Origin of the sequence: Curtobacterium sp. NPDC086286 (assembly GCF_044746255.1) — a bacterium.
Lineage (GTDB): Bacteria > Actinomycetota > Actinomycetes > Actinomycetales > Microbacteriaceae > Curtobacterium.
Genome location: NZ_JBIVBW010000001.1, coordinates 391,907 through 446,733, shown reverse-complemented (window position 1 = coordinate 446,733; position 54,827 = coordinate 391,907). Strand labels below are relative to the sequence as shown.

The 54,827-nt window shown below is 73.1% G+C and carries 58 protein-coding genes and 1 pseudogene (1 of these 59 cut by a window edge); 23 read left to right on the top strand and 36 right to left on the bottom strand.

The features are described 5' to 3' along the window. On the bottom strand, positions 1-383 hold the start of the coding sequence (locus ACIPKM_RS02200) for an MFS transporter (RefSeq protein ID WP_071302674.1). Its footprint begins 1,021 nt before the window's first position; 383 of the gene's 1,404 nt are visible here — the first part of the coding sequence; the start codon lies at positions 381-383; the stop codon falls past the left edge of the window. Positions 384-539: 156 nt separating this feature from the next. Between ACIPKM_RS02200 and ACIPKM_RS02195 the strand changes: the two genes are divergently transcribed. Genes ACIPKM_RS02195 through ACIPKM_RS02175 form a run of 5 tightly spaced genes read left to right on the top strand, consistent with a single transcriptional unit; the run spans position 540 to position 5,869 of the window. Further along, complete coding sequence (locus ACIPKM_RS02195) at positions 540-1,763, top strand: alanine racemase (protein ID WP_402736080.1); 1,224 nt, start codon at positions 540-542, stop codon at positions 1,761-1,763. Further along, entirely contained in the window at positions 1,763-2,605 is an 843-nt protein-coding gene (locus ACIPKM_RS02190; protein WP_402736079.1) for an IclR family transcriptional regulator, read from the top strand. The genes ACIPKM_RS02195 and ACIPKM_RS02190 overlap by 1 nt, the downstream gene beginning before the upstream one ends. Next, positions 2,602-3,579 (top strand): sugar kinase, encoded by a 978-nt coding sequence (locus ACIPKM_RS02185; protein ID WP_402736078.1) that lies wholly within the window; start codon positions 2,602-2,604, stop codon positions 3,577-3,579. Before ACIPKM_RS02190 ends, ACIPKM_RS02185 begins: the two co-directional genes overlap by 4 nt. A gap of 17 nt (positions 3,580-3,596) precedes the next feature. Then, on the top strand, positions 3,597-4,259 hold the full coding sequence (locus tag ACIPKM_RS02180) for a bifunctional 4-hydroxy-2-oxoglutarate aldolase/2-dehydro-3-deoxy-phosphogluconate aldolase (protein ID WP_402736077.1): 663 nt from the start codon (positions 3,597-3,599) through the stop codon (positions 4,257-4,259). Further along, a complete protein-coding gene (locus tag ACIPKM_RS02175; protein ID WP_402736076.1) occupies positions 4,256-5,869 on the top strand; it encodes an amidohydrolase family protein in 1,614 nt (537 codons plus the stop codon). Before ACIPKM_RS02180 ends, ACIPKM_RS02175 begins: the two co-directional genes overlap by 4 nt. Before the next feature lie 61 nt (positions 5,870-5,930). On the opposite strand, the gene ACIPKM_RS02170 is transcribed toward ACIPKM_RS02175, so the two are convergent. Next, positions 5,931-6,320: a RidA family protein gene (locus ACIPKM_RS02170; RefSeq protein WP_070418297.1), complete on the bottom strand. Its 390-nt coding sequence runs from the start codon at positions 6,318-6,320 to the stop codon at positions 5,931-5,933. A gap of 249 nt (positions 6,321-6,569) precedes the next feature. On the opposite strand from ACIPKM_RS02170, the gene ACIPKM_RS02165 reads away from it, so the two are divergent. Beyond that, the gene (locus tag ACIPKM_RS02165) at positions 6,570-7,814 is read left to right on the top strand and encodes a hypothetical protein (RefSeq protein WP_229086885.1); all 1,245 of its coding nucleotides are present in this window, start codon (positions 6,570-6,572) and stop codon (positions 7,812-7,814) included. Positions 7,815-7,884: 70 nt separating this feature from the next. On the opposite strand, the gene ACIPKM_RS02160 is transcribed toward ACIPKM_RS02165, so the two are convergent. From ACIPKM_RS02160 to ACIPKM_RS02150, 3 genes are all read right to left on the bottom strand, one after another. Then, a complete protein-coding gene (locus tag ACIPKM_RS02160; RefSeq protein WP_070418296.1) occupies positions 7,885-8,376 on the bottom strand; it encodes a pyridoxamine 5'-phosphate oxidase family protein in 492 nt (163 codons plus the stop codon). 326 nt (positions 8,377-8,702) lie between these two features. Beyond that, positions 8,703-9,326, bottom strand: a complete 624-nt coding sequence (locus ACIPKM_RS02155) for a hypothetical protein (protein ID WP_070418295.1) — start codon at positions 9,324-9,326, stop codon at positions 8,703-8,705. A gap of 147 nt (positions 9,327-9,473) precedes the next feature. Next, positions 9,474-10,583, bottom strand: a complete 1,110-nt coding sequence (locus ACIPKM_RS02150) for an LLM class flavin-dependent oxidoreductase (RefSeq protein ID WP_402736075.1) — start codon at positions 10,581-10,583, stop codon at positions 9,474-9,476. 110 nt (positions 10,584-10,693) lie between these two features. On the opposite strand from ACIPKM_RS02150, the gene ACIPKM_RS02145 reads away from it, so the two are divergent. Beyond that, positions 10,694-11,602: an SDR family oxidoreductase gene (locus ACIPKM_RS02145; RefSeq protein WP_402736074.1), complete on the top strand. Its 909-nt coding sequence runs from the start codon at positions 10,694-10,696 to the stop codon at positions 11,600-11,602. 48 nt (positions 11,603-11,650) lie between these two features. Here the strand turns inward: ACIPKM_RS02145 and ACIPKM_RS02140 are convergent, their stop codons facing one another. Both ACIPKM_RS02140 and ACIPKM_RS02135 read right to left on the bottom strand, forming a co-directional pair. Next, complete coding sequence (locus tag ACIPKM_RS02140) at positions 11,651-12,361, bottom strand: SGNH/GDSL hydrolase family protein (RefSeq protein ID WP_402736073.1); 711 nt, start codon at positions 12,359-12,361, stop codon at positions 11,651-11,653. Positions 12,362-12,462: 101 nt separating this feature from the next. Further along, positions 12,463-13,251, bottom strand: a complete 789-nt coding sequence (locus ACIPKM_RS02135; RefSeq protein WP_402736072.1) for an NRDE family protein — start codon at positions 13,249-13,251, stop codon at positions 12,463-12,465. A 65-nt stretch (positions 13,252-13,316) separates the two neighbouring features. Between ACIPKM_RS02135 and ACIPKM_RS02130 the strand changes: the two genes are divergently transcribed. From ACIPKM_RS02130 to ACIPKM_RS02095, 8 genes are all read left to right on the top strand, one after another. After that, positions 13,317-14,663: a bifunctional phosphopantothenoylcysteine decarboxylase/phosphopantothenate synthase gene (locus ACIPKM_RS02130; protein WP_402736175.1), complete on the top strand. Its 1,347-nt coding sequence runs from the start codon at positions 13,317-13,319 to the stop codon at positions 14,661-14,663. Positions 14,664-14,727: 64 nt separating this feature from the next. Continuing rightward, positions 14,728-15,126: a hypothetical protein gene (locus ACIPKM_RS02125; protein WP_071294565.1), complete on the top strand. Its 399-nt coding sequence runs from the start codon at positions 14,728-14,730 to the stop codon at positions 15,124-15,126. Continuing rightward, positions 15,123-15,968 (top strand): DUF2071 domain-containing protein, encoded by an 846-nt coding sequence (locus tag ACIPKM_RS02120; protein ID WP_071294566.1) that lies wholly within the window; start codon positions 15,123-15,125, stop codon positions 15,966-15,968. Before ACIPKM_RS02125 ends, ACIPKM_RS02120 begins: the two co-directional genes overlap by 4 nt. Next, positions 15,965-16,444 (top strand): DUF1810 domain-containing protein, encoded by a 480-nt coding sequence (locus tag ACIPKM_RS02115; protein WP_402736071.1) that lies wholly within the window; start codon positions 15,965-15,967, stop codon positions 16,442-16,444. The genes ACIPKM_RS02120 and ACIPKM_RS02115 overlap by 4 nt, the downstream gene beginning before the upstream one ends. A 108-nt stretch (positions 16,445-16,552) precedes the next feature. Then, a complete protein-coding gene (locus ACIPKM_RS02110; RefSeq protein ID WP_402736070.1) occupies positions 16,553-17,203 on the top strand; it encodes a GntR family transcriptional regulator in 651 nt (216 codons plus the stop codon). A gap of 175 nt (positions 17,204-17,378) precedes the next feature. Further along, positions 17,379-17,840: a MarR family winged helix-turn-helix transcriptional regulator gene (locus ACIPKM_RS02105; RefSeq protein ID WP_071294569.1), complete on the top strand. Its 462-nt coding sequence runs from the start codon at positions 17,379-17,381 to the stop codon at positions 17,838-17,840. 284 nt (positions 17,841-18,124) lie between these two features. After that, positions 18,125-18,988, top strand: coding sequence for a phospholipase (locus ACIPKM_RS02100; RefSeq protein ID WP_261646810.1), 864 nt, complete (start codon positions 18,125-18,127; stop codon positions 18,986-18,988). A 74-nt stretch (positions 18,989-19,062) separates the two neighbouring features. Further along, entirely contained in the window at positions 19,063-20,211 is a 1,149-nt protein-coding gene (locus tag ACIPKM_RS02095) for a low temperature requirement protein A (RefSeq protein WP_254790698.1), read from the top strand. A gap of 100 nt (positions 20,212-20,311) precedes the next feature. Here ACIPKM_RS02095 and ACIPKM_RS02090 read toward each other — a convergent pair whose 3' ends face one another. The 4 genes from ACIPKM_RS02090 to ACIPKM_RS02075 are packed head-to-tail and all read right to left on the bottom strand — an operon-like array spanning position 20,312 to position 22,018. Then, on the bottom strand, positions 20,312-20,620 hold the full coding sequence (locus tag ACIPKM_RS02090) for a hypothetical protein (RefSeq protein WP_070418287.1): 309 nt from the start codon (positions 20,618-20,620) through the stop codon (positions 20,312-20,314). Continuing rightward, positions 20,617-21,249: a hypothetical protein gene (locus ACIPKM_RS02085; RefSeq protein ID WP_070419458.1), complete on the bottom strand. Its 633-nt coding sequence runs from the start codon at positions 21,247-21,249 to the stop codon at positions 20,617-20,619. The genes ACIPKM_RS02090 and ACIPKM_RS02085 overlap by 4 nt, the downstream gene beginning before the upstream one ends. After that, positions 21,246-21,800: an RNA polymerase sigma factor gene (locus tag ACIPKM_RS02080; protein WP_070418286.1), complete on the bottom strand. Its 555-nt coding sequence runs from the start codon at positions 21,798-21,800 to the stop codon at positions 21,246-21,248. The genes ACIPKM_RS02085 and ACIPKM_RS02080 overlap by 4 nt, the downstream gene beginning before the upstream one ends. Positions 21,801-21,856: 56 nt before the next feature. Continuing rightward, a complete protein-coding gene (locus ACIPKM_RS02075) occupies positions 21,857-22,018 on the bottom strand; it encodes a hypothetical protein (protein ID WP_336697543.1) in 162 nt (53 codons plus the stop codon). 96 nt (positions 22,019-22,114) lie between these two features. On the opposite strand from ACIPKM_RS02075, the gene ACIPKM_RS02070 reads away from it, so the two are divergent. Beyond that, complete coding sequence (locus ACIPKM_RS02070; RefSeq protein WP_083403161.1) at positions 22,115-22,780, top strand: MOSC domain-containing protein; 666 nt, start codon at positions 22,115-22,117, stop codon at positions 22,778-22,780. Positions 22,781-22,805: 25 nt separating this feature from the next. Here the strand turns inward: ACIPKM_RS02070 and ACIPKM_RS02065 are convergent, their stop codons facing one another. After that, on the bottom strand, positions 22,806-23,189 hold the full coding sequence (locus ACIPKM_RS02065; RefSeq protein ID WP_071294602.1) for an MmcQ/YjbR family DNA-binding protein: 384 nt from the start codon (positions 23,187-23,189) through the stop codon (positions 22,806-22,808). Between the two features lie 83 nt (positions 23,190-23,272). Between ACIPKM_RS02065 and ACIPKM_RS02060 the strand changes: the two genes are divergently transcribed. Beyond that, positions 23,273-23,572 carry an excalibur calcium-binding domain-containing protein gene (locus tag ACIPKM_RS02060; RefSeq protein WP_139201839.1) on the top strand — a complete coding sequence of 100 codons (300 nt, stop codon included), beginning with the start codon at positions 23,273-23,275 and terminating at the stop codon, positions 23,570-23,572. 10 nt (positions 23,573-23,582) lie between these two features. Here ACIPKM_RS02060 and epsC read toward each other — a convergent pair whose 3' ends face one another. Both epsC and cysK read right to left on the bottom strand, forming a co-directional pair. Beyond that, the gene (epsC, locus tag ACIPKM_RS02055) at positions 23,583-24,167 is read right to left on the bottom strand and encodes a serine O-acetyltransferase EpsC (RefSeq protein ID WP_402736069.1); all 585 of its coding nucleotides are present in this window, start codon (positions 24,165-24,167) and stop codon (positions 23,583-23,585) included. Further along, positions 24,164-25,102 (bottom strand): cysteine synthase A, encoded by a 939-nt coding sequence (cysK, locus tag ACIPKM_RS02050; protein ID WP_402736068.1) that lies wholly within the window; start codon positions 25,100-25,102, stop codon positions 24,164-24,166. Before cysK ends, epsC begins: the two co-directional genes overlap by 4 nt. A 195-nt stretch (positions 25,103-25,297) precedes the next feature. On the opposite strand from cysK, the gene ACIPKM_RS02045 reads away from it, so the two are divergent. Beyond that, positions 25,298-25,969 carry a DUF899 family protein gene (locus tag ACIPKM_RS02045; RefSeq protein ID WP_402736067.1) on the top strand — a complete coding sequence of 224 codons (672 nt, stop codon included), beginning with the start codon at positions 25,298-25,300 and terminating at the stop codon, positions 25,967-25,969. Here the strand turns inward: ACIPKM_RS02045 and ACIPKM_RS02040 are convergent. The 3 genes and pseudogenes from ACIPKM_RS02040 to ACIPKM_RS02030 all read right to left on the bottom strand — a co-directional run bounded on the left by ACIPKM_RS02040 (position 25,960) and on the right by ACIPKM_RS02030 (position 28,153). Then, the gene (locus tag ACIPKM_RS02040; RefSeq protein ID WP_368073350.1) at positions 25,960-26,601 is read right to left on the bottom strand and encodes a PDDEXK nuclease domain-containing protein; all 642 of its coding nucleotides are present in this window, start codon (positions 26,599-26,601) and stop codon (positions 25,960-25,962) included. The two genes, ACIPKM_RS02045 and ACIPKM_RS02040, sit on opposite strands and share 10 nt — an antisense overlap. A 122-nt stretch (positions 26,602-26,723) precedes the next feature. Then, positions 26,724-26,993: pseudogene (locus tag ACIPKM_RS02035) on the bottom strand (DUF1016 N-terminal domain-containing protein); the annotation flags it as partial. A gap of 122 nt (positions 26,994-27,115) precedes the next feature. Beyond that, complete coding sequence (locus ACIPKM_RS02030; RefSeq protein ID WP_071302683.1) at positions 27,116-28,153, bottom strand: dipeptidase; 1,038 nt, start codon at positions 28,151-28,153, stop codon at positions 27,116-27,118. 44 nt (positions 28,154-28,197) lie between these two features. Here ACIPKM_RS02030 and ACIPKM_RS02025 point away from each other — a divergent pair, with 44 nt between their 5' ends. Together ACIPKM_RS02025 and ACIPKM_RS02020 are read left to right on the top strand one after the other, a co-directional pair. Continuing rightward, positions 28,198-28,773 (top strand): GNAT family N-acetyltransferase, encoded by a 576-nt coding sequence (locus ACIPKM_RS02025; protein WP_402736066.1) that lies wholly within the window; start codon positions 28,198-28,200, stop codon positions 28,771-28,773. Further along, on the top strand, positions 28,770-29,297 hold the full coding sequence (locus tag ACIPKM_RS02020) for an SRPBCC family protein (protein ID WP_071302685.1): 528 nt from the start codon (positions 28,770-28,772) through the stop codon (positions 29,295-29,297). Before ACIPKM_RS02025 ends, ACIPKM_RS02020 begins: the two co-directional genes overlap by 4 nt. Here the strand turns inward: ACIPKM_RS02020 and ACIPKM_RS02015 are convergent. The 7 genes from ACIPKM_RS02015 to ACIPKM_RS01985 form a co-directional block, all read right to left on the bottom strand. Continuing rightward, positions 29,264-30,097, bottom strand: a complete 834-nt coding sequence (locus ACIPKM_RS02015) for an SIS domain-containing protein (protein WP_261646818.1) — start codon at positions 30,095-30,097, stop codon at positions 29,264-29,266. The two genes, ACIPKM_RS02020 and ACIPKM_RS02015, sit on opposite strands and share 34 nt — an antisense overlap. Continuing rightward, positions 30,094-31,353 (bottom strand): allantoate amidohydrolase, encoded by a 1,260-nt coding sequence (locus ACIPKM_RS02010; RefSeq protein ID WP_261646819.1) that lies wholly within the window; start codon positions 31,351-31,353, stop codon positions 30,094-30,096. Before ACIPKM_RS02010 ends, ACIPKM_RS02015 begins: the two co-directional genes overlap by 4 nt. Next, positions 31,350-32,597 (bottom strand): alanine--glyoxylate aminotransferase family protein, encoded by a 1,248-nt coding sequence (locus ACIPKM_RS02005; RefSeq protein ID WP_261646820.1) that lies wholly within the window; start codon positions 32,595-32,597, stop codon positions 31,350-31,352. Before ACIPKM_RS02005 ends, ACIPKM_RS02010 begins: the two co-directional genes overlap by 4 nt. A 43-nt stretch (positions 32,598-32,640) precedes the next feature. Continuing rightward, the gene (gene allB / locus ACIPKM_RS02000; RefSeq protein WP_402736065.1) at positions 32,641-34,038 is read right to left on the bottom strand and encodes an allantoinase AllB; all 1,398 of its coding nucleotides are present in this window, start codon (positions 34,036-34,038) and stop codon (positions 32,641-32,643) included. Further along, on the bottom strand, positions 34,035-34,799 hold the full coding sequence (locus ACIPKM_RS01995) for an aspartate/glutamate racemase family protein (RefSeq protein ID WP_070418276.1): 765 nt from the start codon (positions 34,797-34,799) through the stop codon (positions 34,035-34,037). Before ACIPKM_RS01995 ends, allB begins: the two co-directional genes overlap by 4 nt. Positions 34,800-34,857: 58 nt before the next feature. Then, the gene (locus ACIPKM_RS01990) at positions 34,858-36,417 is read right to left on the bottom strand and encodes an NCS1 family nucleobase:cation symporter-1 (RefSeq protein WP_070418275.1); all 1,560 of its coding nucleotides are present in this window, start codon (positions 36,415-36,417) and stop codon (positions 34,858-34,860) included. A 167-nt stretch (positions 36,418-36,584) separates the two neighbouring features. Next, on the bottom strand, positions 36,585-37,304 hold the full coding sequence (locus ACIPKM_RS01985; protein ID WP_402736064.1) for a VIT1/CCC1 transporter family protein: 720 nt from the start codon (positions 37,302-37,304) through the stop codon (positions 36,585-36,587). A 179-nt stretch (positions 37,305-37,483) separates the two neighbouring features. Here ACIPKM_RS01985 and ACIPKM_RS01980 point away from each other — a divergent pair, with 179 nt between their 5' ends. Next, positions 37,484-38,059: a VOC family protein gene (locus ACIPKM_RS01980; RefSeq protein ID WP_092386210.1), complete on the top strand. Its 576-nt coding sequence runs from the start codon at positions 37,484-37,486 to the stop codon at positions 38,057-38,059. A 4-nt stretch (positions 38,060-38,063) separates the two neighbouring features. On the opposite strand, the gene ACIPKM_RS01975 is transcribed toward ACIPKM_RS01980, so the two are convergent. The 8 genes from ACIPKM_RS01975 to ACIPKM_RS01940 form a co-directional block, all read right to left on the bottom strand. Beyond that, positions 38,064-38,582, bottom strand: coding sequence for a GNAT family N-acetyltransferase (locus ACIPKM_RS01975; RefSeq protein WP_402736063.1), 519 nt, complete (start codon positions 38,580-38,582; stop codon positions 38,064-38,066). 4 nt (positions 38,583-38,586) lie between these two features. Next, positions 38,587-39,990: an LLM class flavin-dependent oxidoreductase gene (locus ACIPKM_RS01970; RefSeq protein WP_071294584.1), complete on the bottom strand. Its 1,404-nt coding sequence runs from the start codon at positions 39,988-39,990 to the stop codon at positions 38,587-38,589. 124 nt (positions 39,991-40,114) lie between these two features. Beyond that, a complete protein-coding gene (gene sufU, locus ACIPKM_RS01965) occupies positions 40,115-40,564 on the bottom strand; it encodes a Fe-S cluster assembly sulfur transfer protein SufU (RefSeq protein ID WP_092386206.1) in 450 nt (149 codons plus the stop codon). Further along, entirely contained in the window at positions 40,561-41,853 is a 1,293-nt protein-coding gene (locus ACIPKM_RS01960; protein WP_402736174.1) for a SufS family cysteine desulfurase, read from the bottom strand. Before ACIPKM_RS01960 ends, sufU begins: the two co-directional genes overlap by 4 nt. Positions 41,854-41,974: 121 nt before the next feature. After that, positions 41,975-42,187 carry an antitoxin gene (locus tag ACIPKM_RS01955; protein ID WP_070418268.1) on the bottom strand — a complete coding sequence of 71 codons (213 nt, stop codon included), beginning with the start codon at positions 42,185-42,187 and terminating at the stop codon, positions 41,975-41,977. Positions 42,188-42,284: 97 nt separating this feature from the next. Beyond that, a complete protein-coding gene (locus ACIPKM_RS01950) occupies positions 42,285-43,577 on the bottom strand; it encodes a chloride channel protein (protein WP_402736062.1) in 1,293 nt (430 codons plus the stop codon). A 98-nt stretch (positions 43,578-43,675) separates the two neighbouring features. Beyond that, positions 43,676-45,958 (bottom strand): alpha-galactosidase, encoded by a 2,283-nt coding sequence (locus ACIPKM_RS01945; RefSeq protein ID WP_402736061.1) that lies wholly within the window; start codon positions 45,956-45,958, stop codon positions 43,676-43,678. 106 nt (positions 45,959-46,064) lie between these two features. Next, positions 46,065-47,048 carry a magnesium and cobalt transport protein CorA gene (locus tag ACIPKM_RS01940; RefSeq protein WP_070418265.1) on the bottom strand — a complete coding sequence of 328 codons (984 nt, stop codon included), beginning with the start codon at positions 47,046-47,048 and terminating at the stop codon, positions 46,065-46,067. 189 nt (positions 47,049-47,237) lie between these two features. On the opposite strand from ACIPKM_RS01940, the gene ACIPKM_RS01935 reads away from it, so the two are divergent. Beyond that, complete coding sequence (locus ACIPKM_RS01935; RefSeq protein ID WP_402736060.1) at positions 47,238-48,041, top strand: tryptophan-rich sensory protein; 804 nt, start codon at positions 47,238-47,240, stop codon at positions 48,039-48,041. 122 nt (positions 48,042-48,163) lie between these two features. On the opposite strand, the gene ald is transcribed toward ACIPKM_RS01935, so the two are convergent. From ald to ACIPKM_RS01915, 4 genes are all read right to left on the bottom strand, one after another. Further along, entirely contained in the window at positions 48,164-49,264 is a 1,101-nt protein-coding gene (gene ald, locus ACIPKM_RS01930; protein ID WP_402736059.1) for an alanine dehydrogenase, read from the bottom strand. Positions 49,265-49,384: 120 nt separating this feature from the next. Then, positions 49,385-50,773: an FAD-binding oxidoreductase gene (locus ACIPKM_RS01925; RefSeq protein WP_402736058.1), complete on the bottom strand. Its 1,389-nt coding sequence runs from the start codon at positions 50,771-50,773 to the stop codon at positions 49,385-49,387. A gap of 9 nt (positions 50,774-50,782) precedes the next feature. Continuing rightward, complete coding sequence (locus ACIPKM_RS01920; RefSeq protein ID WP_402736057.1) at positions 50,783-51,769, bottom strand: helix-turn-helix domain-containing protein; 987 nt, start codon at positions 51,767-51,769, stop codon at positions 50,783-50,785. 50 nt (positions 51,770-51,819) lie between these two features. Next, entirely contained in the window at positions 51,820-52,782 is a 963-nt protein-coding gene (locus tag ACIPKM_RS01915; protein ID WP_022905765.1) for a sugar-binding transcriptional regulator, read from the bottom strand. 180 nt (positions 52,783-52,962) lie between these two features. Here ACIPKM_RS01915 and ACIPKM_RS01910 point away from each other — a divergent pair, with 180 nt between their 5' ends. Beyond that, a complete protein-coding gene (locus tag ACIPKM_RS01910) occupies positions 52,963-54,705 on the top strand; it encodes a glycerol-3-phosphate dehydrogenase/oxidase (protein WP_071294593.1) in 1,743 nt (580 codons plus the stop codon). The last annotated feature ends 122 nt before the right edge of the window (positions 54,706-54,827 follow it).

The window sequence follows — 54,827 nt, the reverse complement described above, 5'->3', positions numbered from 1 at the left end:
AGGACGACGAGCCGCCCGACGGGGACCATCAGCGCGCCGCCGAGCCCCTGCACGATGCGCCAGATCGTCAGGTCGACGAGCCCGGTGGAGAGGGCGCACAGACCCGACGCCACGGTGAACAGGACGATCGCGCCGGCGAAGACCGTCCGCGAGCCGATCCGGTCGGTCAACCATCCGCTCACGGGGATGAACACCGCGAGGGTGACCAGGTACGCCGTGATCGCCACGCCGATGGCCGCCGAGTCGACGCCGAGGTCCCGGCCCATGGCGGGAGCGGCCGTGGCCAGGATGGTGCCGTCGAGGAGCTCCATGAAGAAGGTCCCTGCGACGAGCACGGCCACCGCGGTGCTCCCCCGTCGTCGTGTCGTCATCGTCGTCGTCATGGCAGGACAAATGCTATGCCCGATCGGTTTCCGTGACGTCCGGGGACGGCGCTGACGGGATGGTGTTCTGCACCGCAGAATGAGGAGGACGAGCGCGTTGCCCCCGACACCCGGCCACCGGGAGCGTGGAGGCACCGCAGACGCACAGGAGGATCGATGACGTCCACACCCGGCACGGTCACCACGAAGGGCGCGCCCGACCCGGCAGCACCGGCACGCCGGCACGTCCTCGAGCACGCGCACCTGCCGGTGATGACCCTCCGCGAGTCGGCACTGGCGAACAACACCGCCGTGATGCAGGCGTACGTCGAGCGGCACGGTCTGCTCTTCGCGCCGCACATGAAGACGCACATGGCACCGGCGCTCGCCGCACGACAGATCACCGCCGGCGCCTGGGGCGTCACGGTCGCCTCGGTCCAGCAGGCGATGGTCGCGTGGGAGCACGGCATCCACCGGATCGTCGTCGCGAACGAGGTCCTCGACCCCACCGGTCTCGCCTGGCTCGCCTCCCGCCGCGCCGCCGACCCGGACGCCGACGTCCTCTGCTGGGTCGACTCCCCCGCCGGGGTCGAGGCCGGCCGCGCGGCACAGGACGCGGTCGACGGCGACCTGCACGTGGTCGTCGAGGTCGGCTTCCCCGGCGGTCGCACCGGCGTCCGCACCGCACAGCAGGCACAGGACCTCGCACAGCTCGCCCACGACCGGGGGCTCTCGTTCCGAGGCGTCGCCGGGTACGAGGGCGGCCTGCCCGACGTCCGCGCCGCCCGCGCCTACGTCGCGGGGGTGCTCGCCGTCGCGGCGGCCGTCCGCCCGCTGGTCGAGGCCCCGCGCGCCCTGCTCAGCATGGGCGGCAGCGCCTGGTTCGACGGCGTGGTCGACGCGGTCGCCACCCGCCCCGACGACCTCGACGTGCTGCTCCGGTCCGGCGCGTCCCTCACCCACGACGACGGCTTCTACGCCGAGCGCACCCCCTTCGGCCGCCACCCCGACGAGGGCTCGCTCCTGGCCGCGATCGAGGTCTGGGGACGCGTCACGTCGTGCCCCGAGCCCGGGCTCGCGCTCGTCGCGGTCGGCAAGCGGGACATCTCCTTCGACGAGGGGCTGCCGGTGGTCCGTTCCGTCCGTTCCGTCCGGCACGTCGGACCAGGAGGCGCGGCTGGCGTCGTCCCCGTGGCACCCGACCCCGGGGCGGTCACCGTCACCCGCCTCGACGACCAGCACTGCTACCTCGCGCTGGCGGACGGGGCACCCGGGCTCGCGCCCGGCGACGTCGTCGTGTTCGGCATCTCGCACCCGTGCACCGTCTTCGACAAGTGGCGCCAGGTGACCGTCATCGACGACGACGAGACCGTCCTCGACACGATCGCGACGTGGTTCTGATGCGCGCCACCACCCCCGTCGCCCCCTCCACCGAGGACGCTCCGGCACGAAACGCCGCCCTGTCGCTCCGACGCGGGCTGCGGCTGCTCGACCGCATCGCCGACCGCACCCGGAACGGCGAGCCGTCGGTGTCGCTGACGGTGCTCGCCGCGGAGCTCGGCACCTCGAAGTCGACCGTGCTCCGGCTGACCGCCCCGATGCTCGAGAACGACCTGCTGCGCCGCACCCCGGACGCCGGCTTCACCCTCGGGCTCGGGGCGCTGCTGCTCGGGCAGAGCTACCTCGAGGGCATCGACCTCCGCGCCGCCGCAGCACCGTTCCTCCGGCGGACCGCGGAACGCACGGGGCTCACCTGCCACCTCGTCGTCCCGGACGGCACCGACATCGTCTACGTCGACAAGGTCGAGACGCGGGGCACCGTCCGGATGGGGTCGCGGATCGGCAACCGACTGCCGATGCGGAACACGGCCTCGGGCAAGGCGATGGTGGCGTTCGGCGAGCCGGAGCTGCTCGACCGGGTGCTCGCGGAACCGGCCACGGCGATGACCGAGCACTCCATCGTGGACGACGACCGCTGGCGCGCCGAGATCGACCGGACGCACGGCCGCGGCTACGGCATCGACGACCGCGAGAACGAGCCCGACATCCGCTGCGTCGCCGCGCCCGTGCTCGACCACGCGAACCAGGTCGTCGGCGCGATGAGCATCTCGGGGCTCGCCTCCCGGTTCCCCGCCGCGGCCGTCCGCGAACTCGGCGACGGCGTCGTCCGGACCGCGCTGGAGATCTCGGTCGCGCTCGGCTCCTCCTCCGCCCAGCTCGCCATGGCGAAGGGCACCCGGTGACCAGCCGCGTCCTGACCTTCGGGGAGACGATGCTGCTCCTCACCGGCGGGGACACGGGTGCCGTCCCCGACCTCGAGCACATGCGGGTCGACACCGGCGGAGCCGAGAGCAACGTCGCGATCGGCCTCGTGCGCGCCGGTGTCCCGACGACGTGGATCGGCCGCGTCGGCACCGACCCCGCCGGGGATCGCGTGACGCGCGACGTCCGGAGCGCGGGCGTCGACGTCGTCGCGGTGCCGGACCCGGACCGCTCGACGGGCATCATGATGAAGGAGCGCCTGGCCGACGGACGCACGCGGGTGACCTACCACCGCCGGGGTTCGGCGGGGTCGGCGCTGCGGGCGAGCGACCTGCCGGCGAGCGCCGTCGAACGCGCAGCGCTCCTGCACGTCACGGGCATCACCCTCGCCCTCTCCGAGGACGCCAGGGCCACCGTCCAGGCCGCGCTCGACCGCGCGGACGCCGCCGGGATCCCGGTGTCCTTCGACGTGAACCACCGGCCCAAGCTCATCGACGCCGAGACCGCCCGCGCCCGATACCGGGCCGTCGCCGCACGGTCGTCGATCGTGTTCGCCGGCGACGACGAGGCCCGACTCGTGCTCGGACTCGGCGACGACGAGGGCGACGACGAGACGCTCGCGCACGAGCTCGCCGCCCTCGGCCGGGGTCGTGCCGTCGTCAAGCTCGGCTCCCGGGGCGCGGTGGCGTCGGTGGACGGTGCGTTCCTGCGGCGCCCGGCGACCCCGGTGCGCGTCGTCGACCCCGTCGGTGCCGGTGACGCCTTCGTCGCGGGCTGGCTCGCGGCGACCCTCGGCGGAGCCACGACGGCCGAGGCGCTCGACCGTGCCGCCGACGCCGGTGCGCTCGCCTGCACGGTGGAGAGCGACTGGCGCCGTCCGGACCCGGCCGCGCTGCACGACCCGACCACCCCCACGGACGTCGACCACGCCGTCCACGACCGCGTCGACCGCTGAGGCGAGGAACGAAGACCATGACGAACACCACCAGCACCGACCCGTCCGCCGCTCCCCGCGTCCGGCACCGGCACGCCGCCGGCCCGGCGATCGCGATCCTGCGCGGCGGGACGGGCGAGCACGTCGAGGACGTCGTCGCGACACTGGTCGACGCCGGGGTCCGGGCGATCGAGATCACGACCAACACGCCCCGCTGGCGGGAGGGCATCGCCTGGGCCGTCGAGCGCTACGGCACGGGCGCGTCGATCGGCGTCGGCACGGTCCTCGAACCACGACAGCTCGACGAGGCCGCCGCCGCGGGTGCCGCGTTCGCGGTGAGCCCGCACCTCGACGCGGACATCGGGGAACGGGCGCACGAGCGTGGTCTGGGCTGGTACCCGGGTGCCGCCACCCCGACCGAGATCGTCCGCGCCTGGCAGCTCGGGGCGCGCGCGGTCAAGGTGTTCCCGGCCGCACAGCTCGGCGGCCCCGCGTTCCTCAAGCAGGTCCTCGCCCCGCTCGACTTCGTCGACGTCATCCCCACGGGCGGCATCGGCGTCGAGGACGCGTCCGAGTACCTGGCGGCCGGCGCCGTCGCCGTCGGCCTGGGTTCGCCGCTCGTCGGTGACGCCCTGACGACCGGCGACCTGGACGGCCTCCGCACCCGCGCCGAGCGACTCGTCGCGGGGCTCGCACGGTGACGTCCGAGGTCCTGCTCTCCGGCGGCTCCGTCGTCGACACCGACGGCACGGCCCACCGGTCGGACGTCCTCGTCCGCGACGGAGTGGTCGCCGAGCGAGGCGGGCCGGGCGAGCGCCTCCGGGCCGGGGCCGACGCCACGGTGATCGACTGCACCGGACGGCTCGTCATGCCCGGGTTCGTCGATGCGCACTCCCACGCCGGGTCCCTCGTGTTCGACGAGCCCGTGCAGCTCGCCCTCCTCCGGCAGGGCGTCACGACGATCGTCACCGGACAGGACGGCGTCGGGCCGGCACCGGGCGACGGCTCCTACGCCGCACGGTACTTCGCAGCGATCGACGGCCCCCACCCGACGTACCGCGGCGGTGGCATCGCGGGACTGCTCGCGACGTACGACGGCACGACCGCGCTGAACGTCGCCACCCTCGTGCCCGCCGGCACCGTCCGGCACGAGGTCACGGGCGACGACCCGGCCCCGGCCGACCCCGGCCGGCTCGACGCCATGCGTGCCCTCGTGCGGCAGGGCATGACGGACGGCGCCGTGGGGCTCGCGACCGGCCTCGACTACGTCCCCGGACTCCACGCCGGCACCGCGGAGATCGCCGCCCTCGCCGCCGAGTCCGCGGCCGCCGGCGGCACCTACGTGACCCACATGCGCGGCGGCTACGAGACGAACGCCGGCGCCGGCATCGAGGAGGTCGTCCGGATCGTGCGCGCGGGCGGCGGCCGCGCCCACGTCTCGCACCTCCACGCTCCCGTCGACCTCGCGCTGGCGGAGCTCGCCCACGCCGAGGCCCAGGGCGCCCCGCTGTCGTTCGACGCCTACCCGTACTCGCGCGGCTGCACGATCCTGTCGATGCTGCTCCTGCCCGCGGGCCTGGCCCGGCCGGGTACCGACGACCTCGCCCGGGCGCTCGCAGTGGACGGCGGGCGCGCTGCCGTCCGCGCCGCGGTGCTCGAACGGGTCCTCGGGCGCGCCGACCTCGGACCGGGCTGGGCCGAGCAGATCACGCTGTCGCACGTCCCCGCGCCCGAGTTCCACGCGCTGCAGGGCCGCACCCTCGCCGAGGCCGCCACCGCCACCGGGACGGACGCGGTCGACCTCGCGCTCGACGTCCTGGTCGACTCGGACCTGCAGGTCACGGTCGTGATGCGGGTGCCGCACCCGCGGACGCCCGAGCAGCTGGCGGAGCTGTTCCGGTCCGGCGGCCACACCGGCGGGTCCGACGGCATCTTCGTCGGGACGCACCCGCACCCCCGTGCGTACGGCACCTTCGCGCGGTACCTCGGGGACTACGCACGGCCCGGGCTGCTCACGTGGTGGGAGGTCCAGCAGCACCTGTCGACCCTGCCCGCCGAGCGCTTCGGACTCGGGCACCGCGGCGCCGTCGCGCCCGGGTGGATCGCCGACCTCGTCGTCGTCGACCCCGAGCGCGTCCGAGCCCGATCGACGTACGCCGAGCCGATGCTGCTGGCCGAGGGCGTCGACGACGTCCTCGTCGCGGGCGTGCCGGTGCTCACCGACGGCGCCCTGACGCACGCGACCCCCGGTGCCGGCATCCGCCGGACGACGTGGAGCCGTCCAGGCGGTGCGCGCACCGGAGGTCGATGAGGCTTCGCTCAGCGAGCACGCCGAGCGATCACGCCGAGCGATCACGCCGGGGCCGGCCGGGTCACTCCGCCGTCGGGAGCACCGCCACGACGTCGATCTCGACGAGGATGTTCGCCAGGTGCGACTGCACCGTGGTGCGGACCGGGTACGGCTGCGAGAAGTGCTTGGCGTACTCCTCGTTGAAGGCGGGGAAGTCGCGGTCGGAGTGCTCGAGGTGGACGGTCGACTTCACGACGTCGTCGAGCGTGGCGCCGTGCTCGGCCAGGACGGCGGCGACGTTCGCGAGCACCTGGGCGGTCTGCCCGGCGACGTCGTCGGCGATCTCGCCCGTGGCCGGGTCCTGCGGGCCGAAGCCGGCGGTGTAGAGGAAACCGTTCGCGACGATCCCCTGGCTGTACGGGCCGGCGGGCTTCGGCGCGTTGTCGGTCACGATGGCGGTCTTGTTCGGCACGGTGCTCCTCGGTGTCGATCGGGGTCGTTCGGACGTCGCCCACGGCACCGACCGCGCCGTCGCGGCCGGAGGACGACGCTCCCAGGCTAGGTGAGCGCCCCGCGCCGGACCCGCTCGCCCGTCGGGCTCGTTCCGGTCTGCAGAACGCGAGTCGCGCCTCCCGAGCCGAGCCGTGAGGAACACCCAGGCAATCGCCGTCTACGCTCGTACCGTGCCCTCTGCCATGCCCGAACACCGCGGAGCGCCGCGGTGAGCCGCCTGGACGGGACCCTGACGGAGTCGATCGCGAGCGGACGCCGCCGTGTCCTCGACCTCGCGACCGCCCTGCCGGCGTGGGCCGCCGTGCTCCTGGTGTGGACCGGCGGGCGCATCGTGTCGACGTTCTGGTTGGCGCTCGCGTTCCCGCTCATCGGGCGCGCCCTGCCGGAGAACGCGATCTGGGGCAACGACCACGGCTTCCTCAACTTCCTGACGGCGTGGGACGGGCAGTACTACGAGCAGATCTCGGTGCACGGGTACCCGACGACCCTGCCGCTCGACGCCGCGGGCCACGTCGCGCAGAACGCGTGGGCGTTCCTCCCGGCGTTCCCCTTCACGATCCGGATGCTGACCGCGTCGACCGGTGTGCCGTTCGACGTCGGCGCACCGGCGATCGCACTCCTCGCCGGACTGCTCGCCACCTACCTGCTGCACCGGCTCGTCCGCGACCGTGCGGGGTCGGCGGCGGCCATGTGGGCGGTCTTCTTCTTCACGTGCGGTCCGCTGTCGTTCCTGCTGCAGGTCGGGTACGCCGAGAGCATGTTCCTCGCCCTCGTGTTCGGGGCCCTCCTCGCGCTCGACCGTCGGCGGTACGGGCTCCTCACGGTGCTCGGGGTCGTCGCCGCGTTCACCCGGCCCGGAGCCCTCGCGATCCCGCTCGTCCTCGGGGTCGTCGCACTGGTGCGGTGGATCCGGGCGCGTCGGACCGAGGGGGTCCGGTCGCTCGACGCGTTCCCCGTGGCGGAGCGCGTGCGGGTCGTGGCCGCCGGCGTCGTGATGGTCGTCGCCGGGTTCGCGTGGCCGCTCATCGCCGCGCACGTGACCGGGTCGCCGAACGCCTACCTCGAGACCGAGATGTCCTGGTGGGTGAACTTCATCGGGCGGGTGGACTTCATGCCGCTCACGCCGTGGTTCCTCATCGCCGGCCGGTGGTTGGGCGTGGGCGGGATCCTCATCGTGGTGTTCCTGCTCGTGTCGTACCCGGTCTGGCTGCTGCGTCGGTCGACCCGGCGCCTCGGGTTCACGACCGTGGTCTTCTCGGCCTCGTACGCGCTCTACGTCTTCGCGGTGTCGTTGCCGATGGCCTCGACGCCCCGGCTCCTGATGCCGCTCGCGCCGCTGTTCGGGTCGCCGGAGCTCGTGGCGAAGCCGTGGATGCGGTGGACCCTGGTGGTCTGCGCGGTGCTCGGGCAGCCGGTGCTCGTCGCCGTGCTGTGGCTGCTCGGCCCGCCGTGACCGAACGGACGACGCCCGGCCCCCGCGGTGTGCGGGGACCGGGCGCGGTGCCGGGCGTGCGTCTTCGGCGCTAGAGCTCGATCGTGCCGTGGTCGCCGGTGTCCGGCTGACTCTGCTTGCCGATGGCGGCCTTGAGGGTCTGCACGAGGCTGCCGACCGGGCCGGTGTCCTGCGTCCAGTACTCGACCGAGTCGCCCTCGACGGTGAGGAGTCGGATCGAGGGGTCCTCGCGGCCGTCCGGGAACCAGGCCTCGGCGAACGGGGACCACAGCTCGTCGATGACGGAGTCGTCCTGGCTGACCGTCGCGGTGCCGGCGATCGACAGGTACCCGCCCTGCGACTCGATCGCGACGTTGACGTGCGGGTTCCGGGCGATGTCCTCGACCTTCTCGCTCCCGTCCTGCACGAGGAAGCGGAGTGTGCCGTGGAACGCCTTGTCCTGCACGGCGAGGGGCCGTGCGTGGAGCTGGCCGTCCTCGCTCACGGTCGTCAGGAGTGCCGTGTGGGCTCCGTGGACGATGTCCGAGATGGCTGCGCGCTGGTCTGCCTCTGTGTCGGTCATGGTGCTCCTCTCGCGTCGTGCGCCCCGTTGTGCTCGACGTGCGGCCGGCCCTCGGGGCGCTGTCCGTTCCGGCCAGTCTGCCCCTCGACGCTGAGCGCGTCCGGCGGACGGGGCTGCGGGGCCGTGCGGGCGCGGTCGGGGTCGCGGGCGCGGGCGCGGGCGGGAGTGTGCCGGAGTGTGCGACAACACCGATGTCGTACGACCTCGACGATGTCGCCACCGCGCGCGTGCAACTGTTGCGCCCGCAAGGAGCGACAACACCGACGTCGTACGACGGCGACGATGTCGTTCCGGGTCGCCCCGACCGCCCGGACGCGCGCCGCGCCTCAGACCGGCTCGCGGATGGTCGTCTCGACGTCGACGACCTGCGGGATCCGCGGCATCGAGGCGAACCCGAACGCCACGGGCGGGTCGAGCGGCGCCAACGACCCGAGCGACTCCCCCGCCCAGGTCCCCCGCACGCCCGTGACGTCGTGCGCCCCGGTCACGCCGTAGTACTCGCGACGCCCGTTGCCTGCCGACCCCGCGGTTCCCGACCCGGGTGCGACGAGCCGTGCGACCGGGTCGATCGCGGCGAGCCACCGGGGGTCGCGGGCGATCTGCTTGGGGACGATGCGGAGCACCCTCCCGAGCGGGGAGATCGTGCCGACGTCGATGGAGGCCTCGAGGGCGCCTGCCGACAGCTCGAGTCCCCTGGCGGTCCGGCGAGCCGAGACGTCGACGACCGAGACCGTGTCGAACCGGTAGGTCCCGGAGACGTACGCGGCCACGATCTCGTCGGGCGCGAGGAGCACCGAGGAGCCGTCCGGTAGCTCGAGGAAGACGTCCGTGAAGGCTCCGAACGGCGAGCGCTCCCACATGCCGACCACGATGCGGATGCCCGAGGTCGTGCCGACGCCCATGATCCGACCACGGAACCGACGTTCGAGTGCAGCGGGGCGTGACGACATGCCCTGGACCGTACCCGGCGACCCCGTGAGCGGCGCGGACGGGCCGAGCCGCGCCTCCAGACCCGCCGGACGGACCCGGACGGATCCGGCCGACCCGGCCGCGCCGCCGCGGCCGACCCGGCCGACCCGCCGCGGTCGACCCAGCGCCTACGCGACCGGCACCGGCGCCGCGAGCAGCTCGCGCACCCGCGGCGCGACCTGCGTGCCGTAGAGCTCGATCGACCGCATCATGTCCTCGTGCGGCAGACGCCCCGTCGCGTACCGCATGTCGAACCGCGTGACGCCGAGGATCCGCATGTTCCGCGCGATCTTCCGGGCGACCGTCTCCGGCGACCCGACGTAGAGCGACCCGCCCGCGGACAGCCCGGCACGGTAGCCGGCGACGTCCAGGGGCGGCCAGCCGCGCTCCCGACCGAGCTGGTCGGTGACGGCCTTGTGGTACGGCCAGTAGCGCTCGGCCGCCTCTTCGTCGGTGGCGGCGACGAACCCGGGCGAGTGCATCGCGATCGGCTGCTGCGGCAGGTCGAGCTGCGTGAGCGCCTGGCGGTAGAGGCGAGAGAACGGCGCGAACTGCGCGGGCTGTCCGCCGATGATCGCGAGGAACAGCGGCAGACCGTACGACGCCGCACGGATGACGGACTGCGGGGACCCGCCGACGCCGATCCAGGTCGGGATGGGGCCGTGCTCGAGCTTCGGGTAGACGTCCTGGTCGACGAGCGAGGCGCGCTTCGTGCCGGACCAGGTGACCGCGTCGCCGCCGCGGAGGGCTGCCCAGAGCTGGAGCTTCTCCTCGAAGAGGACCTCGTAGTCGGAGAGCTCGTACCCGAAGAGCGGGAAGGACTCGGTGAAGGACCCGCGGCCGAGGATGACCTCGGCACGACCGTCGGAGATCGCGTCGACGGTGGCGAAGCGCTCGTACACGCGCACCGGGTCGTCGGACGAGAGCACGGTGACGGCGGACCCGATCCGGATCGAGGAGGTCCGGGCGGCGATCGCGGCGAGGACGACCTCGGGGGCGCTCACGATGAAGTCGGCACGGTGGTGCTCGCCGACGCCGATGAAGTCGAGGCCGACCTGGTCGGCGAGGACTGCCTGGTCGACGACGTCGCGGATGCTCTGGGCGTCCGACTTGACGCTGCCGTCGGGCAGCTCGGTGACGTCGCCGAACGTGTCGAGGCCGAGCTGGACGGGGCCGATCCGTTCGGGTGCGGGCGGTGGCACGTCCGAGGGGCGGTCGGTGCCGAATGCGTTGCTCATGGTGTCCTGTCCTCCCGACCGCACGTCCATGCATCTGCATGTTCATGCGTTCGCATCAATCTAGCACCCTCGCACCGGATCCGCACCCCCTGCGGAGTACGGTCACGCCCATGCCGCAGATCCCCGACCAGACCGGCCGCCGCATCGTCGTCACCGGCGCGAACAGCGGAACCGGCAAGGAGACCGCCACCCGCCTCGCCGCAGCCGGCGCGTCCGTCGTCCTCGCCGTCCGCACGACCGCGAAGGGCGACCAGGCCGCAGCCGACATCCGTGCGGCGCACCCCGGCGCCGACGTCGAGGTGCGGGAGCTCGACCTCGCCGACCTCGCGAGCGTCCGACGGTTCGCCGCGGGCATCGCTGCGGACGACCGGACGCTCGACGTCCTCGTCAACAACGCCGGGGTGATGGCGCCACCGAAGCGGTTCGAGACGGTCGACGGCTTCGAGCTGCAGTTCGGCACGAACTTCCTCGGCCCGTTCGCCCTGACGAACCTGCTGCTCCCGACGCTGCTGCGCTCACCAGACGCCCGGGTCGCCACGATGTCGAGCCTCGCGGCGATCCCCGGCCGGATCCGCTTCGACGACCTGCAGTGGGAGCGCGGCTACAACGGCTGGCCGGCGTACGCGCAGTCGAAGCTCGCCGACCTGCTGCTGGCGCTGCACCTGCACCGGCTGTCGGTCGAGCTCGACTGGCCGCTCGTGAGCACCGCGGCGCACCCCGGCTACACCCGGACGAACCTGCAGTCGGCGGGGCGGTCGCTCGGTCGGTCGAAGCCGGTCCGGTCCTCGAACCGCGCGCTGCCCTTCACGCAGGACGTCGAGCAGGGCTCCGAGCCGCTGCTGTACGCCGCGGTCGGACCGAACGCGGTCGGCGGGGCGTACTACGGACCGTCGGGGCCGTTCGGGCTCGTCGGGCCGACCACGACCGTGTCGATCCCCGGTTCGGCACGGAAGGCCGATCTGGCGCGTTCCCTCTGGGCGGTCGCCGAGGACCTCACCGGGACCACCCCGCCCGTCTGAGTCGCCCGGACGGTCCAGGAGGCGCGGCTCGTCCCCGCCCGTCCGCCGTCAGAACCGCACGTGGTCGCGTTCGAACGCGGCCGTCACCGCCGCCGCGATGGCCCGCTGTCCGCGCACGGTCGGGTGCACGTCGTCGGACTGCATCCACGTCGGGTGCCCCCGCAGCGGCTCGCCGATGTCGACGTAGGTGCCGCCCTCGCGAGCGAGGGCGTGCCGGAGCGCCCCCGAGACGGACGCGAGCTGCGCGGGCGGGGCATCCTGGTTCCAGACGGCGCTGAGGCCGATGAGCCGCGCGTGCGGCAGCCGACGGTGCACCTCGTCGACGACCTGGTCGGTGGCGCTCCGGACCTCGGCGGTGTCGAGGCCGAGGTCGTTCGAGCTCGCCTGCACGAGGACGACCTCGGGACGGAGGTCGACCGCACGCCCGACGATGGTCGCGTAGTCGCTCGCGCAGTCGTCGTCGTCACCGAGGGCAGCCACGCCTGCGCCGTCGCACGACAGGTTCGTGAGCGACCAGCCCTGGGCGTCCGCGACGATGGCCGGCCACGCCTCGGCGGTGGTGAGGCCGTGCCCGCCGCTGATCGAGTCGCCGACGACCACCACGCCGACACCCGCGGCGTGGTCCCAGGGGCGGGTCGTCGCCGTCGGGTGGGGCGTCGCGTCGGCAGCGGCCGGCGGGCTCGAGGCGCACGCCCCGAGGGAGACGGCCACGACGACCGCCGTGAGGACGGCGAGCACGCTCCGGGTTGCGGTGGTCACGAACGGTGAAGGTACGCGCTCCGGCCATGCCCGGCCGCGGGTGCGCGCTGCGGGTGCGCTCAGGCGCGGTGCAGCGCGGTTCGGCTCGGCGAGGATCGCGCTCAGGCGCGGTGCAGCTCGACCGAACCGTCCAACCGGCCGGGCTCGGTCAGCCGCGCGTGCTGCAGGACGGTGCGCCCGGGGCCGACCGCCGCGGCCACGATCGACAGCGTCGCGAAGTGCCCGTCCGGCTCGTGCGCGTCCCGGAGGATCGCGTCCGGGTCGTCCGCCGGCAGCGACGCCGATCCGGCGAGCAGTCCGAACCAGCCGCCCCACCCGTCGCCGGCGTCGGCACCGGCGTCGGCCGCCCGCAGTTCGTCGAAGGGGCCGAGCAGCGGGGGCCCGACCGGAGCGTCCACGGCACGGAAGGCGTCGAGCCACCGCCCGATGCGCGGCGCCGCGGGGTCGTCCGGTTCGCCGTGCGTGACCATGTGCACGCCGGGGCCGAGCGCGGTCGTCCGGACCTCGGTGCCGTCCCACGTCGTGACCTCGGCACCGTCGGCCGTCGCCCGCACGAGGTTGAACGCGCGCGTCGTGGGCAGGGTGCCGTCATGTCCGGGGAGCGCCCCGGTGACCGCGTCGAGCGGGACGACCCCGCGGGTGGTCCACGTGCCGTCGTCGCTCGGCACCGGTTCGCCCCGGTTGAGCACGACCGCGAGCCCGGCGCCGTCCGACGCCGCGAGCCACGCCCCGCCCGCCGAACGGTCGCGGACGCCGCGGATCGACGGGTCGCGCTCGGGCCACCAGGCTGCCGGCGGGTCCCACGGACGCTCCGGCGACTCGTCGCGCATGGCGAGCATCGTGACGGGCCACTCGGACCCGGGGTCGACGCGGACGACGACGGTGCACATGGGATCGATCCTCGCACGACGTGCCGGGTAGCGTGACCGGTGTGAACGCAGCAGCAGAGCGCCGTCTGACCGTCGTCGTCGGGATCACCGGGGGCATCGCCGCGTACAAGGCCGTCGGCGTGGTCCGCGACCTCGTCAAGCGGGGACACGACGTGCACGTCGTCCCGACCGAGGGCGCGCTCCGCTTCGTCGGGCTGCCGACCCTCGAGGCACTCAGCCGCAACCCGGTCACCACGAGCGTGTTCGAGGACGTCGCCGAGGTGCGCCACGTCTCGCTCGGGCGCCGGGCGGACCTCGTGGTCGTCGCCCCCGCCACCGCGGACGCGCTCGCCCGGATGACCGCGGGGCTCGCCGGGGACCTGCTCGGCACGACACTGCTCGCGACCGAGGCGCCCGTCGTCGTCGCTCCCGCGATGCACCCGCAGATGTGGGAGCACCCGGCGACCCGGGCGAACGTCCAGACCCTGCGGGAGCGCGGCGTCCGGTTCGTCGGCCCCGTGGTCGGGGCCCTGACGGGCGACGACGCGGGGATCGGCCGGATGGCGGAGCCCGAGGACATCGTCGCCGGGGCCCTCGCGGTGCTGGACGACCCGGCACCGGCCGGCCGGACCGGCCCGGACAACCCGACGGACGCGGGTCGCGGCGACGGGGACGACCCGCGCCTCCCGACCGACACCGCCCTCCCGCCGACCGCAGCCGCCGCCGAGAAGGCGGGGACCACCGGCGCCCGCGGTGAGCTCGGCGACCTCGCCGGCGTCCGCGTCGTCGTGAGCGCCGGCGGCACGCGCGAGCCCTTCGACCCGGTCCGGTTCGTCGGCAACCGTTCGAGCGGTCGTCAGGGCGTCGCGATCGCCGCCGGCGCGGCCCGGCGCGGCGCGGCCGTGACGCTCGTGAGCGCGAACGTGGACGCGTCGCTGACCGCCGGACTCGACGCGACCGTCGTGCCGGTGGGGTCCGCCCTGGAGCTCGCCGACGCCGTCCACGCCGCAGCAGCCGACGCCGACGTCGTCGTGATGACCGCGGCCGTGGCCGACTACCGGCCCGCCGAGGTGCGAGCCGACAAGCTCAAGAAGGAGGCGCAGGGCGACACCATGACGCTGGAGCTGGTGCGGAACCCCGACGTCCTCGCCGACCTCGTCGCGTCGCGCCGGACCGGCCAGATCATCGTCGGCTTCGCGGCGGAGACCGAACCCGACCGTGCCGCGCGCATCGAGCTCGGCCGCGCCAAGATCGCCCGCAAGCCGGCGGACATGCTCGTCGTGAACCACGTCGGCTGGTCCGCGGGGTTCGAACGCGAGGAGAACGCTGTCGAGGTGCTCGTCCCCGGCGGCGAGGTGGTCCGCGAGGCCTCCGGCAGCAAGGCCGACGTCGCGACGGTCGTCCTCGACCTCGTCGCGACCGCACTGGCCTGAGCTGAGCCGAGCCGACCTGGGGACTCTCCGTGCGTCCCGAGCGCGCCGCGGGCACCATGGACGCATGCGACGACGCGAGCGCGCACGACGCGCCACCCGGACCGCCACCCTCCTCGCCGTCGTGCTGGGCGGGGCCGGCGTCACCCACTTCCTGCGACCGAGGGGCTACGACCGGATCGTCCCGGACGCCCTCCCGCCGCGCCTGACCACCCTGGCGTCCGGCGCCGCCGAGCTCGGCATCGCGACCGGCCTGGCGATCCCGGCCACCCGCCGTGCCGCGGGCTGGGCCGCCGCCGCGCTGTTCCTCGCCGTCTTCCCCGCGAACGTGAAGATGGCGAACGACCTGCTCGACAGCCCGCGGTCGACGCGGGCGATGCGGCTCGTGTCGGTGCTCCGCCTGCCGCTGCAGGCACCCCTCGTCGCCTGGGCCGTGCGCGTCGGTCGGCACGCGCCACGACGGTGACCGAACCCGCGCGGGACCGAGCCGCGGTCCCCCTGCTGCACCGACCGGTGACGGTGCACGCCTGGGAGGACGTCGTCTTCGCGCACTGGCGCCACGACCCCGAGTCGCTCGCGCGTCTGGTGCCGCGCGGCACCCGCCCCGACGTCGTCGACGGGAGCGCGTGGGCCGGCCTGACGGCGTACGTCTTCCGCGAGACCCGGGTGCCGCCGTTCCCGCCGTCGGGCCGCCTCGGCTCGATGACCGAGGTGACGATCGAGGTGCTCACCGTCGACGACCGCGGTCGCCGCGGGGTCGCCTACCGCACGGTCGACACCGCGAACGTGCCCGCGATCGTGGCGGCGCACGCCCTGCTCGGGGTGCCGTACACGTTCGCGCACGCGCGGGCGCGACGTCGTGGGGACACGCTGTCCTACCGGTCGGTACGGCACCCGGCACGCTCCCTCCACCCGGTCCGCTGGCTCCGCGGACGCCGGGGCGGACCAGGGTCCGGTGCGGCGTGGCCCGGCGGTCCGGTCTGGCCGGGCAGCACGGGTGGGCCAGGAGGCGCGGTGCGACCCCGCCACGACGCCACCGTCCGGGTCGTGGCCGGTGACGTCGTCGACGACCGGCTGGCGACGGACCTCACCACCCGACAGGGCATCCACGCCCGGCACCTCGCGCAGACGCTGTTCTGGCAGCGCCAGCACCCGCCGCTGACGATCCGGTCGGCACGGCTCGAGCGGCTCGGCGGCGACCTGCCCGACGCCGTCGGGATGCCCGGGCTCCTCGACCGCGAACCCGACTCGCTGCTCGTCGTGGACGGCACGACCGTCCGCTACGCCTGGGGGGACGTGGTCCGGTGAGCGACGATCCGCACGACACCGACCAGCACGGCACCGACCAGCACGGCACGGACCGGTTCGACCTCGACCGGTTCGTCCGCGCGCAGCACGGTGTGCACGACACCGCGCTCGCCGAGCTGCGGCGCGGCCGGAAGTCGTCGCACTGGATGTGGTTCGTGTTCCCCCAGCTCGCCGGGCTCGGCCGCTCGCCCACCGCGCAGCGGTACGCACTCGACGGCCTCGACGAGACCCGGGCGTACCTCGACCACCCCGTCCTCGGCCCGCGGCTGCTCGAGGCGACCCGTGCGGCGGAGTCCGCCCCGGCCCGGACCGCCGACGACCTGCTCGGGGGCATCGACGCGCTGAAGCTCCGGTCGTCCATGACCCTGTTCGCCGCGGCCGCCGCCGACCCGGAGCCGTTCCGGGCCGTCCTCGACCGCTGGTACGACGGCTCCGAGGACCCGGTGACCCTCCGGCTGCTCCACCCCCACGACTGACACGCTCCGAGCCGACAGGGACACCGTTCACATATCAGGTACGGTGAACCGTGCGTCCGCACCGACCGGTGGGACGCCCGCCGACGCCACGATCCCGGAGGAACCCGCATGCCGGTCCCCAGCAGTGCACCGACCGAGCACCAGCTGCTCCGCGACACCGTCCGGCTCAAGATCCACACCGCGATCATGGACGGCACGCTCGAGCCCGGCGAGCGGCTCAACGACGACGAGCTCATCGCCTGGCTCGGTGTCTCCCGCACCCCGATCCGCGAAGCACTGAGCCAGCTCGCACGCGCCGGCCTGATCGAGATGGCGCCGAACCGCTACACCCGCGTCACCACGCCGGACCCGACCGAGGTGGTCGAGGCGCTGCAGACCCTGGGCGTCCTGTTCGGCGGGGTCGTGCGGCTGGCGGTCCCGCGCCTCGGTGCGAGCGCGAAGAAGAAGATCCTCGCCCAGCTCGACGCCACGATCGCGGACTACGAGTCGCACGACGTCGCCGCGGTGAACCGTGACGCCCTCGCCGTGTTCGCCCGCTACGTCGAGGAGTGCGGCAACGAGAACCTCCAGCGCGTCTGCCGGGACACCATGGACGGCCTCGCGTTCCGACTGCGGCTGCCGAACCTCGACGAGCTCGTCGACTGGGACCAGATGACGGCCGACTTCCGCCGTCTGCGTGAGGCCACCGCGTACGGGGACAACATCGAGGCGGAGCTCGCGACCGAGGCGATCCACCTGCTCCCCGGCGAGAAACGCTGACCCCGCCTGAGCGCCCGTACAGGAACACGCCCGTCTCGCCCTCGCGAGGCGGGCGTGCTCCGTCCGCCACAGCACGCGGCGACACCACGGCGACCCGCGCGACGCTCCCAGTCACACCGTCCGACGAGCCGGTAGCATCGCCCCGACCACCCCGTCGAGCGACCCGGAGCACCGTATGAGCCACCGCCAGCCGGACCGTACCGAGATCGCCGCGCGCCTCGCCGCGGCGGTCGGCCGGATCAATCGGCGGGCCCGCACGGACTCGGCCTCGCTCGGGTACGGCATCGTCTCGGCGCTGGCGACGATCCAGCGCGAGGGACCCTTGCGCCCGGGCGACCTGTCGCGGATCGAGGTCGTCACGAAGCCGACGATGACCCGCATCCTGACCGAGCTCGAGCAGCGCGGGTTCATCGAGCGCGAGGCGGACCCCCGGGACGGTCGGGCGTTCATGGTGACGGCCACCCCCGAGGGCATCGCAGCGGTCGAGCGAGCCCGTTCCACCCGCACCGGCATCGTCGCCGAGCTCATCGCCGAACTGCCCGACACCGACGTCGACGCCATCGCCGCCGCGCTCGACGCCCTCGAACGCGTCGCGCAGGGCGACCGCACCCAGGAAGCTCACACCTCCCGGGCCTGACCAGCCCGTTACCGAACCGTTACCAACGGGTGGACGGACGGTTCTGCCAGACAAACTGGACGGTGCACCCAGCAACACCGGTCATCGTGGCGGCTTCGCCCAGCGGCGGCCACCCCACGGTCGCCCGTCGGCGGACGGACGGGCCCCACACCACCGTCCGGTCCTCCCCCGGCTCGCGAACTCCTGACGACGGACGTCTCGTTCATCCGCACCCCTGCGCGCTCCCCCACCCCGCGTGCAGCGTCACGAGTCACGCACCACGAGCCGGCCGACCACCGGAATCGATGACAGGACGCAACACCGACCTCCCCACCATCACCGCCTCGACCCGACGTGAGGCCCTGAACTCCCCCAACCGGCGCCTCCGCCGCGCGCTCCGCCGCCCCACCACGCTCATCGTGGGCGGGGCCGCCGTCCTCGCGGTCGCCGGAGGCATCGCCACCGTCGGCACGCAACCCGCGATCGGCGAGGCCCTCGGCATGCCGACCGCGAGCGCGACCGCGGCACCGGCACTCGCCGGGACCGCGCTCGACCGGGCCCAGGCCGCGGCGACCATCGCCACGGCCGAGACGATCGCCGACTCCGCGAACGAGAAGACCGACACCGGCGTCCTCGAGCGCCGCATCGACGCGCTCGACGACTACCGGAAGCTCTCCGGCGCGGCACTGACCTCGCGGATCTCCTCGACGGTCGACGCCACGACGGCGGTCGCGGACGCCAGCGCCGCGCAGGACAAGCAGGACGCCGACGCGAAGGCCGCCGCTGCCGCCGCAGCGAAGCGCGCCGCGGCCGAACGGGCAGCAGCCGCCGAGGCCGCGCGCAAGCAGGCCGCCGCGAACACGGTCGAGGGCGCCAAGGCGACCGCGAGCTCACTCGCCTCGTCGAAGTACGGCTGGGGTTCCGACCAGTTCCAGTGCCTCGACAACCTGTGGACCAAGGAGTCCGGCTGGAACTACCAGGCCGTCAACGCGAACGGCGGCGCGACCGGCATTCCGCAGGCGCTCCCCGGGTCGAAGATGGCCACGATCGCGTCCGACTGGCGGACGAACGCGACCACCCAGATCACCTGGGGCCTGCAGTACATCAGCGACGCGTACGGCACCCCGTGCGGCGCGTGGTCGCACTCGCAGGCGTCGAACTTCTACTGAGCCGACGCCAGGCACGCACGACGAACGACCCCGGGTCCTGCACCCGGGGTCGTTCGTCGTGTAGGCATACGCAGGTGACCACCATCGGACTCCGCCGCATGGCACCCCGCGACCCCACCGAGGGGCACCGCGCCGCCAGCCCCCTCGAGCTCCTCTTCGACCTCGTCTTCGTGGTCGCCGTCGGGTTCGCCGCGACGAACCTGCACGAGATCGAGGTCGAGGGGCACGTCTCGTCGGCCGTCCTCGCGTACGCCTTCGTCTTCTTCGCGATCTGGTGGGCGTGGATCAACTTCACCTGGTTCGCCACCTCGTTCGACACCGACGACTGGCTCTACCGCGTGATGACCTTCGTGCAGATGGCGGGGGTCCTCGTGCTCGCCGCCGGGGTGCACGCCGCGATGGTCGAGGGGTCGACCACGGTCGTCGTGCTCGGCTACGTCATCATGCGGCTCGCCCTCGTCGGGCAGTGGCTCCGGGTCGCCGCGTCGTCGTCGGAGTACCGGCGGACCGCACTCCGGTACGCCGGCGGCATCGTCGTCGTGCAGGTGCTCTGGGTGCTCGCGCTCCTGCTGCCGGACGGCGTCTCGTGGGGTGTGATCCCGGTGCTCATCCTGCTCGAGGTCCTCGTCCCGCCGTTCGCGGAGGCCGGCACGCAGACCACCCCGTGGCACACCCGGCACATCGCGGAGCGCTACTCCCTCTTCACGCTGATCGTCCTCGGCGAGGGGCTCGTGGCCTCGGCGAACGCGGTCATCGACGGCATCGCGCACGCCGACCACCTCGGGTCGCTCCTCGTGCTGGCGGCGTGCGGGCTCGTGATCGTCGCCGGACTGTGGTGGATCTACTTCTCCCGCGAGCAGCACGACCACATCCGGTCCCTGCCGACCGCGCTCCTGTTCGGCTACGGCCACTACCTGGTCTTCGCCGCGGCCGGGGCACTCCCGGCGGGGATCGAGGTCGCGGTGAGCGCCGACGCGGGCGAGGCCGACCTGTCGCACGCGACCGTCGCCGCCACGATCGCCGTGCCGGTCGCGCTGTTCGTGCTGTCGATCTGGGCGCTGGCGCTCCGGCCGTCCCTCAGCCTCGGCTGGAACGTCGTCGTCGTGGCACTCGCGCTCGCGGTGCTCGCGAGCATCGCCGTGCCGTCGGTGTCCCTCGTGGCGACGGCACTGCTCGTCGCCGCCGTGGTCGTCGTGCTGGAGGTCGCCGACCGGCGACCGTGACCCGCAGGCGGACGTGAGCGAGCCGGTGACGGTGACCGGCTGACGGACGGGAGGCGCGGCGCGGGCCCGCGACGTCCCTCCCGAACCGCAGGCGGGTGCGTCAGCCGACGCGCGCGATCCGCACGTCGACCCGGCTGAGCGGCAGGCCGTGCTCGGTCGCGGCGGCGAGCGCCGCGAGGTGTGCCGCGCGTGCCGTCTCGGGTGCCGGGACGGAACCGTCGGTCCCGATCACGATGCGGAGGACGTCGTCGTCGAGCACCACGCGCGCGACCGTGGTGCGGGTCGCGAGGTTCTTGGCGGCACCGACCGCGCTGCCGAGCGTCGGGCGTGCCCGGTAGAGCTCGGCGACCCCGGGGACCGCGACGACCGCTGCCTCGATCGCGGCGAAGGTCTCGTCGTGGCTGCTCATGCTCGTTCCTCCTCGGCGTCGGGGCCCGGCTCGTCGTCGGACGGTGGCAGCAGGTCGCGCACCACAACGTCCACGGACTCGACGAGCAGGTCGGTCTCGGTCGCGAGGACCTCGGCGACGGTCTCGCGGATGTCCGACGCCACGCGCTGGATCGTCGACCCGGCGCGGACGGCGATCTCGACGACGATGCGCACCGGGGCACCGAGCTCGGTGACGTCCCCTTCGAGCGTGCACCGTGCGATGAGCGCGTCGGGCACCGCGTCGCCGGCGGTCCGGACGAGCGAGCGGATGGCGCCCTCGGTCATGACCGGGCGTTCGGTGGGCGCCGCCGGGCGGAGCGGGACGTCACGGCCGGCGCGTGCCTCGAGCGAGATGTTCGCGAGCACGCCGCTGATCCACGACTCGTCGGCGGGTGCTTCCTGTTCGGCAGCGGCCTCGAGCGAGCCGAGCGAGGACTGCCGGAGCCGCACGATGGCGGCGAGGGCGTTCTGGCACGCGGCGGAGTGGTCGATGCTCGGGTCGGCCGGCTGCATGCCGGCGTCGAGGTAGTCGGCCAGCTCGTCGATCGTGTGGCCGTCGAGGTCGTCGGGTTCGAGGGAGTCGAGCCGGACGGGATCGGGTTCGGTCATCGCCATCCCTCCATGAGACGGATCATGTTCTTACGCGCCCGGGACAGCAGCCCCCGGACGGTCGAGGTCGGGAGGTCCAGTTCCTCCGCGATGGCCTCGTACGAGTACTCGAGCACTTCCTTCATCACCCACGTGCGGCGCTGCGCCTCGGGCAGTTCGGCGAGCGCCGTCTCGACCGCTTCCTCGCGGGAGCGGGCCTCGGCGACGCGTTCGGGTGCGTCGTCCGCCGGTGCCTCGACCTCGAGCTCGGTGACGTCGTCGTGGAACCGCCGGGCCCGGATGCGGTCGATGCACTTCCGGCTGAGGATGCGCATGAGCCACGCCTTGACCCGGGCGCCGTCCTGGAGCGTGTCGAGCTGGTTCCAGGCGGTGATGAACGTCTCCTGCACGACGTCGTCGAGTTCGTCGGTCGAGCCGAGGGTCCGGCGCGCGTAGGCACGGAGCAGGGGGGTGTGGCGCCGGATGAGGACCTCGAACGCCCGGACGTCGCCGTCGGACGATCGACCAGCGAGGACGGCGTCGTCGAGGTCGGTGAGGGGCTGGTGGTGCACGCTTTCCTTCTACTGGTGTGGGGTCGGGGGTTCCTGAGTGCGGTGCCGTCGTGCCGCTAGGCCGCGTGGGCCGGGTGTCCGTGCGTGCGGCGGACCTTCATCGGGCCGACGGGCCGCGCGGACAGCGACCGGACGCGTGCCTGCGCCAGGAGGTGCTCGTGCCCGACGCGGACGAGCGCGGTGGTCGCGAGGTGTGCTGCGGGTGCGGTGTCGGTCATGACGGGGTCCTCCATCGGGGTGCTCACCGATGGGACGGAACGAACAGCCGGATCGTCACACTTCTGCGTGCGCGGGTTCTGCGGCAGGCTGGGGGCATGTCCCTCGTCACCGCCGTCTGCCGCGTCGACCGCCTGTTGCCCGACTCCGGCACCATCGGCGTCACCGCGATCGACAAGCGCCCTGTCGACGGCCCCGTCCGGGTCCGTCCGCTCGGGCTGTACGCCGACGTGCAGGCGGACCGGAAGCACCACGGCGGCGAGGACCAGGCGGTGTACGCCTACGCGGACGAGGACGCGGCGTACTTCGCGGACCTGCTCGACCGGGACGTCCCGCCGGGGCTGTTCGGCGAGAACCTGCGCACGACGGGCGTCGACGTCACCGGCGCCGTGACGGGGGAACGCTGGCGGATCGGCGAGACCCTCGAGCTCGAGGTCACGATCCCGCGGATCCCCTGCGGCACCTTCGCCCGCCGGATGCGGGTGGACAAGTGGGTCAAGCGGTTCACGGAGGAGGGCCGCCCCGGCGCCTACCTCCGCGTGGTGCGGTCCGGGCCCGTGTCCGCCGGCGACCCGGTCGTCGTCACCCACCGACCGGACCACGGCGTCACGATCGGCCAGCTCTTCACGGGCCTGACGCCCGAGCAGGCGCAGGCCGTGCTGTCGTCGGGGCGCGGGACGGGTCCCGGTGGCCCGGGGACGGGTGGGCTCGCGCCGAAGGTCGTCCGGGACGTGTCGAAGGTCCTGGCGCGCGCGACCGCCTGAGTGCGGGCGGTCCGCCGTGCCGTGGTCAGTCCTGCTGCGTCCGGCGCACGGGGTCGATCGGGCGCTTCGCCTGCGGCAGCTTCGCGACGACGAGGTCGTACGCGTTGCCGACGAGGTCCTCGACCAGGGTCTCGTCGATGCCGTCCCCGGGTGACAGCGTGATCCAGTGCTGCTTGTTCATGTGCCAGCCCGGGGTGATCTCGGCGTGGTCGCGCACCAGGGCGGCACCGTGGGGCGGCGCGCACTTGAGGTTCACGATCGGCACGCCACGGAGCTCGGACGTCATCACGAACATCTTGCCGACGACCTTGTAGACGAACGCGCCTTCGCCGAAGGGCTGGGTCTCCGCCACCGCGGGCAGGGCCATCGCGGTGCGGATCGCGACCTCGTGCAGCGTCTCGCCGTCCATGTGCTCCAGCATGCACCGGACCGCCGACGGTGCACCTCGTTCTGGGGTGCGTGCGGACCCCGGTTCCGAACTATCCTCAGGCCGTGCACATCACCCGAACCCTCAGCATCGCCGCCGCCACCGCCGTGCTCGCTGCGACCGCCGTCGTCGGCGGCGCCTCGACCGCGCAGGCCGCCCCCACCGTCTACAAGAACTGCACCGCCGTGCAGAAGGTGTACTCGGGCGGGATCGCGAAGAAGTCCGTCACGAAGAACCGCGTCACCTCGAAGGGCAAGGTCACGTACCGGGCGCTCAAGGGCACGGTGAAGAAGGACGACGCCCTGTACGCGGCGAACAAGAAGATGGACGCCGACGGCGACGGGATCGCCTGCGAGAAGAGCTGACTCCGACCCGTCAGAGGGGCGGGACGCCCTCGTGTCCCGAGCGCGGGCGGGCCGTCCCGGCGACACCCGTCACGACCGACCCCGGTGGGACGTCCTTCGTCACCACCGTGTTCGCGCCGACGACGGAGTCCGCGCCGACCGTGATCGCGCCGATGAGCGACGACCCGGCACCGAGCACGACGCGGTCCCCCACCGCCGGGTGCCGACGAGCTCCGGGCCCGTGGTCGCCCCCGCGGCCGCCGAGGGTCACCCCGTGGAAGAGCACGACGTCGTCGCCGACCACCGCGGTCTCCCCGATGACGACCCCCATGCCGTGGTCGATGAAGAACCGGCGGCCGATGCGGGCACCGGGGTGGATCTCGATGCCGGTGGCCGACCGGGCGACCTGCGCGAGGACCCGGGCCGCGAACCGCGACCCCGGCAGGCCCTCGGCGATCCAGAGCCGGTGCGTCAGTCGGTGGGTCCAGACGGCGTGCAGCCCCGAGTAGACGATCGCGTTCTCGAGGTCGCCACGGGACGCGGGGTCACCGCGGCGTGCTGCGGCCAGGTCCTCCCGGACGGTCCGCAGCACGCCTCGTCGGGCGGGACGACTCACGCAGTGAGTCCCTCGAAGAGAACCGTCGACAGGTAGCGCTCACCGGTGTCGCACACGATCGCGACGACCCGCTTGCCCGCGTTCTCCGGGCGTGCGGCGATCTCGATCGCGGCGTGGATGATCGCGCCGGACGAGATGCCCGCGAGGATGCCCTCCTGCGTGCCGAGGTCGCGGGCGACCCGGAGCGCGTCGTCCAGCTCGACGTCGAACACCTCGTCGATGACGGACTGGTCGAGGACCTCGGGGATGAAGTTCGCGCCGATGCCCTGGATCTTGTGCGGGCCCGCCTTGCCCTCGGCCAGCAGCGGCGAGTCCTTCGGCTCCACCGCGACGATCTGCACACCGGGCACGCGCTCCTTGAGGACCTGGCCGACACCGGTGATCGTGCCGCCCGTGCCGACGCCCGCGACGAACACGTCGACGTGCTCCTCGGTGTCGCGGAGGATCTCCTCCGCCGTCGTCTTCCGGTGGATGGCCGCGTTCGCCGGCGTCTCGAACTGGTGGGCGAGGATCGCGCCGGGCGTCTCGGCGACGATCTGCTCCGCCTTCGACACCGCGCCCTTCATGCCCTCCGGCCCCGGGGTGAGGACGATCTCGGCACCGTACGCGCGGATGAGGGCGCGACGCTCGACACTCATCGTCTCGGGCATCGTGATGACGACCCGGTACCCGCGAGCCGCGCCGACCAGTGCGAGCGCGATACCCGTGTTGCCGGAGGACCCCTCGACGATCGTCCCGCCGGCCTGCAGCTCGCCGGACTCCTCGGCTGCGTCGATGATCGCGACGCCGAGCCGGTCCTTCACGCTCGCACCCGGGTTGTAGAACTCGAGCTTCGCCAGGACCTCGGCGCCGCCCTCCTTCGGGAGGCGGTTCAGCCGGACCAGCGGCGTGTTCCCGAACGCCTGCGAGATGTTGTCGTGGATCGTGCCGCTCATCGGTACCGTCCTCTTCGGGTCAGGTCGCGTGCCTCCGCCCTGGAGGCACGGCGTGCGCTGCGATCCTAGCGATCGGACCCCGGGTGGTGCTGCCTGCGTGACGCGTGCTGCGCACCGGGCGCTCGCCGCGCCTCCCGTCCGTCACGACGCGACCGCGACGCGCGTACCGTGCGCCGCAACGACGAGGAGGTCGCCATGTCCAAGGAGCAGCAACCCGACGCCACGCCACCCGTCGTCGACCGCGCAGCGTTCGACACGGCGCTCGCCGCGCAGGTGCGCGACGAGAAGGAACTCACCCGCCTCGGCGACCGCGTCTCGGCCGCGCGCCGACGGCTCCCGATGGTCCGCGTCGACGACTACGAGTTCACCGGTCCCGACGGTCCCGTGCGACTGACGGAGCTGTTCGCCGGGAAGTACCTGCTCCTCGTGCAGAACGTCATGTACGGACGGGACTGGGACGCCGGCTGCCCGAGCTGCACGTGGGCCGTCGACAACCTGCCCGCCGACATGGGACGACTCGACGACGAGGGGATCGCGTTCGCGATGGTCTCCGAGGGCCCGATCGAGCGGCTCGAGGCCTGGCGGCAGCAGCACGGGTGGCCGCACACGTGGGTGTCGTCCGGCGCGACGAGCTACCACGACGACTGGGGCTGGACCGTGCACAGCGACGACTGGGACGGCCCGGCGCCCGGGTACTCGTACTACCTGCTGCGCGACGGTGTGCCGTACCTGACCTACGCGACCGGTGCGCGCGGGACGGAGGCGATCCTGCCGGTGCCGCACATCATGGACCGCACGGTGTACGGGCGGCAGCAGGACTGGGAGGACAGTCCCGAGGGGTGGCCGCAGTACCCCACCTACGGCTGACCGGACCTTGGCCCCTGGGGTCCGAGCAGAGCGCGTTGCAGCTGGGCTTCGGACGGCAGCAGCCGCTGCAGCTCCGGGGGCAGGAGCTCGTAGGACGCGACGCCGACCGGAGCGTTCGACGTCCCGAGCGCGTACCGGACGACCGCGTCGTTCTTGCCCGTGACCAGGAGCAACCCGACCGTGTCGGCGTGGTGTGGGCGTCGGAGGTCCGCATCCACGAGGGCGACGTAGAACGACAACTGACCGACGTGGTCCGGCCGGAACTCACCCGTCTTCAGCTCGACGACCACGTACCGGAGTTGCTCGACGTGGAAGAAGAGCAGGTCGACGAAGAAGTCGTTGCCGTCGACGTCGAAGTGCACCTGCCGGCCGACGAAGGCGAACCCCGTCCCGAGTTCTCGTAGGGTGTCCGCGATCCGGTCGACCATCGCCTGCTCGATCGAGCGTTCGTCCCGGTCACCGTCGACGGCGAGGAAGTCCAGGATGTACGGATCCCTGGTGATCTGCTGCGCCAGGTCCGCACCGTCGTCGTCGAGCAGCCGACTGAAGTTCGTCGCGGCGGCGGCATGCCGCTCCGCGGCACGACTGCGGAGATTGTGTCGCAGGACGTTGCGCGACCAGCCTCCGGCCACCGCCTGACGGACGTACCACGCTCGGAGTCCGCTGTCGGGGACGCTGAGCAGGACGGTGATGTGCCCCAGGGCAATCGGTCAACAGCCTGTTGACCGATTGCGTCTTCGTCGGGCCACCTTGCGGCGAACTGTCGCATGTACTTGAGGTTCGTCGCAGAGAACCCCTTCATCGACGGGAACTCCGCACGGAGGTCAGCCGCGAGGCGGGTCAGGACACCCGTTCCCCACGCGCCGTTCCGCGATCGCTCGAGCAGGATCGAGCCGATCGACCAGTACAGGTGGACGAGGTGCGCGTTCGCCGCGAGCTGCGCGCGAGATCGAGTGCTGGTGACGCGGTCTCGGATGGAGCGGAGCGTGTCGGCGTACTCCCCGGGCACGGGCTGGTCGATCATCCGCCGATCGTGCACGGCGAGTCGGTGCCGCGTCCACGATCTGGGATGCACGGCAGCCGCCAGGTGAACGCGGTCGCATCCCCTCCGGACCGAGCCGGCCGCCGCGGAGCCCGCGGACGTCGTCAGCGCACGTGCGCCGTCCGCGCGAACCGCTCGTCCGTCGCCGCGAGCACCCGCAGCACGTTGCCCCCGGCCAGGACACGCAGGTCCTCCGGGCCCCAGCCACGACGCTGCAGTTCCGCCGCCAGCACCGGGTACCGCGACACGTCCCGCAGGTCCGGCGGCAGCACGGGCGTCCCGTCGTAGTCGCCGCCGAGCCCGATGTGCGCCGCGCCGGCGACCTCGCGCGCGTGCTCGACGTGGTCCGCCACGTCCGACACCGTGACGAGCGGGGGCTCCCCCACCGAACCGGCGTCCTCCCACTCGGCCCACGCCCGGGACACGAACTTCGGCACGAAGGTGATCATCACCACACCGCCGTTGTCGCGCAGGCGGGCGAGCACGTCGTCCGGGACGTTCCGCGGGTGGTCGTTCACCGCGATCGTCGACGAGTGGCTGAACACCACGGGCTGCGTGGCGACGTCGAGGGTGTCACGCATGGTCTGCGGCGACGTGTGCGACAGGTCGACGAGCATCCCGATCCGCTCCATCTCGGCAACGACCTCGCGCCCACGGTCGGTCAGGCCGCCGTGCGGGTGGGAGCCGGTGGCCGAGTCGGCCCAGGGTGTGTCGTCGTTGTGCGTGAGGGTCATGTACCGGACCCCGAGCCGGGCGAGGTCGCGGAGCACCGCCAGGTCGTCACCGATCGAGTGGCCGCCCTCGGCGCCGAGGAGCGACGCGGTGCGCCCGACCTCGACGGCCGCGACGACCTCGGCCGCGGTCCGGGCGAGGGTGAGCGACTCCGGGTACCGCTCGATGATCCGGTGCGCGAGGTCGACCTGCTGCAGCGTCGCGCGGACGGGATCGGGGACGTCGGTGGGGACGAACACCGACCAGAACTGCCCGACGACCCCGCCGGCACGGAGCTTCGGCAGGTCGGTGTGCAGGGACCCCTGCTCGGAGTCGATGCCCTCGACCCCGGAGTCGTGGGTCTCGCGCCGCTCCCAGGGCAGGTCGTTGTGTCCGTCGATGACCGGGAACGGGAGCGCGTCGAACGTCATGCCACCGACGCTACCGCGACGACCGCCGTCGCTAGGCTCGCCCCATGGACCCCGTCACGCTGCGGACCGAGCGGCTGGTCCTCTCGGTCCCCGAGCTCACCGATGCCGACGACGTCGTCGCCTACGCGACCGATCCCGACGTGGTGGCGTTCATCCCGATGCCCGAACCGTACGGTCATGCCGAGGCCCGCCACTGGCTCACGGCCGTGGTGCAGGACGGCTGGGCGTCGGACACCCGCTACGAGTTCGCCCTCCGCCGTGCCGACGACCCACGGCTGCTCGGTACCGTCGGGCTCTTCGGGTTCGCCGGCGGCGGCGCGGAGATCGGGTACGCGACCCACCCGGACGCCCGCGGGCACGGCTTCGTGACCGAGGCGGCGGACCGCGTGCTGCAGTGGGCGTTCGCGCCGGCTCCCGACGGGCTCGGGCTCGCGCGCGTGCAGTGGCGGGCGATGGCGGAGAACCGTGCGTCGATCGCCGTCGCGCAGCGGCTCGGCATGCGGTTCGAAGGGCGTCAGCGGTCCGCGGTGCTCCAGCACGGCCGCCGCCACGACCAGCTGCTGGCGGCCGTCCTGCGCGACGACGACCGATCCGTCCGACCGGTCTGGCCGACGTCGTGACCGTCGCGTTCCGGGTCGTCACCGACCTCGCCGCCCCGCCGGAGCGCGCGTTCGCGCTGTCGCTCGACATCGGCGCGCACGAGCGGTCCATGGCCGCCACGGACGAGCGCGCGGTCGCGGGCACCACGGCCGGCACGATCGGGCTCGGTGAGTCCGTCACGTGGCGCGCGCGGCACTTCGGGATCGTGTGGCGGATGACGAGTCGGATCACGGCTCTGGAGGCGCCCCACCGGTTCGTCGACGAGCAGGTGCGTGGACCGTTCGCCCGGTTCCGGCACGAGCACCGGTTCGAGCCGTCGGCCGGCGGCACGCGGATGGTCGACGAGATCGAGTTCCGCGCACCGCTCGGGGTGCTCGGGGTCGTCGCCGAGCGGCTCGCGCTGGCTCGGTACCTGCCGCGGCTGATCCGGGAGCGCAACGCCTCGCTGGCGGCCGAACTCGCCGACGAGCGCGGCGGTGCCGGCGACGACGAGCACGGCGACGGCACGGGTCAGGGCGCGGCGAGCTCCCCCAGCGCGTCGTAGGCCTGCGCCACCGCGTCCACGCGCGCGCGGCCGCCCGGGCCGGATGCCTCGTACACGTCGTTCGCGACCGCGGCGACGACGGCGAACAGCGCCGCCATCGAGTCGAACGCCGACGGGGAGTCCACCGGGCAGAGGATCGCCGTGGCCGCCGGGGCCGCGATGACCGCCGCGGTCGGGTCGCCCAGGACGACGACGTCCGCGCCGCTGGCGACGCAGTGCCGCACGAGTTTGCCGATGCCGGCGGCGTGCCGGCGCACCGTGACGATCATGACGAGGTCGCGTCGGTCGAGGTCGGCCACCTCTTCGCCGAGGCGCTGTCCCGGGGCCGGGCCGATGCGGACGTCCGGTCGGACCTGCGCGAGCTGGGCGCGCAGCTGGAGGGCGATCGGGTACGCCCCGCGCTCCCCCGCCACGAGCACCCGACGGGCGCGGACGATCCGACGGGCGAGACGGGGACGGTCGGCCCGCGCGAGCGAGGCGAACGCGGCGTCGAGGTTGCGCGACTCGACGGCGCGCTGGTCGACGTGCGCCGCGTCCTCGGCGGCCCACGGCAGGCCGGAGCCCCGTGCCGACATCAGGTTCTGCCGGACCTCGGCGGCGTCCTGGAAGCCGAGCGACCGGACGAGCCGGGAGACCGTGGCCTTCGAGGTGCCCGACTCGGCGGCGAGCTCGGCCGAGGTCCCGACGAGCAGGAGTTCGGGGTCGTGGCGCACCATCGCGGCGACGCGGCGCTCGGCCGGGGACAGCTGCTCCCACACCGAGTCGATGCGCGCCCGGACGTCGGGGCCCGCGGTGCTCACGCTGCGGCCACCCGTCCGACCGCGACCGCGAGCGCGTCGAGCCCGAGGGCGATGTCCTCGGTGGAGACGAACTCGTCGGGGTGGTGGCTGATGCCGTCCGGGTTGCGGAGGAAGAGCATCGCGACGTCGGTCACGAGCCCGAGCGACATGGCGTCGTGTCCCGCGCGGGAGAACAGCTCGATCGGACGGGGCTCCCCCGTCGACTCGATGCCCGCCCGGACGGCGTCCATCAGCCGCGGTGCGCAGAACACCGCCGGCGCACGGTGGACCTCGGTCGGCTCGACGCTGACGCCACGGCGTTCCCCGATGAGCGCGAACGCCTTCGTGATCTCGTCCCACACGGCGTCGCGTCCCTCGTCGAACTCCCCGCGCAGGTCGACCGAGAACCGTGCCAGCCCCGGGACGACGTTCACGGCACCGGGTTCGACGGTCATGGTGCCGACCGTGCCGACGTGCTGCGACGCCCGGCAGATCCGTTCGACGGCGAGGGCGGCCTCGGCGGCGGCGAGCAGGGCGTCGTGCCGTCGGTCGTAGGGGGTGCCGCCGGCGTGCCGGGCCTCGCCGACGGCCTCGACGGTGAACCGCCGCGCGCTCGCGATGCTCGTGACGACGCCGAGCGCCTGACCGGCCTGTTCGAGGTACGGTCCCTGCTCGATGTGCGCCTCGAGGTAGCCGGCGAGCACCGACGGTTCGACCGCGGCCTCGTGCACGCGCGACGGGTCGAGCCCGAAGCGGGTGAAGGCGTCGCGGAGGGTTACCCCGTCGCCGTCGGCGAGGTCCCACCAGGACTCGTCCCAGACACCGGCGACCGCGGAGGACCCGAGCAGCGCCTTGCCGAAGCGGGTGCCCTCCTCGTCGGAGAACGCGATGACCTCGAGCGCGACGGGGAGCGGGCCGTCGGCGGTCACCCGTGCCACCGTCCGGATGGCCATGAGGACCCCGACGATCCCGTCGTACCGGCCGGCGTCCACCACGGTGTCGAGGTGCGATCCGAGCAGCAGCACGGGGGCGTCGGGGGTCGCACCGTCGACGCGGCCGTGCAGGTTGCCCGCCGCGTCCTGCCAGGTGCTGAGGCCGGCGTCGTGCATCCAGCCGGCGACGATCGCGTTGACCCGTGCGTGCTCCGGCGAGAGGTAGACGCGGGTGATCCGGCCGGGCTCCTCGGTGACGGTCGCGAGTTCGTCGCACCACCCGGCGATCAGCGTCGCGTCGGCGGTGGCGGTCGCGGAGGCCCGGACCACGGACGGCGCGCTCACGCCGACACCCCGGCAGCGACGGCACCGGCACCGGCACCGGCGTAGACGTCGAGCGCCGCGTCCACGCCACCGCCGGACGGCACCGCGTGCCCGGCCCGGCGCAGGGCGTGCTCGAGCGCGGCGAGGGTCGTCACGACGGTGTCCTTGCGCGCGTTGTAGCCCATGGTGCCGATCCGCCAGACCCGTCCGTGCAGCGGCCCGAACGACGTGCCGATCTCGATGCCGTGGTCGTCGAGCATCGCGGCGCGGACCTGGTCGCCGACGACGTCCGACGGGATCTCGACCGCCACGACGTTGTGCATCTTGTGCCCGAGGTCGCCGAAGACACCGAGCCCGAGTGCCTGCACCCCGGCGGTCATCGCGCGACCGGCGGTCTCGTGCCGTGCGACCACGGCGTCGCGGCCCTCCTCGAGCAGGATCCGGGCGCACTCGTTCGCGGCGTAGAGCATCGACGCGGCCTCGGTGTGGTGGTTGAGCCGTCGGGGGCCCCAGTAGTCGAGGATCATCGCGAGGTCGAGGTAGTTCGACCGGATGGGTTCGTCGGCGACCTCGTCCCCGGGTTCGCGGATGCCCGCCTCGACGCTGCGACGCTGGTCGAGCACGGCGACGGCCCGCGGCGAGACGGTGAGCGGCGCGCTGCCGGACGGTCCGCCCAGGCACTTCTGCAGCCCCGCGCTCACGGCGTCGATGCCCCAGGCGTCGACCTCGAGCGGGTTGCCCCCGACGGTGGCGGTCGCGTCGGTGTAGAACAGCACGCCGTACCGTTCGCAGATCGCTCCGAGCTCGTCGAGCGGCTGGTTCATCGTGGTCGAGGTGTCGCCCTGCACGATCGCCAGGACCTTCGGGCGCACCCGCGCGATCGCGTCCTCGATCGCCGACGGGGTGAACACCTGCCCCCACTCGGTCTCGATCGTGTGGACCTCGGCCCCGGCACGCCCGGCGATCTCGGCGAGCAGGTGCCCGAAGCGCCCGAACACCGGCACGAGCACGCGGTCCCCCGGGGCGAGCAGGGAGACGAGCGCCGCCTCGATGCCGGCGCGGGAGGTCCCGTCGACGAGGACGGTCGCCTCGTTCGTGGTGCCGAACACCCGCCGGTACAGCTCCTGCGTCTCGTTCATCGTGGTGGTCATCCACGGGTCGTACTGCCCGACGAGCGGTGTCGACAGGGCACGGAGCACCCGTGGGTCGGCGGTGATCGGCCCCGGTCCCATGAGCAGACGGGCGGGCGGGTTCACAGGGAGCATGTTCGGTCCTCTCGTTCCGGTGGAGATCGTATCGGAACGATCGTTACAGCGGTGTTCCAGCGAGCACGGGTCGGTCGACGAGCGCCCCGATGACGGACGCGACGCCGCCGTCCGCGGTCGCGACCAGCTGACCGCGCAACCAGGTCTCGGTGACGCTGCCCCGTGCCTCCAGACCGGCGAACGCCGAGACGGGGTTGCGGTGCGCGAGCCCGGCCACGTCGACGACCGCCGAGGCGGACGGGTCGAACACCGCGAAGTGCGCGAGTGCGCCCGGCGCGATGCGCCCGCGGTCGGCGAAGCCGGCGAGCCCCGCCGGGCCGGTCGTGAAGTGCGGCAGCAGCTGCTCGAGCGCGACACCGCGGCGCCGGGCCTCCGTCCACACGGCACGGAAGCCGACCTGCAGCCCGGCGATCCCGCCCCAGGCGGTCCCCCAGTCGTCGGTCTTGAGGTCCGCGGTGGAGGGCGAGTGGTCGGACACGATCATGTCGATCGTCCCGTCCAGGACCCCGGCCCAGAGCGCGTCGCGGTTGGCGTCGTCGCGGATCGGCGGGCAGCACTTGAACTCGGTCGCCCCGTCGGGGATCGTGCCGGCCTCGAAGGCGAGGTAGTGCGGGCAGGTCTCGACCGTGATCCGCACGCCGTCGTCCTTCGCGGCGCGGATCATCGGCAGCGCGCCGGCGTCCGACAGGTGCAGGACGTGCACGCGCGCGCCCGTCTCGCGGGCACCCTCGACGACCCGGGCGATCGCGGAGCGCTCGGCGTCGACCGGGCGGGTGGCGAGGAAGTCCTCGTAGTGTCCGCCGAGCGCCGCGTGGTCGACCAGGAACTCGGGGTCCTCTGCGTGCACGATGAGCAGGGCGTCGATGCGGGCGACCTCCTCGATCGCCGCGCGCAGCTGCGGTGCGTCGAGGTGCGGGAACTCGTCGACCCCGGACGGCGCGGTGAAGCACTTGAAGCCGAACACGCCGGCGTCGTGCAGGCCGTGGAGCGACCCGAGGTTCGCCGGGACGGCACCGCCCCAGAACCCGACGTCGACGGCGACGCGGCCCGCGGCGCTCGCGCGCTTGACCTCGAGCGCCTCGACCGTCGTCGTCGCGGGGATCGAGTTGAGCGGCATGTCGATGATCGTGGTGACGCCACCGAGTGCGGCTGCACGGGTCGCCGAGGCGAAGCCCTCCCACTCGGTGCGGCCGGGCTCGTTCACGTGCACGTGCGTGTCGATCAGGCCCGGGAGCAGGACGTGCGCGTCGGGCACGGTGCGGTCCTCGACGGCGTCGACGGGTTCGTCCACGGCCACGACGGCGTCGACCCGCCCGTCGCGGACGACGACGGCTGCGGGCCGGAAGGCGCCGTCGATCCAGGCGCGGCCGGCGCGCAGGACCAGACCAGCGGGTGCGGGTGCGGCCGTCGTGTCGCCGGCGGGGCCCTGGAGGCGCGTCATGCGCCCGCCCCGACCGTCGCGCCCGCCATCGGCCGGCGTTCGAACCCCGCGAGCAGTCCCGCCATCGGCTTGGCCGGGGGTGGCGCGTACTCGCCGCGTCGCCCGGTCGTGAGCCCGAGGCGCACGAGGGACTCGGCGAGCACGGTGGCCGCCGCGACACCGTCCACGACCGGCGCCCCGACGGCCCGGGACACCTCGGCGCAGAAGTCCGCCATGCCGGCGCAGCCGAGCACCACGGCGTCGGCGCCGCCGGCGAGCACGGCCCGGCACTCCTCGACGACGAGTGCCCGGGCGTCCGAGTCCGGGTCCTCCAGGCGGAGCACGGGGACCTCGCACGCCCGGACCTCGGTCACGAGCGACGCGAACCCGTACCGTTCGGCGAGCTCGTGCGCCCGGCCGGTGGTCCGGCTCAGGGTGGTCACCACGCCGAACCGGCGCCCGAGCATCGCGGCGGCGTGGAAGGCCGCCTCCGCGATGCCGATGACGGGTCCGGACGCGACCTCGCGTGCCGCGTCGAGCCCGGGGTCCCCGAAGCACGCGACCACGAACGCGTCGACACCGTCCTGCTCGCCGAGCGCGATCTGCTCGAGGAGCCCGGGGACGGCCAGCGCCTCCTCGTAGTGGCTCTCGATCGACGCCGGCCCCATGGTGGGGTTGACGGCCTCGACGATCGTCCCGGGCCCGGCGACCGCGGCGGCGGCGCTGCCGATCGCCGCGGTCATCGAGGAGGTGGTGTTGGGGTTGACGACGCGGATGCGCATCGAGTTCCTTCCGGTGGTGCGGGTGGTGCGGGTGGTGCGGGTGGGACGGCTCGGTCGGTCAGGCCCGGCCGACCGCGGCGCCGTCGTCGACGGACGGGTCGTCGGCGGCCAGCACGGGCATGCTCGGACGGAGGCGCTCCATCCCGACGAAGACGACGAGGCCGAGGGCGCACCCGATGAACCAGCTGTAGTTCGACAGCCACGGGACGACGCCGAGCGCCGACGGCAGGACCGCGCTGGCGACCGACACCGCACCGGTGACGACGAGCGTCCAGATCGCGTTCGGGTTGAAGCCCTTGACGTACCAGTACCGGGCCGCGGGGTCCTTCGTGTACATGTCGTCGACGGCGATGCGCTGCTTCGCGACGATGTAGTAGCCGGCGATGAGGATCCCGAACAGCGGGCCGATCAGGGCGCCGAGGACCCCCAGCGTGTACAGGATCGCCTGGTCGTTGCCGTACCAGTTCCACGGGGTGAGGAGGACGGACCCGACGGCCGCGATCATGCCGCCCGCCCGCCAGCTGATCTTGCGCGGGGCCACGTTCGAGAAGTCGAACGCGGGGCTGATGAAGTTCGCGACGATGTTGATGCCGACGGTCGCGGTGACGAAGGTCAACCCGCCGAGGAGGATCGCGAAGGGCGCCCCGATCGCCTGCACGGTCTCGATCGGGTCGGTGATGAGCTTGCCGAACACCGGCACCGTGGCACTGGCGCAGAGGACGGTGAGCACCGAGAAGAACAGGAAGTTGATCGGCAGGCCCCAGAGGTTGCCGCGCTTCACCGCGTCGAACGACTTCGCGTAGCGGGAGAAGTCGCCGAAGTTCAGCATCGGGCCGGAGAAGTAGCTCACCACGAGGGCGATCGCCGACAGCATCACCGGGATGCTCGCGCCGAACGACAGCGGCGCACCGGCGGACAGCGTGAACGAGATGTTCCCGATGCCGGCACGGCTGACGAGGTAGATGGCGAGGGCGATCATGATGACGTACACCGCCGGGCCGGCCCAGTCGATGAACCGTCGGATCGCGTCCATGCCCATCCAGAAGAGGGCGCCCTGTGCGACCCAGAGGATGGCGTACGAGATCCAGCCGAGCGCGGAGAGCCCGAGGAACGAGTGCTCGAGGAGTCCCGCCGAGGCCGGGATGAACTTGAGGAAGACGATGTTGAGCGACTGGGCGGCGAGGAAGGTCTGCACGCCGTACCAGGCCATCGCGATGAGCCCACGGATGATGGCGGGGACGTTCGCCCCGAGCACGCCGAACACCGCGCGGTTGATCACCGGGTACGGCACCCCGGTGCGCTGGGACGGCTTGGCGACGAGGTTCGCGAACACCTGCACGATGAGGATGCCGACCACCAGGGCGATGAGCACCTGCCAGCTGGCGATGCCCAGGGCGAAGAGCGACCCGGCGGTGACGTAGCCGCCGACCGAGTGCACGTCCGACATCCAGAACGCGAAGATGTTGTAGCTCGTCCAGGTCTGCTTGCGGAGCGGAGCGAGGTCCTCGTTGGTGAGCGCCGGGTCGTACCCGGGGCGGACGACGCCGGCACCGGCGGGTGCTGCCGTCGTGCGGGGGGCGTGGGGCGCGGCGACCGGGGGCTGGATCTCTGTTGCCATGGCGTCCTCCGAAGGAGTGGGAAGGGCGAGCGGTGCCCGCCTCTGCCACGACGCTACGGAGACACTGCGCCCGGCCCGTTACCCCCGTGTAACGGTCGTGTGTCGTGACGCCCGTCCTGGAACGATCGTTCCGACACGGACACCGACACCGATCGCCGTCCGCGCACTCAGAGCGCGTGCGCTCCGAGGACCGCCCCGGCCGCGTACGTCGCGGCCAGGGCCAGCGCTCCCCCGGTCACGACACGGATCGTCGCCCGCGTGCGCGGCGCACCACCGAGCGTGGCACCGGTCGTCCCGGTGGCGGCGAGCGCGACGAGCACCGCGACGACCGTCACCGCCACGCGGGCAGGCTCGGGACTGAGGAGCATCGCGAGGAACGGCAGCGCGGCACCGGTCGTGAAGGTCGCCGCCGACACCCAGGCGGCACGCCACGGGCTCACCACCTCGTCCTCGGCATCGCGGAGCGCGACCGCTGCCCGTCGACGGCGCACCTCGGGTCGGACGAGCTCGTCGGCGACGGCGCTCGCGACGGCCGGGTCGACGCCGAGGCTCCGGTAGTGGGCGGCGATCGTGCCGACGTCCTCCGACTCCGCCTCGAGCTCGGCCTGGTGGGCGGCCTGGCCGGTGCGCTGGGCGTCACGGGCACCGCTGACGGACACGTACTCGCCGAGGGCCATCGACACCGCACCGCCGACGAGGGCCGCGGTGCCCGCCGCGATGACCGGACCGGTCCCCGCGCCGGCTCCCGCGACGCCGACGAGCACCGCCGCGACCGAGACGATGCCGTCGTTGGCCCCGAGCAGGCCGGCGCGCAGCCAGTTGAGCCGGGCGGCGCTCGTGGCGTCGTGGTCCGTGGAGGGCAGGACGAGGTCCGCAGCGGTCGACATGCGAGTCAGGATGCCACTCGGCGCGGGTCGGCGCCAGCATGGTGAGGATACCCTGATCAGGGGTTTTCCGGTGAGGGCAGCCTCACCTCACCGGTCTGCGGCGTGCGGGAAGCCGCATCGGCACCGCACCCTCGGCACCCGGGCGGAACGTGCGGACGCCCGGGTGTCAGGATCGGCCCATGAGCGCGGGAATCAGGATCGACCACGTGGGCGTCACGGTGCCGGACATCGATGCCGCCACGGCGTTCTTCGAGGCGGCGTTCGACGCCGTCGTGCTGTACGACATGCGCTGCCGCACCGAGGAGCCGAACGCGACGGCCGAGGCGCACCGCTACCTGGGGATCCCGTCGACGATGGCACAGGGCGCGATGCGGATGCTCGCACTGCCGGACGGACCGGGGCTCGAGCTGTTCGAGTACCACGGACCGGACCAGCACCGTCCCGTGCACCCCGCGGACCTCGGGTGGCAGCACCTCGCGATGTACACGGACGACCTCGACGGCACGCTCGCCCGCATCGAGGCAGCCGGGGGCACCCGCAACTCGGACCCTCGGGACCTCCGCGGCCTCGAGGTCGGCGAGGGGAACCGGTTCGTGTACACCCGGACCCCGTGGGGCTCGACGCTCGAACTCGTCAGCTACCCGACGCCGCAGCCGTACCTGCTCGTCGCACCGCGGGCGAAGTGGGCGCCGTGGCCGAGCGCGGCGGACGCGCTCCCCGCACCGCAGCCGGAGCCGGAGCCCCAACCGTCCTGACGGCTCAGTCGTCGACGCCGTCGGTGACCCAGACCCGGGTCGGCCGACCGCTCAGTGCGTGCGCGAAGGGGTCGCCCACGGGACGGAACCCCGCGCTGCGGTACAGCCGGAGCGCCGGCGCGTTGTCGTCCAGCGCGTGCAGCAGGGCTCGGCGGTGGCCCGCGGCTCCGGCCTCGGCGACGGCTCCCAGCAGCAGGGACCGTCCGAGTCCGTGCCCCTGGGCCCGCGGGTCGACGGCGAGGAGCGAGAGGTAGGCCGCGTCCTCCGGGTCCCCCGGACGCCCCGTCCCCGGAGCGGTGACGAGCGCGAACCCGGCGATCGCCGCGGCCGCACCACGGTCCGGCTCCGTCGACGCCACGACGAGCGCGACGCGGGGCACCGCGAACTTCGACCGGGCGCGTTCCCGCACCGCGTCCGACTCGGGCACACCGTCACGGGTGGCGACGGCGCGCGTCCACAGGTCGACGCACGCGGTGGCCTCGTCCTCGACGGCGGCACGCACGACGAACGACGACCCGATCACCCGTTCAGCGTACGGCTGCGGACTGCCCCACCCGGAACGACGCCCCGCGGTGCTCCGCCGGCAGCCGGTCACCGCGGCCGTGCAGCTTGTGCCGCAGCGATCCGGGCTCGTAGCCCTCGGGGTAGACGCCGCGAGCACGGAGCTCCGGCACGACGAACTCGATGACGTCCTCCCACGTCCCCGGGGTCACCGCGTAGGCGAGGTTGAACCCGTCGACGTCCGTCTGCTCCTGGATCTCGACGAGCCGGTCGGCGATGGTCGCCCCGCCGCCGACCGCGACCGGGCCGAGGCCGCCGATCGCCGTGTGCCGGGCGAGGTCCCGGATCGTCCACTTCGACCCGTCGGACCCGGTGGCCGCCGCGATGTTCGCCGCTGCGGACTGGATCGCGTTCGACTCGACGTCGCCGAGCGGCTCGTCGAGGTCCCACTGCGACAGGTCGACGCCCATCCAGCCGGAGTTGAGCACGAGCGCGCCGAGCTCGGAGGCGTAGGACAGGTAGTCCTCGTACTTGGCCTGGGCGAGCTCGTCGGTGGCGTCGGTGATGACGGTGAGCAGCGTGTAGACGCGGGCGGCGTACCGGTCGCGACCAGCAGCCTCCAGGGCGTCACGGACCTTCCGGACGGTCGACGCGAGCTGCTCGACGGTCGGTGCGCCCACGAACACCGCCTCGGCGTTCTCGGCCGCGAACCGGATGCCGCGCGGCGAGGCCCCGGCCTGGTAGATCACGGGCGACCGCTGGACCGACGGCTCGGACAGGTGGATGCCCGGGACGTCGAAGTGCGTGCCGTGGTGCTCGATCGGGTGGACCTTCGCGGGGTCGGTGAAGACGCCGGTCTCGCGGTCCTCGACCACGGCGTCGTCCTCCCACGAGCCCTCCCACAGCTTGTAGAGGACCTCGAGGTACTCGTCGGCGACGTCGTACCGGTCGTCGTGCGAGAGCTGGTCGGTCTGCCCCATGTTCCGCGCGGCACTCGGCAGGTACCCGGTCACGACGTTCCAGCCGATGCGGCCCTTCGTGAGGTGGTCGAGCGTCGAGATGCGCCGGGCGAACGGGTACGGGTGCTCGTACGCGGTCCCCGCCGTGATCCCGAAGCCGAGGTGCTCGGTCACCGACGCCATCGCGGACACCAGCAGGATCGGGTCGTTCACGGGGACCTGCGACCCGGTGCGGAGCGCGGCCTCGTTCGAGTCGCCGTAGACGTCGTACGTCCCGAGCACGTCGGCGATGAAGATCCCGTCGAAGTTGCCCCGCTCGAGCAGCTGCGCGAGGTCGGTCCAGTACGACAGGTCGTTGTAGTGCCGGGACCGGTCCCGCGGGTGCCGCCAGAGCCCGGAGGACTGGTGCGCCACGCAGTTCATGTCGAAGGCGTTGAAGCGGATCTGACGGTGCTCGCTGCTCGTGCTCACGGGCGTGACGGTACGTGCCGTCCCGGGGCGGACGGCGGAAGGTGACGAACCGTGACGTGGGACTGCGGGCCTGGAGGGACGGTGCGGGCCCGCCCCGCGCCTCCGGGACCGCAGACCGGTCGCGTCATGAGCGCGTGGTCGCCTCGCGCGCGGCGGCCTCGGCCGCGACCCACGCGAGCATCCCGCACTTGACCCGCATGACGAACTTCGAGACGCCGTGGAACGCGACGAGGTCCTCGAGCACGTCCTCGTCGGGCTCGCCGGCACCGCGGGACCGCATCATCGTGCGGAACTCCTCGGTGAGCGCGAGCAGCTCGGGCACCGTGCGACCGACCGCCATGTCCGTGAGGACCGACGCCGACGCCATCGAGATCGAGCAGCCGTCGCCCTGCCACGCGAGACCGGCGATGCGGTCGGTGCCGGGCTCGAGGCGCACGCGCACGGTGATCTCGTCGCCGCAGGTGGGGTTGCGCTCGAAGTGCTCGGCGTCGGCGTCGGGCAGCTCGCCGTCGCCGTGCCGGGCCTTCGCGTGGTCGAGGATGACCTGCTGGTAGAGGGAGTCGAGGGCGCTCATGCGATCGCTCCGAAGTAGCCGCGGACCTCGCCGACGGCCGTGAGGAACCGGTCGACGTCCTGCTCGGTCGTGTAGACGTACGTGCTCGCACGGCTGGTGGCGACGAGGCCGAGCCGACGGTGCAGTGGTTGGGCGCAGTGGTGGCCGGAGCGCACCGCGATGCCCTGCGCGTCGAGGTACTGCGAGACGTCGTGGGCGTGCACGCCGTCGACGTCGAACGACACGAGACCGGACCGCGGCACCCCGGCGGGCGGACCGACGACGTGGATGCCCGGGATCGCGGCGAGTCCGGTGAGCATGCGCTCGGCCAGGTGCTCCTCGTGCGCACGGACCCGCTCCATGCCGATGCCCTGCAGGTAGCGGACCGCCTCGGCGAGCGCCACGGCCTGCGACACGGGCTGGGTGCCGGCCTCGAACCGCTCGGGTGCCGGCATGAAGTCGGTGTGCTCCATCGTCACCGTGGTGATCATCGATCCGCCGGTCCGGAACGGGGGCAGGGCGTCGAGCAGCTCGTGGCGGCCCCAGAGCACGCCGATGCCGTTCGGCCCGAGCATCTTGTGCCCGGAGAACGCCGCGAAGTCGACGCCGAGCGCCTGCACGTCGAGCGGCCGGTGCGGTGCGGACTGGCAGGCGTCGAGGACGACGAGGGCACCGTGCGCGTGGGCGGCTGCGACGACGGCCGACACCGGGGCGACCATGCCGGTGACGTTCGAGACGTGGGCGAAGGCGACGACCTTCGTGCGGTCGGAGACCAGGGCGACGGCGTCCTCGGCCGTCCAGGTGCCGTCGTCCGCGACGGGGACCCAGCGGAGCGTCGCACCGGTCAGCGCGGCGAGCTCCTGCCACGGGACGAGGTTGGCGTGGTGCTCGGCCTCGGTGACGAGGACCTCGTCGCCGGGTCCGATGCGGAAGCGCTCGGCGTCCGGTCCCCCACGGCCGCGGCTGGCGTTCGCGATGCCGTACGCCACGAGGTTGAGGGCGTCGGTGGCGTTCGCGGTCCACACGACCTCGGACGGTGACGCCGCCCCGACGAACCCGGCGACGGTGGCCCGGGCGTCCTCGTACGCGTCGGTGCTCAGCGCGGCGAGGGTGTGCGCGCCGCGGTGCACGGCGGCGTTGTCGTGCTCGAGGAAACGTCGTTCGGCGTCGAGCACCTGGCGGGGTCGTTCGGCGGTGGCCCCGGAGTCGAGGTAGGCGAGGGGGAACCCGTTCACCTCCTGCTGGAGGATCGGGAAGTCCCGTTTGATCGCCTCGACCTCGGACTCGGTGAGCGGTTGGTTGGGCGCCACGACAGTCACCACACAATGGTGGTCTGCTCGCGGCCCGGAGTCCAGTCGGACGGGTACCGCTGACGGCGAACGGCCCCGGACACGTGGTCCGGGGCCGTCCGTACGGTGCGCGGGAACCGCGTCACTCGTTGCCGATCTGCTTGTCCGCCGCGTCACGGGCGCCGTCGATCTTGTCGTCGTACTTGCCACCCGTGGCCTTCTTGACCGCGTCGGCGACACCGCCGAGCACCTTGTCGCTGATGTCCTCGGCCTTCTCGCTCTTCAGGGCGTCCTGGACCTTGTTGTCCTGCAGGAAGTCCTGGGCCTTCTTCGTGATGTCGTCGAACCCCGCCATCGGTTGCTCCTCGTCGCCGGTACGGAGCCCGGTGCCCCGTCGTGCGGCCGATCGTAGGCCCGTGGCCCGTCGGGTGTGCCGGATCGTGACGAAGTGTTCACACCATCTGCGCGCTGCGTCGGCGGGCGAGCACGTAGCCGACGGCGACCGACCCGGACACCGCCAGGAGCGAGGGGATGAGGATGTCGGTCCCCTGCTGGGTGAACTCGACGACGAGCACGAGGGCCGTGAAGGGCGCCCGCATCGTCGTCGCGAGGAAGGCCGCGGCGCCGATGAACGCGAACGCCGTGAGGCTCGGCCCGTCGGTCGGCCAGAGCAGCAGCCAGAGGCCACCGAGTCCGCCGCCGACCGCGGAGCCGATCGCGATCGACGGGGTGAGCGTGCCGCCGACGGCCCCCGCACCGATCGTGGCCGAGGTCGTGATCGTGCGGATGACCCCGAGCGCGAGCAGGAACAGGATCGGCGAGAGCCCGGCGACGGAGCCGTCCTCGAGCGAGGCGTTCATCGCGAGGACGCCGAGCGCCCGCCCGTTGCCGAGGATCTCGGGGAAGGGCACGGCGATGAGTCCGACCATGGCGAAGACGACCGGCAGCACGACGATGAGCCGCCACCCCTTCGGCGCGAGGCCCTGCAGCCGGTTCGTGAGCTTCACGAAGCCGACGCCCGCGAACCCGAGGACGGGCCCGACGATCACCGCCCAGACGAGCAGCGACGGCGAGAGGTGCATCGCCGGCACGTGGTAGAGCACCTCGTCCGGGATCACCAGGCGTGCCACGAACGCCGCGACCGCGCTCGTCGCGAAGGCCGGCAGCGCGGTCGCGAAGGTGAGCTCGCCGAGCAGCACCTCGACCGCGAACAGGGCGCCCCCGAGCGGGACGTCGTAGACCGCGGCGAGGCCGGCGGCGGCTCCGCAGGCGACGAGGATCTTCGTCTCGCGGGCGGTCAGTCCGGCCCGTGCGGTCACGAGCTGGGACAGCCACGCTCCGATCTCGCGCGGCGCCACTTCTTTGCCGATCGAGGCGCCGAGCCCCACGGCCAGGATCTGCACGCCCGCGTTCGCCACCGTCGCGAGGGCGGGCATCCGCTTCCCGCCGACGGCCGCGGGCACGGAGACGACCGGCCGGCCCCAGCGTCGGAGCGCCCACCAGGCGACGCCGGTCAGGAGGCCGGCGGCGACGAGGGCGAGGAAGCGGTTCAGGGCACTCGGTGCGTCTGCGGCCTCGAGTTGGCCGCCGAACGGGTACCCGAACGCGACGAACTGGATGAGCTGCAGCGCGAGCCACACCGAGATGCCGGCGATGCCGCCTGCCACCCCCACCAGTCCGGTGACGACCGCGAGCTTGAGTGCCCAGACCGGGGTCGCACGTGTCGCGTGTCCAGGGTGCGGCATGACCGGAAGCCTAGCGGCACGTCGGCACCGCCCCCGCGACCGGGCGGACGCTGCCGGGCCGAGCCGCGCCTCCTGGGCGGTGGCCGGACCCGCTGCCGTCAGACGGCCGTGAGCCGGTACGGCACCACGCAGTCGGCCGGCACGAGCGGCGGCTGCAGGCCGACCGTCTCGAGCGCGCGCCCGCGGAACACCCGGTCTCCCGACCACCACGACGGCGGCACGATGCCGTGCCCGTCGCCGACCACGACCGGGTCGACCCGGTACGCGGTGTCCGGGTCGAGGTCGCGGAAGGTGACGCGGCCGGTTCCCGACACCTCGGACCGGCCGGTGCTGACGAAGAAGAACAGCGCCTGCAGCTTGTCGGCGGCGACCGTGCCGGACACGAGCCGGGTCTCGTCGACCTCGTCGACGCGCACGAGGTCGCCGCCGTGCAGCAGCCCCCGCCACTCCTTGTGGAGCGCGATCCACTCGGCGAGCGCCGTCTCCTCGGCGTCCGTCGCCTGCGTGAGGTCCCACTCGATGCCGAAGTGCCCGACGATCGCGGTCCCGGCACGGAACGCCAGGTCATGCACCCGGCCGGTCGTGTGGTTCCGGCCGCTCGCGACGTGGGAGCCGAGCAGCTCCGGGGGCAGGAGCTGCTGCGTCCACCGGTGCATCTGCTGCCGCTCGAGCGGATCGATGTCGTCCGACACCCAGACGCGGTCGGTGTGCTCGATCACGCCGAGGTCGACGCGGGCACCACCCGACGAGCACGACTCGATCTCGAGCGCCGGGAACCGCTCCTTCAGCGTCGCCATGAGCCGGTACGCCGCCAGCGTCTGCTCGTGGACCGCTGCGCCGCCGCCGGGGTGGCCCGCCTCGACGAGGTCGCGGTTGTGGTCCCACTTGACGTAGTCGACGCCGTACTCGCCGATGACCGCGGTCATCCGCTCGAGCAGGTACGCGAACGCCCCGGGGATCGCGAGGTTCAGCACCTGCTGGTCCCGGGACCGCACCGGCAGGCGACCGTCCGCCTGCAGGATCCACTCCGGGTGGGCTCGAGCGAGGTCGCTGTCCTCGTTGACCATCTCGGGCTCGAACCACAGCCCGAACTGCATGCCGAGCGCCCGCACCCGGTCGACGATAGGACCGAGGCCGTCCGGCCAGACTTCCTCGTCCACGTACCAGTCGCCGAGGCCCGCGTGGTCGTCGCGACGGTGCCGGAACCACCCGTCGTCGAGCACGTACCGCTCGACCCCGAGCCGTGCGGCGCGCTCGGCGAGGTCGGTCAGCCGGGCGAGGTCGTGGTCGAAGTAGACCGCCTCCCAGACGTTGAGCGTCACCGGGCGGGGCGTCCTCGGGTGCTGCGGGCGGCTGCGGAGCCACCGGTGGAAGCGGCGGGCCTGGTCGTCGAGGCCGTCCCCGTACGCGGCGTACACCCACGGCCCCTCGTAGCTGTCCCCGGTGCTGAGGCGCACCTCGCCGGGGAGCAGGAGTTCGCCGCCCCCGACGACCTGGCGGCCGGTGGCGAGGCGTTCCGCGAGGTGCCGGTGGTTGCCGCTCCACGCCGTGTGCACGCCCCAGACCTCGCCGTGGGCGAAGCCGAACCCGGGGACGCCGACGCTCAGGACCGTGGCGGCATCGGCGCCCGTCCGGCCCTTCCGGCCCTCGCGCTCGTGGGTGCCGACGACGAGCTCGCGGCGCTGCGGGGTGCGTTCCTTGCCCCAGCGGCCGGCGAAGTCGAGGACCTCGCGGGCGTGCGACGGGACCGGGAGGGCCAGGGTGAGGTCGTCGACGGTGTAGGTGCCGGCGGCCGTGTTGGTGACGGCGGCGCGGGTGCGGACGAGGCCGGAGGGGAGCATCTCGACGGTGAGGCGGAGGGCGAGGCCGGCGGTGGCGTCCGCGGCGTGGGCGGTGACGGTGGCGGGGACGGGGACGGGGGTGCCCGCGGTGTCGGCGGCGCCGGCGGTGCCGGCGCGGGGGCCCGCGGCGTCGGGGGCGCCGGCGGTGCCGGTGCGGGCGCCCGCGATGTCGGCGGCGCCGGCGGTGTCGGTGCGGGCGCCCGCGATGTCGGCGGCGCCGGCGGTGTCGGCGGCGCCGGTCACCTCGAGCTCGGTGACCGTGAACGCCGGGGACCAGTCGCGCCCGTCCCGGTGCCCGGACAGCCCCGGTCGCCCGGTCCACCCCCGGTGCGGCTCGGGCAGGATCGCCAGCCGGACCGGCACGTCCGCCTCGTTCGGCGCGACCGGTGCCACGTCCGCCTCGGCCAGGGCGGCCAGCTCCGCGCCGTCGAGCGGACCGAGCGCCGCGCCCCAGTGCACCACGGCGGGCAGGGCACGGTCGCGGCAGTCGAGGACGAGGGAGACGCCCCCGGCGGTCAGGTGGACGAGGTCGTGCGGCATGAGTGCTCCAGTCGGCGACGATGACGGCTCGACGAGTCTCCCGCTCTGGGAGCGCTCCCAGCAAGTCGACGCGCGCACGGCGTGTTCGGATGCACACGGATCCGGGTCAGAACCAGCGCTTGACCTTGAACACCACCCACAGGACCGCGGCGAACGCCACCATCGCGACGATCGCCAGCGGGTACCCCCACGTCCAGGAGAGCTCGGGCATGTGCGTGAAGTTCATGCCGTAGATCGCCGCGATGAGCGTCGGGGCGAAGAGGATCGCCGCCCAGCCCGAGATCTTCTTCGTGTCGTCGTTCTGCTTCTGCGCCGCGAGGGTCGAGTCGACCGTCAGCGCGTTCTGCAGCAGCTGCCGGAACGTGTCCAGTCGCTCCACCGTGCGGATCGCGTGGTCGAGCACGTCGCGGAACCGGCGCTGCATCTCCACCGGGAGGTGGTACTTCTCCGCCCCGCGGTGCAGGTTCTCGATGATGTGGATGAGCGGTCGGGCGGCGCGCTGGAAGTCCACGACCTCGCCGAACAGCTCGTAGATGCGACGGGAGACCCCGGCCTCGCCCGCGAAGAGCTGGTCCTCGATCTGGTTGATGTCCTCCTCGAGGCCGTCGATCACCGGCACGTACCCGTCGACGATCGAGTCCATCAGCGCCCAGAGCTGCGCCTGCGGGCCCACCGTCACGAGTCCCGGCTTGCCGCTCATCCGCTGGAGTGCCCGCGGGACGGTCTGCTTGCCACGGGGGTCGGCCTTCACGACCACGAGGAAGAAGTCCTCCCCGACGAAGGCGTGCACCTCGCCGAACGCGACCTCCTCCTGCTGGTCGTTGTACAGCGCGGGCTTGAGGACGACGAAGAGCGTCGAGCCGTAGCGCTCGAGCTTCGGGCGCTGGTGCCCCTCGGCGGAGTCCTCGACCGCGAGTTCGTGCAGGCCGAGGGCGACCGCGACGTCGCCGAGCTCCTCGGCGTCGGGCTGGTGGAGCACGATGCACGCGCTCGCTCCCTGGTCCTCGAGCATGCGGAAGGTGTCGTCGAGCGAGGGACTCGGGATCGGGGCGATCCGGTCGACGTAGACGGTGTTCAGTTCGACAGACACGTCACCACCGTACGCAGGGCGAGCGTGCGGGGGTCGGACGCGACCGACGTGCGGGCCAGGAGGCGCGGGTCGGGCCCGCACCGCGCCTCCAGTCCGGCCCGTCCCCCGTCTGCTGGACGTGCGCTGCGCGCCGGGCCCGGCCACGCGCCTACGGTGCAGGTCATCAGCATGCTGACGAAAGGGGCTGACATGAAGAGGATCTGGAAGCGGATCGCAGTCGCGGTGAGCGCGGTCGTCGCGGTGGTCGGCGCGTTCGTCGGCTCGGGAGCCGCCGGCGGGACGCCGATCCAGGACGCTGCCGGCGGAGCACTGTCGGCCTCGTCGACGGCGATAGCGCCGGACGGGCCGGCGTTCTCGATCTGGAGCGTCATCTACGTCGGGCTGCTCGCCTACGCGATCCGCCAGTGCTTCCGCACCGCCGACGACGACCGGCACGCGCGGCTGACGGTGCCGGCGGTGCTCTCGCTCCTGCTCAACGCGGCGTGGATCCTGAGCGTGCAGTTCGGGTTCCTGTGGCTGAGCGAGCCGATCATCGTCGCGCTGCTCGCCGTGCTGGTGTGGACGTTCGTGCTGCTGCGGCGGTCGGGGTCCTCCGGGATCGTCGAGGCGATCGTCACCGACGGCACGTTCGGGCTCTACCTGGGGTGGGTGTGCGTCGCGACGGCGGCGAACACGGCCGCGGTGCTGACGGCCGCGGGCTTCCGGGGCTTGGGGCTGTCGCTGGACGTCTGGGGCGTGGTGATCGCGCTCGTGGCCGGGCTCGTCGGGGTGCTCCTCGCGGTGTGGGGCCGGGGGCGCCTGGCGCCGACGGCGTCGCTCGCGTGGGGGTTGGCGTGGGTCGCGGTCGCTCGGCTCGACGGGCCGCTCGTGTCGACGCCGACCGCCGTCGCGGCGGTGGTGGCCGCGGCTGCGGCGGTCGTCGTGACGCTCGTGGTGCGGGCTCGCGCGGGGTGGCGCGGCGCGGCTGCGCCGGCGCGCGTCGCGGCCGCCTGAGCGGCGGCGCGGAGCGCTGGCGGCCCGTCCCGACGTTTCGCGCTGAGCGACAGTTCACGGCCCGCGGACCGCATGAACTGTCGCTCAGCGCGAAAGTGCGCGGCGCAGCCGCGCCCCCGCGCTCAGCGCGCCGCGGCCGCCAGGCCGTGCGCCGCCGCCACGGCGGCGTTCACGACCTGCCCCGCGTGCACGTTCACCCCGAGCGCCAGGGCCGGGTCGGCAGCGGTCGCCGCCTCCCACCCCTGGTTCGCGATCGCCACGGCGTAGGGCAGCGTCGCGTTCGTCAGCGAGATCGTCGAGGTGCGCGGCACCGCTCCCGGCATGTTCGCCACGCAGTAGAAGACGGTGTCGTGCACGGCGAACGTCGGGTCGTCGTGCGTGGTCGGGTGCGATCCCTCGAAGCACCCGCCCTGGTCGATCGCGATGTCGACGAGCACCGACCCGGGCTGCATGTCCGCCACCATGGCGTCGGTCACGAGCTTCGGCGCCGAGGCCCCGGGGATGAGCACCGACCCGATGACGAGGTCGGCCTCGCGCAGGGCCGAGGCGATCGCGTGCGCCGAGGACCGCAGCGTCGTGACGCGTCCGTCGAACCGGGCGTCCAGCGCCCGCAGGCGCGGCAGGCTGATGTCGAACACGGTGACCTCGGCGCCGAGGCCGAGCGCCATCGTCGCCGCGTGCTCGCCCGCGACCCCGCCGCCGATCACGACGACGCGGCCCTTCGGGGTGCCGGGCACGCCGCCGAGCAGGAGCCCGCGCCCGCCGTTCGCCCGCATCAGGTGGTTCGCGCCGACCTGCGCCGACAACCGCCCGGCGATCTCGGACATCGGCGACAGCAGGGGCAGCGACCGGTCCGGCAGCTGCACGGTCTCGTACGCGATGGCCGTCGCCCCGGACTCGACGAGCGCATCGGTCAGCGGCCGGTCCGCGGCGAGGTGCAGGTACGTGAACAGGACCTGCCCTGGTCGGATCGAGGCGTACTCGGCGGCGACCGGCTCCTTGACCTTCAGGATCATCTCGGCGCGCGCCCAGACCTCGGCGGCCGTCGGGACGATGGTGGCCCCGGCCGCGGCGTACTCGGCGTCCGGGAAGGACGACCCGTCACCGGCTCCAGACTGCACGAGCACCTCGTGTCCGTGCAGCGCCAGCTCGGCGACACCGGCGGGTGTCGCGGCGACGCGGAACTCGTTGTTCTTGACTTCGGTGGGGACGCCGATCAGCATCACTGACTCCTTCGTGGGCGGTGCGCGTTCGACACCCACGATGCGCCGAGGTTCGTTACAGGACTGTTTCGGCCGAACATCTGAGCAATGTGGCCCGGTTCCGTGTGCCGAGATTCGGCGTCAGAACACCTTGCCCGGGTTGAGGATCCCCGCGGGGTCGAACACCCGTCGGATCCCCCGCTGCAGCTCGAGCACGTCGTCGCCGAGCTCGTCGCCGATCCACCGCCGCTTGAGCACCCCCACGCCGTGCTCCCCCGTCAGCGTCCCGCCGAGCTCGATCGCCGCCCGGAACATCGCGTCGGCCGCGTCCCACACGTGCTGCGGCACCTCGTCGCCCTCGAACACGAAGTTCGGGTGCAGGTTGCCGTCCCCGGCGTGCGCGACGGTGGGGATCGCGATGCCGTACTGCTGCCCGATGGCCTCGACGCGCGCGAACATCTCGGCGAGCCGACTGCGCGGCACCGCGACGTCCTCGATGAGGACCCGGCCACGCGCCTCCATGGCCGGGTGGAACGACCGACGGATCGTCAGCAGGCGGTCGCGTTCCGCCGCCGACCCGGCCAGGTGCACGGTCCCGCCCTCGGCCTGGAGGCGCGGCACGGCTCCCAGCGCCGCCTCCGTCGCACCCGGCCCGTCGTACTCCACGAGGAGGAACACCCCGCCCGCCGCGGTGCTCCCCACCGTCTCGGCGATCACCTGCGGCCCGAGGTGGGCCGCGATCCCCTCGAGCGCGGCGGCGTCGAGCAGTTCGACCGTCGACGGACGCTCCGCCCCGGCGACGACGGACGCTGCGGCGCGGGCGGCGGCCTCGACGGTCGGGTAGACGGCGCCGAGGGTGGCCGGCTCCCCCGCCGGGATCGGCACGAGCCGGACGGTCGCGCCGACGATCACCCCGAGCGTGCCCTCCGACCCGACGAGCAGCGCCGTGAGGTCGAGGCCGGTGACGCCCTTGACGGTGCGGTGCCCGGTGGCGACGAGCCGCCCGTCCGCGAGGACGACGTCGAGGCCGAGCACTGCCTCTCTCGTGACGCCGTACTTCACGCACCGCAGGCCGCCGGCGTTCGTGGCGATGTTCCCGCCGACGCTCGCGATGGCCGCACTCGCCGGGTCGGGCGCGAACCGCAGGCCGTGTTCGGCGACGGCCGCGTTCAGGTCGCCGTTCAGCACGCCGGGCTCCACCACCGCGTACTCGTCCTCCGTCGAGACCGAGACGATGCGGTCCATACGCGCCACGCTCAGGACGACGGTGCCCTGGGTGCCGTTCGCCCCGCCCGCGAGCCCGGTGCCGGCGCCACGCGGGACGACCGGGACGCCGAGCCCGGAGCACGTCCGGAGGGTCGCCTGCACGTGCTCGACCGTCCGGGCCTCGACCACGGCGACGGGCCCACCCGGGGCGATCCAGCCGGACTTGTCCGTCCGTGCCGCGTCGAGCACTCCGCGCTCCGTCCGGACGACCACACCGTCCGGGTCGGCGAGGGCGGAACGGAGGGCGGTGACGACGGTGTCCATCCCGCCACGCTACCGAGCGCGGAGGGACTCGCTCGGCAGTTCCCCGAACCGTGCCCGGTACGTGGCCGAGAAGCGCCCGAGGTGCCCGAAGCCCCACGCCCGGGCGATGTCGGCGACCGAGGTGTCGTCACGGTCGCCGCGCAGCAGGTCGGCACGGGCACCGTCGAGCCGAACGCCGCGGAGCAGGTCGCCCGGCGTCTGGTCGAGGTGCCGGCGGAGGGACTGCTGCAGACCGCGCGGGCTGAGCCCCGCCGCCGCGGCGATCTCCGGCGTCCCGATCGCGTCGCGCGCATGCTCGTGGACGTACTCGAGCGCACGGCGGACCCGCTCGTGCTCGGGCCCGCTGCCGGTGACCGTCGTGCGCCAGCGGCTCCGCTCGGGGAAGGCCGCGACCGCCGCGGTGGCGAACGCCTCGGCGATGTCCCGCCGGGCGACCGCGGTGAGCTCGTGCCCGACGTCCAGCCAGGTCGTCGAGTACGCCCGCACGACCGACTGCCACGCCCGCATGCCGTCGGCGGTCGGGCGGCGGAGCGCTTCGAACGCGAAGTCGTCCTCGCCGACAACCGAGCGGAGGAACCCCGCGTCGAGGTGCACGAGGTTGAGGCCGATGTCGCGGTGGTGCAGCTCGTACGTGTCGGCGAAGGGCAGCACGACCGGCACGCCCGGTTCGAGTTCGTGGGAGCTCCCGCCGTACGTGATCGTGCTCGACCCGCTGCGCATCCAGGCGACCAGGAACGCGTCGTCGACACGGCTGTCGCTCCGCAGGTCGACCAGGAAGCGCGAGGACCGGAGCGACAACAGCTCGTCGCCCACGCCGGCGAAGTCCCAGCGGGTGTCGCGGTGGGTCCGCCGGACCGCGGGCGAGCGGAAGTCGTAGTCCCCGGTGAAGAAGGCGAGCGCCTGGTCGACGTCGGTGCCCGCGATCCGCCGCGAGTACCGCGTGTCCCCGACGCTGCAGGCGCCACCGGAGTGGCGGGTGTCCATCGTGGCAACCATGGTCGAGAACCTACGGGGCACCACCGACAATCGGGACCGCGCACCCGGGGTCAGGGCTGCAGGATCGCCTGCCCGACGCTCTCGTCGAGGATGAGGTCGGTGATCAACCCGGCGGCGAGGGCGCCCTTCAGCGACGCGGCCTTCGAGCGTCCGGCCACGACGCACACCCGGCGCGGCGCACGCTTGATCGTGTCGAGGTCCGGAGCCCCGGCTCGGGCGTTCACCCCGATGTCCTTCCACGAGCCGTCCGCGCGGTAGAACACCGTCGAGACGTCGCCGACGACCTGGGCCTTGGTCAGCTCGTCGCGGTCGGACGGGTCGAGGTACCCGCCGGAGTACACGTGCGAGGGCACCGGGGCCTGGGGCGCTCCGACACCGAAGACGACGAGGTCCATGCGCTCGTGCAGGTCGAGCACCCGGCGGATCGAACGCTCCCGGAAGAGCGCCTGCTTCGTGGCCGGGTCGTCGAAGAACGCCGGGACCGGGAACTGCTGCACGAACGCGCCGTACGCCTCGCCGAACCGCCGCAGGATCTCGGACGCGTAGACGATGCCCGTCGTCCGGGTGTTCGCGGCGCCGTTGATCTGCACCACCGTGGAGCCGTGCGTGGTCTTCGGCACGAGGTAGCGGCTCACCGCGCTGACGGTCGAGCCCCACGAGATCCCGATCACCATGTTCGACTCGACGTACTGCGTCAGGATGCGCGCAGCGGACAGCGCGACGCGTTCGAGTCGGTCGACATCGCTCGTGTGGTCCGGCACCGGCACGACGTGTGCGTGCACCCCGAAGCGCGATCGGATGCTCCGGCTGAGCGCCGCGGCCTGGTCGAGGGGCGAGCGGATCTGGATGTCGACGAGTCCGGTGTCCCGCGCGTACTTCAGCAGGCGGGAGACCGACGACCGCGAGGTGCCGAGCTCGTCGGCGATCGCGTCCATCGTCAGGTCCTGCAGGTAGTACAGATGCGCGGCGCGCAGCGCCTGCTGCGTGCGCATGGGCTGCGCTGCGTCACTCATGGGAACCGAGCATGCACGGACGTGCACAGCCTCTGCAACCCCTGTCGTGCCTCCCGACCCTCGATCGGCCCGTCCGGACACGTGTGCTGCACGTTCGTGCACGCGAGTTGCCCGCCTTCTCACGGAGGCGCACGATCGATGTCGAACCACCACGGAACCCACGAAGGAAGCGACGCAGCAATGTCGAAGAAGACGCAGCCCCGGAACACGGTGAACGCGCTCACGGAGCGCCCGAACGCACAGGTCCTCGTGGTCGGTGGCGGCATCAACGGCATCGCCACCTTCCGCGACCTCGCCCTGCAGGGGGTCGACGTGGCCCTCGTCGAGCGCGGCGACTACGCCTCGGGCGCGTCCGCCGCGTCGAGCCACATGATCCACGGCGGCATCCGGTACCTCGAGAACGGCGAGTTCCGCCTCGTCCGCGAGAGCGTGCAGGAGCGCAACGGCCTCATCCGCATCGCCCCGCACTACGTCAAGCCGCTGCAGACCACGATGCCGATCTTCTCGACGTTCTCGGGCATCATGAACGCTCCGCTGCGGATGCTCACGCACAAGCAGCGCTCGACGAAGGAGCGCGGTGCCGCGCTCATCAAGATCGGCATGACGATCTACGACTCCTTCTCGCGCGACGGCGGTTCGGTCCCGAAGCACCGCTTCCTCACGAAGAAGGCCGCACTCGCGGACATGCCGGCGCTCAACAAGGACCTCAAGTACACGGGTACCTACTACGACGCCTCGGTGCACGAGCCGGAGCGCCTGGCGCTCGACGTGCTCAAGGACGGCCTCGCCGCGGGGACGGGCGAGGGCTCGGCGTCGACCGCCCGTGCGGTGAACTACGTCGAGGCCGCCGGGACCCGCGACGGTGGCGTCCTGCTCCGCGACCGTGAGACCGGCGAGGAGTTCGTCTTCACGGCGGACGTCGTCGTGAACGCGTCCGGCCCCTGGACCGACCTCACGAACCAGGCGTTCGGCGGCGAGACGAAGTTCATGGGCGGCACGAAGGGCTCCCACATCGTCGTCGACAACCCCGAGCTGCTCGAGGCGACGAAGGGCCGCGAGCTGTTCTTCGAGAACAACGACGGCCGCATCGTGCTCATCTACCCGCTCAAGGGCCGGGTGCTCATCGGCACGACGGACATCGACGCCGACCCGGCGAAGCCCGTCACCACCACCGACGAGGAGATCGACTACTTCTTCGGCCTGGTGGAGCACGTCTTCCCGCAGATCGCGCTCACCCGCGACCACATCGTCTACAGCTACTCCGGCATCCGCCCGCTCCCCCGTCACGAGGACACCGCCCCCGGCTTCGTCTCGCGTGACTACCGGATCGTGGACACCCCGATCGCCGGGCTGCCGCGGACCACGGTGCTGTCGCTCGTCGGCGGCAAGTGGACCACGTTCCGTGCCCTCGCCGCGCACCTCTCCACCGACGTCACGACGAAGCTCGGCATCACCCGGACGGTCGACACGACCGGCATGGCGATCGGCGGCGGCAAGGACTTCCCGACCACGGACGCCCAGCGCGCCCTGTGGATCAAGTCGCACCGCGACGGTCTCGACGCATCCGTCGTTGAGGGTCTGCTCGAGCGCTACGGCACCCGTGCCGCCGAGGTCGTCGACGTCCTGGTCGACGGACCGGTCGAGCCCCTCGAGTCGGACCCGGCGCTGACCCGCGCCGAGGTCGCGTACTTCGCGGAGCACGAGCAGGCCGTGCACCTGGTCGACGTGGTGCTGCGCCGCACGAACCTCGCGTTCGTGGGCGGCGTCACGATCGACCTGCTCGACGAGCTGGCCGACGTGCTCGCCGGGTCGCTCGGCTGGACGCCCGAGGAGCGTGCGGACGAGGTCCAGCAGACGCTCGACGTCCTGCGCGAAGCGCACCGGGTGATCGTGCCGCTGACGTCCGCCTCGCAGCTCGCGTAACGGTCGTCGCTTCGGACTGGAGGCGGGGGGGCCCCGGGGCCCCCGCCCCCCCGCCGGGGGGGGGGGGGGGGGGGACCCCCCCCCCGGGGGGGGCGGCGCCCGCCCGGGGGAGTTCGTCGCGC

What these genes read in the sequence shown, in the direction of transcription:
- ACIPKM_RS02195 (WP_402736080.1), top strand. Translation starts at nt 540, where the DNA reads ATGACGTCCACACCCGGCACGGTCACCACGAAGGGCGCGCCCGACCCG.
- ACIPKM_RS02190 (WP_402736079.1), top strand. Translation starts at nt 1,763, where the DNA reads ATGCGCGCCACCACCCCCGTCGCCCCCTCCACCGAGGACGCTCCGGCA.
- ACIPKM_RS02180 (WP_402736077.1), top strand. Translation starts at nt 3,597, where the DNA reads ATGACGAACACCACCAGCACCGACCCGTCCGCCGCTCCCCGCGTCCGG.
- ACIPKM_RS02160 (WP_070418296.1), bottom strand. Translation starts at nt 8,376, where the DNA reads ATGACCGACACAGAGGCAGACCAGCGCGCAGCCATCTCGGACATCGTC.
- ACIPKM_RS02155 (WP_070418295.1), bottom strand. Translation starts at nt 9,326, where the DNA reads ATGTCGTCACGCCCCGCTGCACTCGAACGTCGGTTCCGTGGTCGGATC.
- ACIPKM_RS02150 (WP_402736075.1), bottom strand. Translation starts at nt 10,583, where the DNA reads ATGAGCAACGCATTCGGCACCGACCGCCCCTCGGACGTGCCACCGCCC.
- ACIPKM_RS02145 (WP_402736074.1), top strand. Translation starts at nt 10,694, where the DNA reads ATGCCGCAGATCCCCGACCAGACCGGCCGCCGCATCGTCGTCACCGGC.
- ACIPKM_RS02135 (WP_402736072.1), bottom strand. Translation starts at nt 13,251, where the DNA reads ATGTGCACCGTCGTCGTCCGCGTCGACCCCGGGTCCGAGTGGCCCGTC.
- ACIPKM_RS02125 (WP_071294565.1), top strand. Translation starts at nt 14,728, where the DNA reads ATGCGACGACGCGAGCGCGCACGACGCGCCACCCGGACCGCCACCCTC.
- ACIPKM_RS02110 (WP_402736070.1), top strand. Translation starts at nt 16,553, where the DNA reads ATGCCGGTCCCCAGCAGTGCACCGACCGAGCACCAGCTGCTCCGCGAC.
- ACIPKM_RS02105 (WP_071294569.1), top strand. Translation starts at nt 17,379, where the DNA reads ATGAGCCACCGCCAGCCGGACCGTACCGAGATCGCCGCGCGCCTCGCC.
- ACIPKM_RS02100 (WP_261646810.1), top strand. Translation starts at nt 18,125, where the DNA reads ATGACAGGACGCAACACCGACCTCCCCACCATCACCGCCTCGACCCGA.
- ACIPKM_RS02090 (WP_070418287.1), bottom strand. Translation starts at nt 20,620, where the DNA reads ATGAGCAGCCACGACGAGACCTTCGCCGCGATCGAGGCAGCGGTCGTC.
- ACIPKM_RS02085 (WP_070419458.1), bottom strand. Translation starts at nt 21,249, where the DNA reads ATGACCGAACCCGATCCCGTCCGGCTCGACTCCCTCGAACCCGACGAC.
- ACIPKM_RS02075 (WP_336697543.1), bottom strand. Translation starts at nt 22,018, where the DNA reads ATGACCGACACCGCACCCGCAGCACACCTCGCGACCACCGCGCTCGTC.
- ACIPKM_RS02070 (WP_083403161.1), top strand. Translation starts at nt 22,115, where the DNA reads ATGTCCCTCGTCACCGCCGTCTGCCGCGTCGACCGCCTGTTGCCCGAC.
- ACIPKM_RS02065 (WP_071294602.1), bottom strand. Translation starts at nt 23,189, where the DNA reads ATGGACGGCGAGACGCTGCACGAGGTCGCGATCCGCACCGCGATGGCC.
- cysK (WP_402736068.1), bottom strand. Translation starts at nt 25,102, where the DNA reads ATGAGCGGCACGATCCACGACAACATCTCGCAGGCGTTCGGGAACACG.
- ACIPKM_RS02045 (WP_402736067.1), top strand. Translation starts at nt 25,298, where the DNA reads ATGTCCAAGGAGCAGCAACCCGACGCCACGCCACCCGTCGTCGACCGC.
- ACIPKM_RS02030 (WP_071302683.1), bottom strand. Translation starts at nt 28,153, where the DNA reads ATGACGTTCGACGCGCTCCCGTTCCCGGTCATCGACGGACACAACGAC.
- ACIPKM_RS02025 (WP_402736066.1), top strand. Translation starts at nt 28,198, where the DNA reads ATGGACCCCGTCACGCTGCGGACCGAGCGGCTGGTCCTCTCGGTCCCC.
- ACIPKM_RS02005 (WP_261646820.1), bottom strand. Translation starts at nt 32,597, where the DNA reads ATGCTCCCTGTGAACCCGCCCGCCCGTCTGCTCATGGGACCGGGGCCG.
- allB (WP_402736065.1), bottom strand. Translation starts at nt 34,038, where the DNA reads ATGACGCGCCTCCAGGGCCCCGCCGGCGACACGACGGCCGCACCCGCA.
- ACIPKM_RS01995 (WP_070418276.1), bottom strand. Translation starts at nt 34,799, where the DNA reads ATGCGCATCCGCGTCGTCAACCCCAACACCACCTCCTCGATGACCGCG.
- ACIPKM_RS01990 (WP_070418275.1), bottom strand. Translation starts at nt 36,417, where the DNA reads ATGGCAACAGAGATCCAGCCCCCGGTCGCCGCGCCCCACGCCCCCCGC.
- ACIPKM_RS01985 (WP_402736064.1), bottom strand. Translation starts at nt 37,304, where the DNA reads ATGTCGACCGCTGCGGACCTCGTCCTGCCCTCCACGGACCACGACGCC.
- ACIPKM_RS01980 (WP_092386210.1), top strand. Translation starts at nt 37,484, where the DNA reads ATGAGCGCGGGAATCAGGATCGACCACGTGGGCGTCACGGTGCCGGAC.
- sufU (WP_092386206.1), bottom strand. Translation starts at nt 40,564, where the DNA reads ATGAGCGCCCTCGACTCCCTCTACCAGCAGGTCATCCTCGACCACGCG.
- ACIPKM_RS01955 (WP_070418268.1), bottom strand. Translation starts at nt 42,187, where the DNA reads ATGGCGGGGTTCGACGACATCACGAAGAAGGCCCAGGACTTCCTGCAG.
- ACIPKM_RS01950 (WP_402736062.1), bottom strand. Translation starts at nt 43,577, where the DNA reads ATGCCGCACCCTGGACACGCGACACGTGCGACCCCGGTCTGGGCACTC.
- ACIPKM_RS01945 (WP_402736061.1), bottom strand. Translation starts at nt 45,958, where the DNA reads ATGCCGCACGACCTCGTCCACCTGACCGCCGGGGGCGTCTCCCTCGTC.
- ACIPKM_RS01935 (WP_402736060.1), top strand. Translation starts at nt 47,238, where the DNA reads ATGAAGAGGATCTGGAAGCGGATCGCAGTCGCGGTGAGCGCGGTCGTC.
- ald (WP_402736059.1), bottom strand. Translation starts at nt 49,264, where the DNA reads ATGCTGATCGGCGTCCCCACCGAAGTCAAGAACAACGAGTTCCGCGTC.
- ACIPKM_RS01925 (WP_402736058.1), bottom strand. Translation starts at nt 50,773, where the DNA reads ATGGACACCGTCGTCACCGCCCTCCGTTCCGCCCTCGCCGACCCGGAC.
- ACIPKM_RS01920 (WP_402736057.1), bottom strand. Translation starts at nt 51,769, where the DNA reads ATGGTTGCCACGATGGACACCCGCCACTCCGGTGGCGCCTGCAGCGTC.
- ACIPKM_RS01915 (WP_022905765.1), bottom strand. Translation starts at nt 52,782, where the DNA reads ATGAGTGACGCAGCGCAGCCCATGCGCACGCAGCAGGCGCTGCGCGCC.
- ACIPKM_RS01910 (WP_071294593.1), top strand. Translation starts at nt 52,963, where the DNA reads ATGTCGAAGAAGACGCAGCCCCGGAACACGGTGAACGCGCTCACGGAG.